A 56,478-nucleotide genomic window follows, 5' to 3' on the forward strand; every position below is an offset into this window, starting at 1 on the left:
GTCGCCGGCCAGGACCGAGGTCTGGATGCCGGCGACGCCCGAGGAGCCGGGACCGGCCCCGCCCTGGGCCAGGGCGGCGGCCTCGGTCGGAGTGAGGCGCAGCTCCGGGCTGGGGGCGGCGCCGGCGCCCGTCGCGGTCAGCAGGACCGCGACGAAGGCAAGCGCGAGGGTCTTCATGGGGGCCCTCACAGGGGCTTGTCCAGGAACGGCCGCACCAGGGCGATCGTGGCCTTGGGGTTCTCTTCCATGATCCAGTGGCCCGAGGCCGGCACCACGCCCTCGGTGACGTTGTCGGCGGCGGCGCGCATGACCGTGGCCATCATCGGACCGAACGACTTCTCGCCGCCCAGGGCCAGCACCGGCATGGTCAGCTTGCCGTACTGGGCGAGGAAGGCCTTGTTGTCGATGGCGTCCTGGTCGAAGGCGTGGAACTGCTCGAAGCCGGCGTGCATGGCGCCGGGCCGGGCGTAGAGCGCGGCGTAGTGGGCCCGGGCGTCCTCGGTGAAGTTGGCCGGATTGGCCGAGAACTCGTTCCAGAAGCGGTCCAGATAGATGCGCTCGCGACCGGCGACAAGGCGCTCCATGTCGGGGCCGCCGAACCGGAAGTGCCACAGTAGCGGGTTCTTCAGGACCTCTTCCCACGGACCGATACCCGGCACCGGGGCGTCGATCAGCACCAGGCGGGTGACGCGCTTCTGGTTCTGCACCGTGAGGGCGTAGGCGACCATGTTGCCGATGTCGTGGGCGACCACGTCGGTCTTGTCGATCTTCAGCGTGTCCATCACCCCGATCATGTCGGTGGCTTGCGTCTTCTTGTCGTAGCCGCCGGCCGGCTTGGTCGACAGGCCCATGCCGCGCAGGTCGGGGACCACCACGGTGTGGTCGCGCGCCAGGTCGGCCGCCATCGGCGCCCACATGTCGCCGGTCTCGCCGTAGCCGTGCAGCAGCAGGACGGCCGGCCCGTGGCCGCCGACCCGGACGTGGATCGTCGTGCCGTTGGTGGTGATCTCCTGGGTCTTGAACGACGCCGGGAAGGCGGGGAGTTCAGCGTGGGCGACATTCGCCAACGACAGCAACGCGACGACCCATAGCAACAGACGCTTCATGGCGAACCTCCTGATTTCGATACGCCTATCTGCGCCTTGCTCCGCCCAGGCGGATTGGACGATTCCGCCGGGACTCGGCGTTTTCCGTCGGGCCGCCTCGTCGTCGCCGGCCTGGCGACGACGACTTGGTTCGGACGCCCGACGCTCGGGCCGTCAGGCCAGGGCGCGCTTGTAGAGCGCCAGCAGGTTGGCCCACGCCTTCTCGGCGGCGGGTTCGTTGTAGACGGCGCTGCCCTTGACGGTCCAACCGTGGGCCGCGCCCTCGAAGACCTCGACCTGGGCCGGGCGCTTGGCCTCGGCGAAGGCGGCCTTCAGCTTGTCCTTCACGGTCGGGTCCTGCTTGTCGTCATTGTCGGCGACCTCGATCAGGTACTCGGCGTGGGTCTTGGGGATCAGCAGGTGCGGGCTGGTCGGCTGGTCGGTGAACAGGCCGCCGCCGTGGAAGGTGGCCACCGCGCCGATGCGGTTCGGGACCGCCCCGGCGGTGCGGAACGAGAGCGGGCCACCCATGCAGTAGCCCTGGACGCCGGCCTTCTTGGCCTTGTTGGTCTGGGGCTGGGCGTCGAGGAAGGCCAGATAAGCGACGGCGTCGCGGTCGGTGCCCTCGGGCGTCACGGTGGCCCGCAGCGGGGTCAGCTTGGCGCGGTCGTCGGGCTTGGAGAAGTCGAAGGTCCCGTCGATCACCGGCGCCTTCTTGGCCCGGTAGTAGAGGTTGGGCACCAGCACCACATAGCCGGCCGCGGCCAGCCGCTTGCCCATGTCGCGGAACGCCGGACGCAGGCTCAGCACGTCGGGCCAGATCAGCACCGCCGGCCATTTGCCCTTGCCCTCGGGATAGTAGAGGGCCGCGTCGGCCACGCCGTCGGGCGTCTTGATCTCGACGTCCTTCTCGACGACCGGGCTCTGCGCCCCGGCCGAGGTGGCGGCGACCCCGCCCAGGGCGGCGGCGGCCAGGCCGAAGGCGCGGCGCGACAGGCGGGGATCGTGGACCAGGCCGGGGTGGATATCGTCGTCACACATGCGAGCAGTCTCCGTCGGAGCGGGCGGGGATGGGGTGAACCCATTACCGCATGACCCAACACCAGAAATGTTTCAACGAGGAAACAACGTTCGACGAACCGGACCTGGCGCGCGACCGACGACCCAGCCGGCCGGCGGATCATCCGTGTTCGGCCAGGTCGAAGATGCGCGTCGCCGGCGTCCACTTCTCGCCCGGCGCCGCCCAGGGCAGGGTCTTCTGCAGGGCGCCCATCATCGCCTCCCAGGCCTGGACGTCCGGATCGGCGGCGTCCGCCGCGGCCTTGGCCTCCGGCGAGAAGTCCGGCCCGGTCTCCATGATCATGAACAGCCGCGGACCGGTCAGCCAGATCTGCATCTCCAGTATGCCCGCCGCCCGGATCGAGCGGATCACCGCCTCGGGCGGCCCGCCGGGCGCGTGCCAGCGCCGGTAGGCGGCGATCGTCTCAGGGTCGTCGTGCAGGTCCAGCGCCAGGCAGTGCCGCATCCGGTGTTCCTTCCCTCGTGCCGTTTTGTTTTCATATTTGACGCGACACATCACATGTGATGCTTTTCGTTCCAGACAAACGGGAGCGGGTCAACCGCCCCCAAGGGAGGAACCCGCCTTGGACAACAGTCCCCCGCAACGGACGGCGCTGGCGCCGTTGATCCTGATCGTCGCCCTGTTCTTCCTGTGGGGGGTGGCCAACAATCTCAACGACGTCCTGATCCCGCATCTGAAAAAGGCCTTCTTCCTCAATGACCTGCAGTCGGGCCTGGTGCAGATGGCCTTCTATCTGGGCTATTTCTTCCTGGCCCTGCCGGCCAGCGTGGTGATGCGCCGTTGGGGCTACAAGGCCGCGGTGATCGTCGGCCTGCTGCTGTTCGGCCTGGGCGCCCTGCTGTTCTACCCCGCCGCCGAGGTCCGGCAGTATTCGTGGTTCCTGGCCGCCCTGTTCGTCCTGGCCTCGGGCCTGGCCTTCCTGGAGACCTCGGCCAATCCGTTGATCACCGTGCTGGGCGACCCGGCCAAGGCCGAGCAGCGCCTGAACTTCGCCCAAGCCTTCAATCCGCTGGGCTCGATCACCGCCGTGGTCGTGGGCCGCCAGTTCATCCTGTCCGGCGTCGAGCCGACCAAGGCGGAGTTCGCGGCCATGACGCCGGCCCAGCTGGACGCCTTCCAGACGGCCGAGGCCCATTCGACCCAGGTTCCCTATCTGGTCATCGCCGGGGTGGTGCTGGCCTGGGCGCTGCTGGTGGCCCTGACCAAGTTCCCGCACCAGGCCGGACGTCCCGATCCCGGCGAGACCGATGCCGGCCTGCCGGCCGCCCAGGCCATCCCCGCCCTGCTGGCCCGGCCGCGCTTCCTGTTCGGGGTGGCGGCCCAGTTCTTCTATGTCGGCGCCCAGGTCGGGGTCTGGAGCTACATGATCCGCTACGCCCAGCACGAAGTCCCGGGCATGGGCGAGAAGACGGCGGCGGCCTATCTGTCGTGGTCGCTGGTCGGCTTCATGGCCGGACGCTTCCTCGGCACGGCCGCCATGAGCCGGGTGCGCCCCGCCCTGCTGATGGGCCTGTTCGCGGCGGTCAATGTCGGCCTGACCCTGACGGCCGCCCTGGTCGGCGGCAAGACCGGCCTCCTGGCCCTAGCGGCCACCAGCGTCTTCATGTCGATCATGTTCCCCACCATCTTCGCCGGTTCGCTGAAGGGGCTGGGCCCGCTGACCAAGACCGGCTCGTCGTTCCTGGTGATGAGCATCATCGGCGGGGCGGTGCTGACAGCGGCCATGGGCGCCCTGTCGGACGCCAGCGCCATCAACTTCGCCATCCTGGTGCCCTGCGCCTGCTTCGCCGTGGTCGGACTGTTCGGCTTCACGGCCGGCCGCGCCACGCGCGAGGACCTCCGGACGGCCCCGGTGGGAGCCCACTAGGCCATGATGGACGCCCTGGTCTGCGCCGCGCCCGGCGAACTGGTCCTGGAACGCCGCCCGATCCCCGATCGGGCGGCGGACGAGGTGCTGATCCGGGTGCGGCGCGTCGGGATCTGCGGCACCGACATGCACATCTTCCGGGGCGCCCAGCCGTTCCTGGCCTATCCCCGGGTCATGGGCCACGAGCTGTCCGGCGAGGTGGTCCAGGCGCCGGACGACAGCGGTCTGGCGCCGGGCGACCCGGTCTATGTCATGCCCTACATGTCGTGCGGGACCTGCGCCGCCTGCCGCAAGGCCAAGCCCAACTGCTGCATGAACATCCAGGTGCTGGGCGTCCATCGCGACGGCGGCATGGCGCAATACCTGGCCGTGCCCGCCGGCTTCGTCCGGAAGGCCGAGGGCGTGACCCTGGACGAGGCGGCGATGATCGAGTTCCTGGCCATCGGCGCCCACGCCGTGCGCCGGGCGGGGATCACGCCCGGCCAGTCGGTCCTGGTGGTCGGGACCGGCCCCATCGGCATCGCCGCGGCCCTGTTCGCCAAGCTGCAAGGCGGGGTCGTCACGGCGCTGGACGGCCGCCGCGACCGCCTGAAGTTTTGCCGGGATCATCTGGATACGGATCATATCGTCGACCTGGGCGCCGACACGCCAAAGGTGCTGGCCGAACTGACCGGCGGCGACTTCTTCGACGTGGTGTTCGACGCCACCGGCGCGCCCAAGGCCATGGAGGCCGGCTTCGCCTATGTCGCCCACGGCGGGACCTATGTGCTGATCTCGGTGGTCGGGGCCGACATCACCTTCTCCGACCCCGAGTTCCACAAGCGCGAGACCACCCTGCTGGGCAGCCGCAACGCCACGCCCGAGGATTTCGACGCCGTGGTCGCGGCCATGCGGGCGGGCCGGGTCCCGACCAAGGCGCTCAACACCCACGCCGCCGCCCTGGCCCAGCTGCCGCAGGTGCTGCCCGGCTGGATGGAGCCGTCGGCGGGCGTCATCAAGGCGATCGTCGCATGCTGATCGACGCCCACCAGCACTTCTGGCGCGTGGGTCGGAACGGCTTCTCCTGGCCGACGCCCGATCTCCTGGCCATCCACCGCGATTTCGGCCCGGCCGACCTGGCGGAGGTCGGCGCGCCCGTCGGCCTGACCGGGTCGGTGCTGGTGCAGTCCCAGGCCGACGACCGCGACACCGACTGGCTGCTGGACCTGGCCGCCGACGAACCGCTGGTGCTGGGCGTGGTGGGCTGGGCCGACCTGAAGGCGCCGGACGCCCCGGACCGCATCGCCGCCCTGGCCCGTCGCCCCAAGCTTCGCGGCCTGCGGCCGATGCTGCAGGACCTGGACGACGACGCCTGGATCGCGTCGCCGGACCTCGACCCCGCCCTGGACGCCATGGTCGCCCACGGTCTGTCGCTGGACGCCCTGGTCCTGACCCGCCACCTGCCGCACCTGCTGGACCTGGCCCGCCGCCGGCCCGACCTGGCGATCGTCGTCGACCACGGCGCCAAGCCGCCCATCGCGACCGGCGAAGACGCCGAGGCCTGGGAACGCGGGATCGACGCCCTGGCCGAGCTGCCGCAGGTGTTCTGCAAGCTGTCGGGCCTGCTGACCGAGGCCGGGCCGGCGCAGCCGACCGACGCCCTGGCGCCCTATGTCCGCCGGCTGGTCACGGCGTTCGGCCCCGAGCGCCTGATGTGGGGCAGCGACTGGCCGGTGCTGGACCTGGCCGGCGATTACGGCGGCTGGCTGGCCCTGGCGAAGGCGCTGAGCGGCCTGACCGATCCGGCCGATCTGGCGGCCCTGTTCGGCGGGACATGCCGCCGCTTCTATCGGATATAGGGCCATGGCCGAGTCCGAAGACACCCTCTCCAAATACCGCGCCCCCGCCCTGGAAAAGGGCCTGGACGTCCTCGAGCTGCTGGCGGCGCGGGGCGGGCCCCTGGGCATGGTCCAGATCGCCGCGGCGCTGAACCGCTCGGTCAGCGAGCTGTTCCGCATGGTCCAGGTGCTGCAGCACCGGGGCTACATCGCCGACACCCCGACCGGCGAAGGCCTGGTCCTGACCGACAAGCTGTTCTCGCTGGGCATGGCCCGGGCCCCGACCCGGACCGTGCTGGAGGCCGCCCTGCCGGTGATGCGGCGGCTGTCCGACGCCATCGGCCAGTCCTGCCACCTGGCGGTGGCCAGCGCCGACCAGATGGTGGTGGTGGCGCGGATCGAGGCCCCCGGCAACCAGGGCTTCTCGGTGCGGGTCGGCTACCACCGGGCCATCGTCGAGGCGACCTCGGGCCTGGTGCTCTACGCCTTCCAGCCCGAGCCCGTGCGGGCCGAGTGGCGCGCGCGGCTGGAGCCGACCGTCGCCCCGACCGCCTGGTCCGGTTTCGAGGCGCGGGCCAAGAAGGCCCGGGCCGACCGGCACGTCCTGGCGCCCAGCGACGTGACCCGGCTGGTGCTCGACCTGTCCGCGCCGATCTTCGGGCCCGACGGCGTCGCCGCGGCCCTGACCTCGCCCTATGTCGAGACGCCCACGTCCCTCTCGGTGCCCGACACCATCGCGGCCATCAAGGCGGCCGCCGACGAGATTTCCGTCGAGCTCGGAGGCCCGACCCCGTGAACCTGGCCGATCCCCTGCCTGTTTCCCGCGACCGCCCGGCCAACCGGCTGGGCCTGCCGCCGCTGGGCTTCGGGGCCGCTGGGATCGGCAACCTCTACGCCGCCGTGAGCGACGCGGCGGCGCGCGAGGCGGTCGAGGCCGCCCTAGCCGCGGGCCTGACCTATTTCGACACCGCCCCGCACTACGGCTTCGGCCTCAGCGAGACTCGCCTGGGCGCCATCCTGCCGCCGACGGCCAAGGTCTCGACGAAGGTCGGCCGGCTGCTGCGTCCCGCGCCCGAGGCCGACCCGGCGGCCGAGCGCCACGGCTTCGTCGCCGCCGCGCCGTTCGAGCCGGTGTTCGACTATTCCTACGACGGTGTCATGCGGTCGTTCGAGGCCAGCCTGAAACGCCTGAAGCGCGACCGCGTCGAGGTGCTGCTGGCCCACGACCTGGGCCCGGTCACCCACGGCGCCGACGACGCCATGCGGCGACGCCAGTTCTTCGAGGGCGGCTACAAGGCCATGCGGGCCTTGCGCGACGGTGGGGCGACGGACGCCATCGGCCTGGGCGTCAACGAGTGGGAGATCTGCGACGCGGCCCTGGACGAGGGCGATTTCGACGTCTTCCTGCTGGCCGGCCGCTACACCCTGCTGGAGCAGACGGCGCTGGACCGCTTCCTGCCGCGCTGCGCGGCCCGGAACGTGTCGATCATCGTCGGCGGCCCCTTCAATTCCGGCGTCCTGGTCGAGGGCGTCAAGGCGGGCGCCCACTACGACTACGGCCCGGCCTCGGCCCAGGTGCTGGATCGGGTCCGCCGGCTGGAGGCGGTCTGCCGGGCCCACGCCACGCCCCTGGCGGCGGCGGCCCTGCAATTCCCGTCGGCCCATTCCCAGGTGGTCAGCGTCATCCCGGGCCTCTCCAGCCCGGACCAGGTGCGCCAGGCCCTGGCTTGGGCCGGCCACGCCATTCCCGACGCCCTGTGGGACGATCTCCGCGGCGAGGGCCTGCTGCATCCCGACGCGCCGACGCCCCGCGCGGCGGGGAAGGCTTGAGAAGGTTTCGATGAGTCTGATCCTGCTGCATCCCGACGACAATGTGCTGGTGCTGAGCGCGCCGGTCCGCGCCGGCCAGGTCCTGACCATCGACGGCCAGGCGGTGACCGCCGGGACCGACGTCGGGGTCGGGCACAAGCTGGCCCGCCGTGCCCTGGCGGTCGGCGACAAGGTGCTGAAATACGGCGCGCCCATCGGCTCGATCACCGCCCCCGTGGCCGCCGGCGGCCACGTCCACCTGCACAACATGAAGAGCGACTACATCGCCAGCCACACCCGGCAGGCGACGGGTTCGGAAGGACATTGACCATGACCCAGACGCTGCAAGGCTATCTGCGGTCGGACGGCCGCAAGGGCATCCGCAACGTGGTGGCCGTGGCCTATCTGGTCGAATGCGCCCACCACGTGGCCCGCGCGATCGTCACCCGGAGCGACGACGCCGACGTCCACCTGATCGGCTTTCCCGGCTGCTATCCCAACGCCTATGCGCTGAAGGTCATGCAGGCGATCACCACCCATCCGAATGTCGGCGGGGTGCTGCTGATCTCGCTGGGCTGCGAGAGCTTCAACCGCGAGCAGCTGCGCGCGACCATCGAGGCCAGCGGCCGTCCGGTCGAGACCCTGGTGATCCAGGAGAGCGGCGGCACCGCGAGCACGATCGCCAAGGGCCTGGAGGCGGTGGCGCGCCTGCGGGCCATCGCCGCCGAGACGCCGACGGCGCCCATGGCGGTCTCGGAGCTGGTGATCGGCACGATCTGCGGCGGCTCGGACGGCACCAGCGGCATCACCGCCAACCCCGCCGTCGGCCGCGCCTTCGACCGCCTGGGGGCGGCGGGGGCGGCCTGCGTGTTCGAGGAGACCGGCGAGCTGGTCGGCTGCGAGCGGATCATGGCCGACCGGGCGATCACGCCGGAACTGGGCCTGGAGCTGGAGCGCAGCGTCCAGAAGGCCGAGGCCTACTACACCGTCATGGGTTACGGCAGCTTCGCGCCCGGCAACGCCGAGGGCGGGCTGACCACCCAGGAAGAAAAATCGATGGGGGCCTATTCCAAGTCCGGATCGGCGCCGATCGTCGGGATCCTCAAACCCGGCGACCTGCCGCCCAGCGGCGGGCTCTACCTGCTGGACGTGGTGCCCGACGGCGAGCCGCGCTTCGGCTTCCCCAACATCTCGGACAACGCCGAGATCGTCGAGCTGATCGCCTGCGGCGCCCACCTGACCCTGTTCACCACCGGCCGCGGATCGGTGGTCGGCTCGGCGATCTCGCCGGTGATCAAGGTCTGCGCCAATCCCGAGACCTACCGCAAGCTGGCCGGCGACATGGACGTCGACGCCGGGCGGATCATGGAGGGGCGCGGCACGCTGGACGAGGTCGGGACCGAGATCCACGACCTGGTGCTGGCCGTGGCCGGCGGCCGGCGCACCGTCTCCGAAGCGCTGGGCCACCAGGAATTCATCCTCACCTACAAGGCCTTCGACCCGATCGGTCCGGCCTGCCTGCCGCTGCGGCGGACCAGTTAGCGAGTAACGACGATGGGAAGACTTTCCGGCAAGACCGCCCTGGTCACGGCCGCCGCCCAGGGCATCGGCAAGGCCAGCGCCGAGCTGTTCGCCCGCGAAGGCGCGCGGGTGATCGCCACCGACGTCAACGAGGCCCTGCTGGGCGAGCTGCAAGGCTGCGAGACCCGCCGCCTGGACGTGCTGGACCCGCGGGCCATCCTCGACCTGGCCGCCGAGCTGGGCCCGATCGACGTGCTGTTCAACTGCGCCGGGGTTGTGCACAGCGGCACGATCCTGGACTGCGACGAGGCCGCCTGGGCGTTCTCCACCGACCTGAACGTCACCGCCCAGTACCGGATGATCCGCGCGTTCCTGCCGGCCATGCTGGCGGCCGGCGGCGGCTCGATCGTCAACATGTCGTCGGTGGCCAGCTCGATCAAGGGCGTGCCCAACCGCTTCGCCTACGGCGCCACCAAGGCCGCGGTGATCGGCCTGACAAAGGCCGTGGCGGCCGATTTCGTCGGCCAGGGCGTGCGCTGCAACGCCATCTGCCCGGGCACGGTCGAGACCCCGTCGCTGAACCAGCGCCTGGCCGACACCGGCGACTACGAGGCCGCCCGGGCGGCCTTCACCGCCCGCCAGCCGATGGGTCGCCTGGGCAAGCCCGAGGAACTGGCCCAGCTGGCGCTCTACCTGGCCAGCGACGAGTCGGCCTTCACCACCGGCCAGATCCACATCATCGACGGCGGCTGGATCAACTGATCCGACCCAGGGTCTTGTCGACCAGGCCGTCCAGGTCGCCGGCGTCGTCGCCGAACAGGGTCAGGTCGTCGGCGCTGGCCTGGGCGAACAGCGCCACGGCCTCGTCGGACGCGGCCAGCAGGGCGACGGCGGCCTGCGCCTCGTCGGGCGGCCAGCGCTCAAGATCGGCCCCCAGGCTGGCGAGGCTGGCTTTGAACCGGGCGATATCCATGGCTACAGATCTTCTTCTGTCTCTGGAGATTGGTCTTCAGCGCCGCACGCCCCCGTTTGAGGAGCGACCGCACCGCCTGTTCCGAGCAGTCCAGGACGTCGGCGATTCTACCAACGTCCAGCTCCTCGAAATAGAACATAGTCAGGGCCTGGTTCTGGGCGGCCGGCAGGCGTTCCAGGGCCAGGCGCAGGCCCTTGGCGCTTTCCATCCGTTCCAGACGGACATGAGCGTCTTCCGGGGCGTCCTCGGGCCGCGCCACGCGCTGGTCGGCGTCGGCCAGGCGGGCGATCACCTCCTGCGGCTCGGGCGAGGCCTGGGAGACGCCGCGTAGCGAACGACGCCGGTCGATGGCCTTGTTGACCGCCACCCGGTGCAGCCAGGTCGAGAACCGCGCCTCGGGCCGCCAGTCCAGCCGCGCCCGCCACACCGCCACGAACACCTCCTGGGCGACGTCCTCTGCCTCGTGCACGTCGCCCAGCACGTTCAGCGCCAGCCGCCGCACCAGCCGCATGTGGCGCTCGACCAGCAGGCGGAACGCGCCCGGCTCGTCGCCGGCGCAGGCCAGGAACAGATCCTCGTCCGAGCGATCGTCGGGAAGAATGTTGTTCGTCGAACCAGGCATTGTTTCGGTCCAATCCAGAGCTTGTCTGAAAATAGGACAGGCAAAACAGGGGCCACATTTCGAATAACTGCGTTAGTAAAATGGCCGGATATTTGGCGGCAATATTATTGCCTTACTATTGTTTCCCTCTGAGACATTTGCAAAACGGTTGAAGCAGGTCCAGCATTTTTTGATACAGAGGCGACATACTGCTTCGGCGAGAGGCCTCGGTGAGCGTTTCCAGCAAGGAACGGTAAAACCGGCGAAGCATCGCGCCGTCCTGTCCGGCGGCCGAAAAATCCAGGCTGGTCGACAGCACCATCAGGATCTGGGTCGCGCGGGCGGCGTGACGGCACATTTGATCCAGCGCCCCGGCCTCGTGGGCCGATTTTGCCGAGGCGATCGCGCGGTGCAGCTCCTCGTGCACGGCGGCGAGCACGTCGCGCGGGTTCTGGTTGAGATTGCGCGCGGCCGCGTAGGCCCCGAGGGCTCTTGCGTTAGTCGTCGTCATCGCTGGTGCTGGCTCCGAGAATGGCTTTGATCTGCTGTTGAAGAAGCTTGGCGGCCGAGAGCTCGCTCTCCATGGTCGCGTACCTGGCGACCAGCTTTGTCCGGTAGTCCTCGGCGTCGGTCCGGATGTCGTCGGCCTTGCTGGTCAGGTCGGTGTCGATGGTTTCCAGGCTGGCGATCTGGGTCTGGATCGTGCCGTTGGTCGTGTTGGCGTAGCCGCCGAGCAGGCTGGTGACCTGGTTGGCGAAGCCCTGCTGCACCTTGACGGCGATCGCGCCGCTCGTGGCCGGCGACAGGGCGAAGGATAGCCCCTCGTAGATCGTGCCCTTGGCGCCGGTGATCAGGCTGCCGACCACGGTGAACAGACCGCTCTTGCCGCCCACCGTCACGTCGGTGATGGCCCCGTCCACGGCGGTGACGTCCAGGCTGAAGTCGAACGACTGGGTCGTGGCGTTCTTCATCAGCTTCAGGCCCGCGTTGTCGGTCGAGAAGCTGGTCTCGAAGAAGCCGGCCACGCTGGAGAGGTCGGTCAGCAGCAGGTTGTCCAGGGTGGTCTCGCTGGACAGCTGCAGCTGGTTGTTGGAATCGAAGGTGAGCCCCAGGTCGGACAGGTCGGAGACGTCGTCGCCGGACGAGGCGGGCGAGCCCGACAGCACGGCCGAAAGCTGGCGGTTGACGTCACGCAGGATGCTGTCGGCGAACAGCACCGCATCCTCGGGCACCGTGCCGTCCGAGCCCACCGTCTGGTTGGTCGCCACGAAGGCGCGCAGGGCGTTGTAGGCGGTGATGAAGCCGGTGATCGCCGTCTTGATGTCGTCGTAGTTGGCCTCGACGTCGAGCGTGATGGTCTGGCCGGCCGTCGTGCCCTGCAGCAGCGAGATCGACAGGCCCGGGATCACGTCGGTCAGCTCGTTGCCGTCGCTGGTGATGGTCTGCTGGTCGACGGTGACGATCGAGGGCTGGGCGGCCTGGAGCTCCGAGGCGAAGGCGCCGGTGGAGTCGGTCAGGCCGATGCCCAGGGCCACGTCGTCACCCGACGTGGCGGCGACGGTGATGGCCTGGTTGGTGTCGCTGGTCGACAGCACCAGCCGCGCGCCGGTCCCGGTGCTGATCACCGTGGCGGTCACCCCGCTGGTCGCGGTCTGGGCGTTGATGGCGGTCGACAGGTCGTTCAGCGTCATGCCGCTGGTGACGGTGATGTCGACGGCGGTCCCGTTCGCCGCGCCGATCGACATGACGCCATCCAGCCCCAGGGCCGTCTTGGCCGAGGCCTGGGTGGCCGAAGCCACCTTCTGGGCCTTGGCCAGTTGGGTGACGGTGATCTCGTACGAGGCCGCGACCGCGTCGCTGTCGGCGCTGACCGCCAGGATGTCGGTGGCGTCCGCCCCGTCCGAGGCGGTCAGATAGGCCTGCTTCTCGTCGAAGGCGTTGGTGGTGGTCGAGATCGCGCTGTAGGTCGACGAGGCCAGGCTGGACATCGAGTCCGACACCGCCTGCAGCAGCGACTGCAGGGTCTGGTAGGACGAGATCTTGGTCTTGTTGGCGGTGACCTTGGCGTCGATCGTGTCGGCGCGGGCGGTCTTCTGGGCGACGGCCGCGTCGATGATGGCGTCGGTGTCCAGGCCCGACACCGTGCCGGTGACGTAGCTGGTCGAGCCCGAGGTCGAAACGCTGCTGGTCGTGGTCATGGTTGGCCTATTGGGGCGGGCCTGCTGGGAGGACGGGGAAAAGCGGCGGGAGGGTCAGGGAGGCCCTCCCGCCGAGGTCACGGACGCCGGCGGGGAGCCGACGGCGTCCGTCGATGGACCTACTGCAGCAACTTCAGCAGCGACTGGCTCATCTCGTTGGCCTTGCCGAGAGCGGCGATGGCGGCCGAGGTGAGGGTCGAGGCGTTGGTGTAGTTGGTCTGCTCCGAGGCGATATCGACGTCCGAGATCGCCGATTTCGCCGACTGCAGGTTCTCCAGCGAGGTGGAGATCACGTCGCCGCGGTAGTCGAAGCGCGACAGGGTGGCGCCGACATTGGCCCGGGCCTCGGAGACCTGGGTGATGGCGGTGTCGATCGCGTCCATCGCCGTGGCCGCCGAGGCGGCGCTGGTGATCGACGTCGCGTCGATGCCCAGGGACGCCGTGTCGGCGGCCTCGAGCTTGACGCTGATCGTGTCGCTGCTGCTGGTGCCGACCAGGAAGTCGACGCCCGTACCGTTGGTGTAGGCGCTGGTTCCCGTGCCGGCCGTGGCCGTCCAGGTGACCGTGTTGACGGAGTCCGCCAGCAGGTCGTCGGCGGTGGCCTTGGCCGTGCCGGCGGCGTTCAGCAGGAGCGCGCCGGTGTCGTCGACATAGTCGCCCACCTCGACGGTGGTCGCGGTGCCGTCGGCCAGATAGCTGACGGCGCCCAGGCTGGTGTTGCCCGTGGCCACCTTGAAGTAGTCGGTGTCCAGCGTGCCCGCGGAACCGGCGGTTCCCAGCGTGGTCGTCACCGAGGTCCCGCTGGAAGACAGCAGGGCCACCCCGTTGAAGTTGGTCGTCGACGCGATGTCGTCGATTTCGTCCTTCAGCTGGGTGTATTCGGCGTTGATGTAGCTGAGGTCGTCGGTGCTGGAGCTGCCCGACTGCGCCTGGGCCGTCAGCGACTTCATCCGTTGCAGGATGTCGGCGATGTTGGACAGGGCGCCGTCGGCCGTGTTGAGCACCGAAGTGCCGCTGGTGACGTTGGTGGCGGCTTGGTTCAGCACGGTGATGTCAGCGTTCATGGACGTCGCGATGGCGAGACCCGAGGCGTCGTCCTTGGCGCTCACGATCCGCGAGCCGCTCGACAGCTTGGCCAGGGATTCGCTCTGCGCGGCGCTGTTGGTGTTCAGGTAGCGCAGGGCGGTGTTGGCCGCTGTGTTGGTGGAGATGACAGGCATTTTCTAATCCGGCTCTCTAGCTAGAGGCCACGCCGGACGACCCGGCGCGGGAAGCCTCCCGCCGTTCTGCGCGGCCAGGCTTCACCGGGTTGAACGAGACCCCCTCGCCGGATGGGGCGGACTATTTTCGCCTGCGCCAGAAGGTGGGGACACACACTCACCCCGAAGCCTCCGCCAGGGTCGCTCAGGCCTTGCCGTGAGTGTGTGTCCCTCTCTTCGACCCGGCCTTTCGAGGCGATCAAAAAAACACCGCCCCATCCGGCGCCCCCGCTCCGTTGAACCCTGCGAACGACGCCGCCCGGCGTCATTGGAGGGTTCCCATGACCGCCATCGCCTCGACCACCAGCGCCGCGACCACGGCCGCCACCAGTTCGTCGTCCAGCACGACGGCCCTGGGCACCACCGACTTCCTGAAGCTGCTGATGACGCAGCTGACCAACCAGAACCCGCTCGATCCGCAAGACCCCACCGAGTTCACCAGCCAGTTGGCGACCTATTCGGGCCTCGAGCAGCAGATCAACATGAACACGACGCTGTCGACGATGTCCGACAACATGTCGTCGCTGCTGACCCAGGTTCAGCTGCTCGCTTCCGGCCAGAGCTAGGGGCGCGCGCGATGAGCCTTTCCTCCGCCCTCTCGACCGCGGTGTCGGGCCTGTCGGCCCAGAGCATGGCCCTGGCCGCCATCTCCGAGAACATCGCCAACTCGTCGACCACCGCCTACAAGACCAAGGAAGTCGACTTCCAGTCGCTGGTCACCGGCGCCATGGGCTCGGCCAAGTCGACCAGCTCGGTGGTCGCCAAGGCCAGCCAGGCCCTGAACGTCGGCGGGGTGATCTCCTCGACCGCCACCTCGACCAACGTCGCCATCGACGGCGCGGGCTTCTTCGTGGTCTCGGCCCATCCGGGCGACACCTCGTCGGACCTGGTCTACAGCCGCAACGGCAGCTTCTCGACCGACGCCGACGGCTATCTGGTCAACAGCGAGGGCTACTACCTCCAGGGCCTGCCCACCGACGCCGACGGCAACGTCCTGGCCAGCAACGCCAGCGACCTGTCCAGCCTGCAGGCGATCAACTTCAACTCGATCGGCGGCACGGCCAAGGCCACCGAGAACGTGACGATGTCGGCCAACCTGCCGGCCGACGCCACGACGGGCCAGTCCTTCACCACCAGCATGGAGGTGATCGACTCGCTCGGCGTCAGCCACACGGTCGGCCAGACCTGGACCAAGACCGCCGACAACACCTGGTCGCTGGCCCTGGCCAATCCGACCCTGACCTCGGACGGGACCACCACCTCGGGCGTGATCAGCCCGTCCACGGTGTCGGTGACCTTCAACACCGACGGCAGCCTGGCCTCGACCAACCCCTCGCCGGTGGCGATCAGCATCACCGGCTTTTCGACCGGGGCGGCGACCAGCGGCATCACCCTGAACCTGGGCACGTCCGGCGGCACCGACGGCCTGACCCAGTTCGCCTCGACCTCCTCGACCCTGTCGATCACCCCGACCATCGAGCAGGACGGCGCCAACTACGGCGAGCTGTCGGGCGTGACCATCGACGCCAACGGCCTGGTCACCGCCAATTTCGACAATGGGGTCAGCCTGGCGATCTACCAGATCCCGGTCGCCACCTTCAGCAATCCCAACGGCCTGACCCACGTCTCGGGCACGGTCTATGACGAGAACACCAACGCCGGCCAGGTGCACGTCAACCTGCCGGGCGACGGCAGCTCGGGCACGCTGGTGGCCAGCGCCCTGGAGGGCTCGACCACCGACATCGCCACCGAGTTCAACAAGATGATCATCGCCCAGCAGGCCTATTCGGCCGCCTCGCAGGTGATCACCACCACCAAGGGGATGTTCGACACCCTGATCCAGGCCGTGCGCTGATGGGGACGATCGAACGCCTGAGGCTGCGCGCCGAACGCTCCCGCCGGGTCGGCGGCGAGGCCCCGCTGGTCGCCACGGTCGAGGAGGCCCGGGCCCTGGCGCGCGGCGTGGCCGAGGGCCTGGCCGCCGCCCCCGAGGCCGACCACCTGCTGCTGCTGGCCAGCCTGCACGAGGTGCAGGCGGCGCTGGGCGCGCGGCTGGCGCGGCTGGACGCCGAGATGGGCGAGGGCCGCGAGCGGATCGGCGCGGTCAACCGCGGCCTGTCGGCCCACACCCGCTACTCCAGTCGTTTGTCGCCTCGCGGCGACGGGCCTCGCAAGGGCTGACCGCCATGTCGCTGTCCTCGATCATCGGCGCGGCGGGCTCGGCCCTGACGGCCTCGCAGTCCCGGATCGCGGTGGCCAACCTCAACGTCGCCAACGCCGACGACGCGACCTACACCCGCAAGACCGTCACCAGCGCGGTCAGCACCACGACCCAGACCCTGTCTGACGCCACGATCCTGCGGGTCGCCGACGCCTATCTGAGCAAGACGGTGCTGAAGACGGCCGCCGCCGCCGGGGGCGACGCGGTGACCGACAATTACCTGCAGTCCTACGACGCGGCCCTGGGCTCGACCGCCACCGGCGACGACGTCTCCAGCTTGGTCTCGGCCTTCCAGACCGCCCTGACGGCCCTGTCGTCCGGCGTCGACGCCACCAGCAAGGCCCAGCTGGTCTCCGACGCCTCCGACCTGACCCAGGGGATCAAGAGCCTGTCGGGCGAGGTCCAGGCCCTGCGCACCCAGGCCAACACCCAGATCGAGACCACGGTCGGCACGATCAACCAGACGCTCAAGAGCCTGGCCTCGCTGAACGACCAGATCGCCACCGTCACCGCCCAGGGCGGCGACACCACCAGCCTGGAGGACCAGCGCGACGCGGCCCTGACCACCCTGTCGGGCCTGATGGGCGTCAGCAGCTACGTCACGGCCGACAACCAGCTGCGGGTCTACACCACCGGCGGCGACGCCCTGCTGGGAACCACCGCCGCCACACTCAGCTACACCGCCTCCAGCCAGCTGGGCGCGGGCGCGACCTATCCCGGATCGATTTCCGGCATCCTGCTGAACGGCAAGGACATCACCGCCGGCCAGTCCACCGGCGCGCTGGGGGCCCTGGTCACCCTGCGCGACCAGACCCTGCCGGCCCAGCAGGACCAGCTGGACCAGCTGGCCGCGACCCTGATCACCCAGGTCAACGCCGTGACCAACGCCGGAACCTCGGTCCCCGCGCCCGCCAGCCTGACGAGCTCCGGGACGGTCTCGGCGTCCGACGCACTGTCGGCGACCGGGACCCTGCGGGTGGCCGTGACCGACTCCGCCGGCAAGGTGGTCTCGACCCAGGACCTGGACCTTTCCAGCTACGCCACCGTCGGCGACCTGGTGACCGCCCTGAACGGCGTCTCGGGCCTGACCGCCGCCATCGGCTCGGACGGCAAGCTGACCATCGCCACCACCGACAGCGCCAACGGCGTGGCCCTGGCCGACGACGGCGCCGCGATCTCGGCGAGGTTCGGCTTAAACGACCTCTTCACCGGCTCGACCGCATCAGACATCGGCGTGTCGACCAGGCTGGCCGGCGACGCCAGCGGCCTGCCGACGGCGGCCCTCTCCACCACCGCGACCCTGGCGACCGGCGACCTGGCCCTGGCCTCGGGCGACAGCACGGCGGCCGACGCGCTCTCCAGCCTGCTGACCACCGCCGTGTCGTTCGCCGCCACGGGAAGCCAGGGCGCCAAGACGGTGAGCCTGGCGTCCTACGCGTCGGGCTTCGTCTCCCAGGCCGCGGCCCTGATCTCGACCGCCTCCACCACCAGCGCCGCCTCAACCGCCGCCAACGACGCGGCCATCTCGCGGCTGCAGAACCTGACGGCGGTGAACGTCGATGAGGAGCTGGCCAACATCACCCAGTACCAGACCCAGTACGAAGCCAACGCCCAGCTGATCTCGATCGCCAAGGAGCTGTTCGAGACGCTGGTGAACATGGTGAGCTGAATGCTGAACCGCGTCGCCAGCTTCGCCCATACCAGCGCCATGACCGCGGCCAGCCTGAAGGTCCAGGCCAAGCTGGCCGACCAGCAGACCCAGACGGCCTCGGGCCTGAAGTCCCAGACCTATGGCGGGATCGCCCAGAGCACGGCCAGCATCCTGACCCTGGGCAACCAGAGCGCCCGCCTGACCGCCGACAACACCGCCGCGTCGTCCGCCGCCGCCTATGTCCAGGCGGCCTATTCGGCCGTGGGCGAGATCGCCGACCTCGCCACCACCATCAAGACCCAGCTGGCCTCGATGATGAGCAGCTCGACCCTGGACGCCGGCACGGCGGGCCAGTACGCGGCCGACTGGCTGACCGACCTGCAGGCCCTGCTCAACAGCCAGCAAGGCGGGACCTACCTGTTCTCGGGCCAGGCGACCGACGCCGCCCCGGTCGATTTCACCGCCGCCGGCTACGATCCGACGGCGGGGGCGGACACCACCTATTACGGCGGCTCGGCCACCGGGCGGACCTTCTCCGGCTCGGACGGCCAGACGGTGTCGCTGTCGGTCTCGGCCGGTTCGTCGGCCTTCGAGCAGCTGGCCCGGGCCATCGCCACGGTCGCCGCCGACCCGACGGACACCGACGCCATCGCCAGCGCCTACGCCCTGACGGGAACCGCCCTGACCGGCGTGGGCACGCTGCAGGAGACCATCGCCATCCAAGCCTCGTCCCTGCAGACGATCACCGACCGCAACACCGCCAAGATCGACGCCATCGACGCCCTGGTCACCGACCTGAAGGGCGCGGACCTGACGCAGGCGGCGGTGCTGACCACCCAGTACCAGACCCAGCTGGAGGCCCTCTACTCGATGATCAGCACGCTCTCGTCGCTGAGCCTGAGCAAGTACCTCTAGGGCGCCCGCACGCGTGCGCGAGCGGTCAGCCTGTCGATTTCATTGGGGAAATGGCGCACCCGACACGATTCGAACGTGTGACCTTTGCCTTCGGAGTGGATTCTGGAGCTTTTCGCCACCATCCTCCATGGCCGCCGAACGCCCTATATCACGTTGAATATACTCGACAAAATGCACATATAGGCCCACCATTTCCTCGCTATCACACGCCACGATTTCCGGAAGCATGCTGCCGCTGAGCTTCCGGATTTTCGAAGGCAAAGGTCAACGAGGAGAGTAGAGGTGAGGCTTTCCATCCGAACCGTCGAAGGCCTGGAGCCAGGCGACACCGACTACTTCGTCTGGGATGACGAGCTGCCGGGCTTTGGGGTTCGCGTTTACGCCTCGGGCCGCAAGACCTATCTCGTCCAGTACCGGTCGAGTCGGCGCACACGAAGGCTGACGCTCGGGATCCACGGCGCCCTTACGCCCGAGATGGCCAGGCGCGAGGCCAAGATTCATCTCGGCGACATCGCCAAGGGCGGTGACCCGGCCGAGGAGAAGAAGACCAACCGCAACGGCATGACCGTCCGCGAGCTTTGCGAGCGCTACATGGAGGATGCTGAGATCGGCCTCGTCCCCGGCAAGCGGCGGATGCCGAAGAAGGCGTCCACCCTCCAGGCTGACCGGAGCCGCATAAGCTCACACATCGCGCCGTTGCTCGGCACGCGGCTGGTCAAGGAGGTCACGCGCGCCGACATCCATCAGTTCATGCGCGACGTCGCTCTTGGAAAGGCGCGCCGCGATCGCAAGACCAAGCTGAGGGGGCGTTCGATCGTGCGCGGCGGTCTGGGCACAGCGGGGCGCACCTTGGGCCTACTCGGCGGCATCTTTACCTACGCTCAGCGGATCGGCGTGATTGAGAACAACCCTGTTCGGGGCATCCCCAAGCCGGCGGTGAACAATCGCTATCGGCGTCTCAGTGCCGCGGAGTACCGGACGCTAGGCGAAACGCTGCGCGAGGCCGAGGAAGAAGGGCACAACGAGATGGCCCTGACGATCATCAAGTTGCTGGCGCTGACAGGTTGCCGGCGCGGCGAGATCGAGAAGCTGCGTTGGGAGGAGATCGACGAGGCGGGCCGCTGTTTCCGGTTGGCGGACACCAAAGAAGGGCGTTCGATCCGCCCGATGGGCCCGGAGGTCTTTGCCTTGCTCAATCATCGGCGGCCTGCCGACGCCAGGGGTTACGTCTTTGAAGGCGACGTCGCCGGCAAGGCCTTCGACGGCGTGCCCAAGGTGTGGGGCAAGACGATCCGCAAGCAGCTGATGGATGTGACGCCACACGTTTTGCGGCACAGCTTCGCCAGCATGGCGAATGATCTCGGCTTTACCGAAGCGACGATCGCCGCGCTCCTTGGCCATGCCGCCGGCACCACGACCAGCCGCTACGTGCACAGCGTCGACACCGCCTTGATCTCGGCGGCGGAGAAGGTCTCAGGGCATATCGCCGGTCTGCTGCGCCATGCCGATGAGCAGCAAGGTCTCAAGTCGCTGTTTGAAAAGTTCGGTGAAGCGACAGCGGCGTGGGGCAAGGCCGTTTAGGTCTTTGACTGCCTGTTGACGCCCTGTGGACGGTATCGGGCTTTCAGGCGCAGGAATATCGGGACATCGGGCGCAGGCCGTATCGGGACATCAGGCGCGCAGATTGCACCTAAGCCATTCAGCTTGATGGGAAATTTCGACGCCTAACTTAAGAGTCTAACTGTCTAACTTGTTGGTGGAGGGCCAATGGCTTTCCATTCGACCGAGAAGCAATCGTCTTGAGCTTTTCCCGGTTGGTGAGCTTTGCGGAGCTAGCGCCCGATGACGGCGCTTGTGCGCAAGATTATTGCGCGCATTGGCATAAGATTGTGGGCGTGCTTCGCCGGGCATAGTTCCAGGCGGTTCACCTCTTGGCTCTGGCGGCGAGATGACCCCAGGGGCGCTGGCCGCTCAGGGCGATAAAGGCGACCGCAGAAAGTCCTAGTCGGCCTTTCGGCGGGGCGAGGTTTTGGCTTAGCAGCCGCCGGCGTCGCCTAAGCGGATTTTGCGGGCGGCCGCGGAGCCCGTTTTGCCTCCTAGGCGGCGTCCAGGTGGCTCTCGATGCGACTCAGAGTCTCGACCAGCACATCGCGATCTTGCGCCGATACGCCGGCGAAGAGTTGCTTCGCAATCGTCAGTCGATGCTGTTGACACCTACGCGCGGCTTCCTCTCCCTCGGCAGTGAGGATCAGGCGCTGACGGCGCGCGTCGGAGGGATCGGGAGACTGCCTCAGCAGACCGTAGCCGACCAGGGACCGGATCAGTTTGCCAATCTGAGCTTTGTCGCGCCGCGTTTCACGCACCACATCCAGCTGCGTGCAATTCTGCCGCGCCAGCACAATGCGCAGCACGTGCGCTTCCATAAGCAACAGCTTCTGCCCTTCGGCGCTTAGAGCGGCCGACATTCTGGCCTTCACCAGATCCATCACGCCGCCTAACAGGTCCAGCGCTTCGACCTCAGTGTCAGCCATCAGAACCCTCACAGTCGCAGAATTTCATCACCGGTACGGCTCCAACTGGTTGACAATGTCTACTTCTCGCAATTAGTAGAGTTTATCTACTAATTGCCTTACGGCAAGCGCTGGCACGCGAAAATCGAGAGCCCATCATGACCAAGTCCCGCGAGGCCGAGGAACACAAATGCGTACGTCCCCCTGAACAACACGTCGAAGACCTGCGCCTGAAATTGCTTCGAGCGCCCCCGGCGATGCTCATCGGCGGGCGGTGGCGACCAGCGTCTTCTCGCAGCGCATTCGAGGTGGAAGATCCTTCGACAGGCACGCTGGTCACGACAGCGGCGGCTGGCGGGCACGAAGACATCGAACTCGCGGTTCGCGCAGCACGCAGCGCCTTTCACAACGGTCCCTGGTCGCGCCTGTCGGGCGCCAGGCGGATGGGGCTCTTGATGGCTCTCGCCCAGGCGCTTGAAGAGGATGAGCTCGACCTTTCGTTTCTTGAGGCGATCGACACGGGGCACACGCTCTCGTCGATACGGAACGGCGACGTGCCCCTGGCGCTACGCGCTTTGAGAGACAACGCAGGGTGGGCGGCGAAGATATCCGGCGAGACCCCCATGCATCCGGCCGAGCAGGCCGCCTTCAGTTACTACATACGCGAACCGATCGGCGTGGTGGGCATCATCACCCCGTGGAATGCGCCGCTTTTGATGGTGCTGCAAAAGCTGAGCGCCGCCCTGGCGGCAGGCTGCACGGTCGTTATCAAGCCGTCCGAATTGGCGCCGCTGTCGGCGCTGCGGATCGGACAGGCGTGCGACAAGGTCGGCATTCCACCCGGCGTGGTGAACATCGTGACGGGCACGGGGGAGGAGGCTGGGCGTGCGCTGACCGAGCATCCTGACGTCAACCTGATCAGCTTCACCGGCTCGACGGTGGTGGGAAAGTCGATCATGGCCGCAGCCGCCAGCACCAACCTCAAACGCGTCGTGCTTGAACTGGGCGGTAAATCACCCGTCCTCGTTTTCGCTGACGCAGATCTCGACAAGGCGGCTCGGTCCATCGTCAGCGAGATCACCTTCAAAAGCGGCCAGTACTGCGCGGCAGGCTCCCGGGTTTTCGCCCAGGCCTCGATCCAGGACGCACTTCTGACTCGGATGCGCGCCATCATGGACGGTATGCGCATCGGGCCAGGAACGGACGCGAACACGGACATGGGGCCGATGATTTGCGCCAAGCAACGTCAGCGGGCCGCAGAGATCATCGGTCACAGCATCCAGGCCGGCGCGTGTGTTGTTCGAGGTGGCCACGCCCGCGTTGGCGGTGGATACTTCTTCGAGCCGACGATCCTGACGAACGCTTCGGCTCAGATGCGGGTCTCCCGAGAGGAAATCTTCGGCCCGGCTTTGGTCGTCACGCCCGTCCCTGACGAGGCGAGCCTCGACGAAGTCGCCGCCCTGGCCAATGACTCGATCTACGGCTTGTCAGCGAAAATCTGGACGCGCCAGATCAGGATCGCCCACGGGCTGATCCACCGTCTGGAAGCCGGTCAGGTCGTCGTCAACGGCGGTGGAGGCGAAGAGGTCCTTCCCTTCGGAGGCGTCAAGCAATCGGGTTACGGCCGGGAAAACGGCAGGAACGGCGTCGACGCCTACACCGAAATCAAGTCGATCCGGCTCGGATTCTGAAGGCGAGGCAATTCCCCAGGCGGCCCGGACGTGCGGGCCAATCGGCTTGCGGAAACCCCTTGTAACGGATGGGCTGGGCCGATTGTGGTCCTTTCAGCAGAGGCGTTGACCGGCCTCGTCCTCCACGCGGCGCATCAACGAATATTGCATCACCGTAGAACTGCTACGAGGTCCAGTAGCTTCTGCCGATGCCAGCGGCTATGTCTTTGAAGGCGATGTGGCGGGCAAGCAATTGACGGACGTGACGCTACAGACTCATGGGGCAATGCGGCATAGGCGCAGGATGCAATTGGCCCCTCGGTCCGGGATCGAGAGCGTTCCCGCCGCTAGAGTGGTGAGGATGACTGACGGCGCCGTTCGACGACGACCCCTTCACCCACGTTTGATCCGAAAATCTCGCGCCGTTTGGTCAAGCTGTCGCTCTCGAGAGTTAGTCTCGGGATTAGTGGGCGCGTCTCGAGCCTTGTATCGCCTCCTACGGGTTATCGGCGCCAGAGCGACACGCCCTCTTTCTGAAGGCAGCGCTGCACGGCGGGGCGCTGCTCGAGACGAAGCGAATGATCGGTCCAAGCTAAATAGTCCCGCCGCATGTCCAGGCCCATGCGGTTTCCCCATCTGTAAAAAACAAGGAGATATGGATCGACGATAGAATAGGACTCGCCAACGGCCCAGATCCGGTCTGTTAGGGCGCTCTCAATCCGGGCAAAATCCGCAGCCAAATGCTGGCGGCCCTTGAGGATAATAGGCTCGGCCGCAGTGCTATCGTCGCAGAAATAGTCTGGCCGCCAGATCATTCTGACCGACACCGCGTGTACATGACCAGATAGCCAGTTGAACCACTCGATCGAGCGAACGAGATTCTCGCCCGTCGTGTCTAGCAGGCCCGCGTCGGGCCGCGCTAAGCCGAGATGAACAAGGATGGCCGGCGCTTCGGTAATTACAAGATTTCCGATCATCAGGACGGGGACCCGCCCCTTGGGATTTAAGGTCCTGAACCAAGCCTCGTGCGTTTCAGGATGGCCCGGCGACATCAAGGCGATCGTGTAGGGCTCGCCAATTTCCTCCAGGATCACATGCGCGGCGAAGGAGCATGATCCAGGCGCGGCGTGAAGGGTATAGTGCGCCTTGGCTTGGTCCATTGGAACAGGATTCCTCTTCAATGCGGAGCAACGGTGAGCGCCTTGACGACCTGTTCTGTCGGGGGTGGGCTGCAGGCGTTCTGCTCCAGCGAAACAAGTCGCGGGATTCATAGCGGTCCAGTCAGGTGGCGTTGAGATCGAGGCACAACGCCCGCTCGTCCGGATACCATCCGACTTTATGATAGTGTATAACTTGGGTTGTATTTTCGATCTCCGGAGTCACCTCCTGCAGAGGAAGGTCGTGCCATCCCATCGCGATAAAGAGATCGCCGGTGTCCTTGCTGAACGTGAATAATCGCCTGACACCCGACAGCCGGGCGCGCGCGATAATCAATTCGACCAAGCGCCAAGACAGTTTGACGCCGCGCGCCGACGGATCGACCGCCAAGCTTCGCAACAGACCAGCATCGCCATCCGGTTCCAGGCCGCAGACGCCGACCACCGATAGGTCGCGGACCGCGACGATGTAGACACTGCCTGGCGAGAACAATCCGACTGTGGACAGCCCGCACGCCTCAATGAGGGCGCTGACACGTGCGAGATCAGATCGCCTGTGGGCGTCCCTGAAAGCAAACCTCACTGCGCCTCCATCGTCGGCCGTCCCTTCTGTGACAAGGTGGTCGGTTGCGCGCAGCCCCGCCTTACGATCGGGTCCAAAGTGCAAAGCTGTGCCTCAACAGAATGGCGCAAAGCCCGTCTCGCTGCTTTCAACCAGCGACTAGGATCCAGAATAGGCATGTCCCCGGATGCGCGCGTTGATCGAAGGGGCGCTTCGTCAAATTTTGGAACGACTGCATCCGTTCGAGCCCGTTGCCTCTGACCAATAGCGCCCGCAGGTGGTTGCGAGGCCGGACGTATTCCGCGCTCGTCGAACCCGCATGGTCCGGCGAAGAACTCTTTCGCAGAGGACGTCTAGGCCTTGCCGGGCCTAAGAAAGCCAAGGCTTTCGCCAGCCCTGGCTTCCCGGCGCCGGCGTGTCCGACTCCCTTCAAGTCGGATGTGAGGCTCGTCAGGGCAGGGGGGGAGGAGACCCTCGCTCCTTGCGGTACAGCCTATGATCTATCGCTTGATTCCTACTAACCATAGGAATATGGGTGGCGCATGGCGAAGAAGGGACTTAATAAGGCGGTAGTGGTCGATTGCGCCGCCCGACTGGCGGACGCAGAGGGTATTGTCGGACTGTCGATGGCGCGGCTGGCCAAGACGCTGGGGATCGCCTTGCCAAGCCTCTACGCCCACGTGCGCAGCCTCGAGAACCTGCGTCAGGAAATTTCCCTGGCGGTGAACGCCGAGCTCTCGCGCCTTATGGGTGAGGCGATCCAAGGCCGTTCCGGGCGCAATGCGATTTTTGCTCTGGCCCGAGCTTACCGCGCCTACGCTGTAACCCACCCCGGCCGCTATGCGGCGGCCACGTTGATTGCGCCGGACTTTTCAGATCCTCGCGCCGTTGAGGTCGCCAAAGCCTGCGCAAACGTCGTCTACGACGCACTTCGCGGCTACGGGCTAGAGGGCGACGACCTGACCCATGCGGCGCGTTTTTTCCGAGCCGGCCTGCACGGCTTCGTCAGTATCGAAGGCCAAGGGGGCTTCGGACTGGACCTCGGCGTTGACGCCTCCTTCGGGTCTTTTCTAGCCGCAGCCGATCGCGCCTTGAACAGTTGGGAGCTAGCCCGCCCGTGACCCAAAGCCTTATGTTTGAGGACGCCTTTGAAAGCACCGCCACCGCCTCAACCGTCGTCTATCGTGTCCTTTCGCCTGCCGCGCCCAACGCCGGCGAGCGCCTGCCGGTGATCCTGCACCTTCATGGGGCGATGTCGTCTTCGGCGTTCCTGGAGGTCGCCAAGCCGATCTACGATGCGGCCTGGTTGAACGGGACGTTGCCGCGCGCGATTGTCGCCTGCGCCTCGACGCCGACAATGGGCGGATTCTACATTGATCGTCCGGATGGCGCGGCATGGGAGCGGTTGGTGGCGACCGAACTGCCCGAGCGCTTGGCCGCGCGCTTTGCGCTCACCGAAGCCCGCGCCGCCATCGGCTTTTCGATGGGCGGTTACGGCGCCCTGAAGTTGGCCTTCCGCCAACCGGAGCGCTACCGCGCGGTCGCCGCCATGTGTCCCGCGATCTTCCCTGCGGAGACTTCGGTCGAGGTTCCGGAGAAAAACCGTGGCTCCGTTCTCGGGGAATTGAACCTCGCCATGGGCGAATCCTCGGACGACTATTCCAACAATTGCGTCCAGGCGCTTCTGCGCCGCAACCACGAAGACATTGCCGCCTCCGGCGTGCGGATTCTCCTGGAATGTGGCGAACGCGACGAACTCGGTCTCCACGATGGCGCGATGCATTTGCATCACCTTCTGATGGAGCTGCAAGTCGATCACCTGTGGCATTCCTTGCCGGGAATTGGGCATGCCGACGCCGGAACGACACGGCTGGAGAAAGCCTTGGCTTTCTTGGGTCGGGCCCTGGCCGAGACGGCCTCCACCGAAGAGTTCTTCGACGGACTATGCTGAGGTCTACAAGCGCGGAGCACATCTGGCCTCAAAACCATAAGGCCGCGCAACGCATACGCTCCCAACGTGTCGCATGGATCTAGAGTTGGCTTCGCCGACGAGGAGCCAACGTCGCTTTTCCAGAGGCGGACCAGCGGCAGCTCCTGGCGCGTAATCCTCGAAGCTTTCCAGGTTCTTCACGTCGTCGCTGCCACCTGTCGTGTGAGCTGCTCTGCGGAACGGTTGCGCATTCCCGCTCGGGTTACCGAACCTTAAGTATCGTGCCCAAGTCGCTCGTGCTTAGACAGATCGCATGATCACACGGCGCAATTTCTCCCTGGTGCTGTCCGGCGGCCTGGCAGCGCCCGCAATCCTGGCGGCGGCCCCGGTTCCTGCACTCCGCCGCGCGGAGGCTCGTCGATTGCAAAAGTACGCCGAGACGACCCACCCGCGCGGATGGGAAGCCGCTGCGGATCCGGCCTGGCGGTCGGGTTGGGACAGGCTCGCGGCCGACGCGGATGACCTGACGACGGAGGCCTGGGTGATGGGCCTCATGGCTCGGTTGGCTTGGTTCCGCGACGGACACACGACCATCTACACTTATATGGTCAAGCTCCCAGGCTTCGACCTTGACCTGCCGATCACAGCCAGCCCCTTCTTCGACGGCCTGTACGTCACCGCCGCCAAGGCGGAGGGCGCGGCGTTGCTGGGCGGCCGGATCGTGCGGGTCGACGGGGTCGCCGTCGAGCAGGTCCTGCGCGCCTTCGCAGCCGTATGGCCTGCCAACAACGCCGCCGGGGCCTATCACCACGCGGGCCTCGCCCTGAAGCCTGCGGTCCTGCGAGGGGCGCGACTGGCCGGGCCGGCAGCCGCGTCAGCGCCGGTCACACTCGAGGCGGAGGTCCAGGGGTCAGTCGTCAAGGTCGCGCTGACGCCGCGTCCGGATGGCGGCGATGCGCTGGTCGCACTTTCACGAAAGCTCTGGCCGGTCGAGACCTGGCGGCCGGGCGCCCAGGCCAACTTCGTCCGTGCAGACGGCAAGGTGCTGGTCATCGCCTTCGATCGCCTGAGCGACAAGCGCGACTCGATCTTGGCTTTCGTGCGCGACGCCTTCGCGGCGATGGAAACCCCTGAGATCGAACGTGTCGTGCTGGACCTGCGCCGCAACGACGGCGGCAGCAATCTCATGGGCGAGGGCCTGAGGAGGCGCCTTGAACGGTCCCGGTTCAATCGGCCCGGCGGCCTTTACGTGCTCACCAGCGGGAAGACCTTTTCCGCAGCCCAGAATCTGACCTCGCGGATTGAGCGGGAGACCTGGGCGGTATTCGTGGGCGAACCCAGCGGCGGCGCGCCTAACCACTACGGCGATGCCATGCCGTTCCAGGCCGACGGGTTCCCGGCGTATGTCTCGACCCTCCCCTGGTTCGACTCCGACCCCTTGGACAAGCGCATCTGGACCATGCCCGACGTCCTGGTCCCGCTGCGATTCGCGGACTGGGCGGCCGGCCGGGATGCGGCGATGGAGGCTGCATTCGCCCATGTCGACAACCGGACGCTTGATGACCTGAGCGAAGCGCGCACCATGTATTCCGACCGCCCCAGCCAGAAGACGGAGTGGAAGCCGTTCTGGATGTAACTTCGCACCGTCGGTGGCTTGGCCATGAGGAGGCCGCCTTCGGCGACGTACCAAAAGGCGCGTCCCTGGAGCCCTGCCAACGGCAGCGACTGGCGCGAGGTCGCCGCGGAAGCGGACGCTACGACCGACTGAGAAGGAGGGGGCGCTTGTTCTCGATGTCCGACAATGGCCGCAAGCAGGAAATAGCACCCGCTCTAGAAGCGGACTCTCAATGCGAGCAGTTAGACTGCGCGAACTGACCAGCCTACGTGGCGCTGGCCTATCATAGCGTCCGAACAGACCTGCCGAAGCCAAATAAACGTGTCCCGGGTGAGGTTCTGTAGATCTCGCCCGAGACAGTCCGCTTCAGGTTCTCCGCCGCCACTCAGGCCCTCGATTGATCATTCTTGCGCCGTAAGCTCAAGGTCTTCAAACCCTAGCCCTTGGTTGCGAGAGTCCGCAATCGGTCGGAGAGCCCGGATCGAGTAGCCACTTGAGCGTGCCGCTCTGATCTAGGCGCACCAGCGTAGCGCCCGGCCGAAGAAACGCCATCGCGGTGATGGCCAGATAAAAGGAGCGCCATCGGTCGGCTCTCATGTTGTTGTGGTCGTTGGGTTTTTTGCGACGTCGCTTTTCCCACCATGCCGTCGCTTTTCCGAAATGCCGAACTCTTTCAATGTCATTTCCGCCAGCGGCTAGCTGACAGCCGAACGACGATGGCTCGGCATATCGGCAATGACGACCTCCTGAGTTTCGGGCTCCCAAACATAGTAGATGCGAAGGCAGCGCTTCGGGTCTCGCGTTCCCGAGCTGTCCTTGATGTGCCAGTCAGCCGTCATACGGCGCCGTTGCCAGTCGAATTCAAACTCATCGTTCCCGCACCGTGAGTTCCTGACGCCGGCCTCGATCACGTAGTCGCGGAAATCGCCCGATGCCCCGTCAATTCGACCCTGCCGGTACTCGGTAGCGAGCCACAGAAGACAACGCGCCGCCAACCCGACATCCTCGAACTCGGGATCCCGAACACCCCTTCGCGCGGCGGACGCCAAGGCCACCCGCCCAGCTAGGGCAACGTCGCACCAGCCAGCGAAGTCCGCCCAACTGGCTGGCAGTTCGATCTGTTCGGCGGGCGCGCCGAGCGCGCTGATCTGTTGGAGCAACTGGTCAATTCGATAGGCAGAAGCTCGTAGCTGCGCTTCGGCGTTGGCAGCTCGCTCCTCTGCCTCCTGGGTGCTTTCGCTAAAGAAGTCGAGCATGGCTTGGGTGTCGGCGACTTCGCCCTCCAGCGCTTCAATGCGGGCTCCGGCAGCCGCGAGCTGTTCACTATCGCTGGCGCCCTCGTCGCTAAGATGTATCTGGCGGGCACGAAGGCTCGCGTTGCGAATTCCAGTGAAGGAGAGAACTCGATGGCCAAGCCGGCTGCGGAAAATGCTCTCCCGCGCAGCAAGAATTCGCATCCATCGGAGGCTGCGAGCTTGATCTTCTCGGGTGTAAAGCTCCTCCGGCCTGGCAAGGCGATGCTCGAACGGACGGGCGTTCTCATTGAAGCCGGGCAGATAAGCGCGAGCCGCGCCGTTGAATACCGCACGCGGTCTTTGAAACCGATCGCGGATGCGCCAGGTCAAAGCGTCTGGGACAATCGCCACGATTGCGATCCCGGCGGTCGCCCTCGCAAGCGCGGCGGCGTCCACGTTCGGGCCGGCCGCACCTTCCGCCACCGTGAGTACGAATACAGGCACGTCACGATCGGGCGAGGCCATGACATCTAGCAGGTGCGCCATCTCGCTATCTCGCTCGATCCGCCATGGCTCAACTTCCATGTCGAGCCCTCCGCGACTCAGCCCCAGTGACGAAATCAGCTGAAGAACGAAGCCCGGCGCGTGCGGCTCGATATTGAGATCCTGCTCATTTGTGCTGGCCAGCAAGCGCGTGCTGAAATGGGCGGCTCGGCCGTCTAACCCGACGACTACCTCAGTCGTCCAGACGCGGCCTGGGACAAATTTGTCTGGATCGTCCGCGCGGATTGCCCAGATATCCGAGCTTTCGTATTGGATGCGAATGCCGGCACTGTTCCGCCCGCCGGCTAGGTACTCGAAGCTTTGGAATTGCCATGCTTCCTCTGGCAGCTTTCCGCCTGACCGGTTTTGGGCCCACTTGAGCACCTCCCGTCGCGCAAGATCAGCTGACGCGGACGAATCCGATCCGCCCAGGGTGCCAACGACACGCATGATCTCGTGCTCGCGAACGACACCGAGCCTGCTTGGCCGTTGAACGAAGGTCTTTGCTGCTTCCATGGTTCGCCCCCTAGTGGGGACGTTACACAACTGTGACGCTTTAGGCAGGCGCAAAGCCTATCGACGCGTGTCGTGGAGGTGCCAGGCGGCCGTCAGCCCCTCAAGGGCGGCTACCGCCGTCGCCGGCGGCGATGGCCTAGCGGCCACCCTTGACCGCCCGCCGGTCGTCCGGCTTTGGCTCGGCATGCGGCTTAAGCCGCTTCAGGGAATGTCTTCCCTGGCTGTTCAGCCATGGCGCCAGAAATCCCGACTCCGCTTATGGCTGCTGACTCAGATGTGAATCGCGGCCTTGTGCTGTCGGCTTGCAACCTGCGCTCGAAAACGGAAACTGGCCTGGATGAAGCAGAGCCTCGACCATCTCCCCGCCGGCAAGCGCCGCGAACTGGAGTTCGTGGTCGACACCCTGCGCGCGGCGTTCGCCGGCGCCCTGTCGCACCGGACCATGCCGCGCTTTCGCAACGCCAAGCTACTCAAGATCATCCTGTTCGGAAGCTACGCCCGTGGCGACTGGGTCGAGGATCCGGTCGGCCGGTACTTCTCCGACTTCGACATCCTCGTCGTCGTCAATCATGAGGACCTCGCCGACGTCCCTGAGTTCTGGACCAAGGCCGAGGAGGCGCTGATTGACGCCCTAGCGTCGGGCCAACACCTGCGCACACCCGTCAGCGTGATCTACCATGCCCTCGACGACGTGAATGAGCAGCTGACGCTCGGGCGCTACTTCTTCACGGACATCGTCCGCGACGGCGTCGTGCTGTTTGAGGAGCCCGGCCATCCGCTGACGACGCCGGCGCCGCTGTCGGCCGCCCAGGCTCTGCAAGAGAGCCGGGACTACTACGAAGAATGGCTCCAGAGCGCCGACCAGTTTGTGCGGCAGTACCGCCACGCGGTCGACGATGGCGCGCCGAAGATCGCCGCGTTCGATCTGCACCAGGCCGCCGAGCGCTACTATCACACGCTGTTCCTAGTCCTAACGCTCTACAGTCCCAAGACCCACAGCCTGAACCAACTGCGCAAGCTGGCCGAAGGCCTGGACCCGGCCATGGCCCAGGTCTGGCCGGGGCAGAACAAGTTCGAGCGCCGCTGTTACGAACTGATCCGCGAGGCCTATGTGAAGGCCCGCTATTCGCGCCACTACCGCATCACCGCCGAGCAACTGGCGTGGCTGGAAGAGCGGATCGGCGTGCTACGGGAAATGGTCCGCGAGCGGTGCGAGAAGCGTCTGGCTGAGCTCCAGAGCGCCGCCTGAAATGAAGCCGCCGCCCGTGCCTAGGTCTGATCGCCGAGATTGCGACTGCACTAGGGTCTGGCGTCCAGATCCCCTGAAGCGGACCAAAGGCCCAACCTGACTCATAGGAGAACTTGGCTAGGGCCGCTGTGGTCAGCTAAATCTCGTCGTCGCCATGGGCGATGACGCGAGTAACTGGCAAGCCATCGACTAGGTTAGCATTCCGGGGAGCGCTTTCGCTCAGGGCGGCAAATGGGCCGACTCATTGATATGGGCTAGCGTTGCCACATGTTCGAAATCACCGGCGAGGATGTCGCCCGCCTTTCCGACGCTGACCTGCGGACTTTAGTCGCCCGCCTGTGTCTGGCTGAGCTGCGCGCGCAAGGTGCGCAACTTTCGGCGGTTACCGCTGGCGGGGCCCAAGACGCGCCGGACGGTGGCCTGGACGTTCGGGTCGAGCTGGCGGTCGGGCTTGCTCGCCATGATTTCGTTCCGCGAGCCAAGACCGGCTTCCAGGTCAAGCGACCGGACATGCCGCGCGGGAAAATCCTTGCCGAGATGCGGGCCGGCGATCATCTCAGACCCGTCATTTCCGACCTTGCTGCCTCCGATGGGGCCTACGTTATCGTCAGCGCCCAAGGCTCGGTCGCCGACGGTCCGCTGGCCGACCGGCGCCGCGCAATGCGCGACGCCATCGCGGACGATCCGAACCAGGCGAGGCTACACACCGACTTTTATGATCGGGAACGCGTGGCTACGTGGTGCAACGAGTACGTTGGCGCCGCCGCGTTCGTTAGGGCGCGGACGGGACACGAACTTGCCGGCTGGCGCTCTATTGGTCGCTGGTCCGACACCGGAGTCGCGGTCGATGGCGGCTATCTGGTCAGCGACTTTGCATGCCTCATCGACGAGCGGCAGGATCGCCGCGAGCGCCTGATGGTTCTGGACGGCATCGCGAGACTTCGATCAAGTCTCGGCCAACCAGGACATTGCGTGCGTCTCATCGGCCTTTCGGGCCTTGGCAAGACACGGCTCGCCGAGGCGTTGTTCGAAGACGGTGTGGGGGAAGCTCCGCTCGATCCCGCCCTGGCCGTCTATACGGACTATTCGTCCGAAACGACGCCTTCCGCTGTCGATATGGCGCTGCGGTTGGTCGCGGCGGACCGGCGCGCCATCCTGATCGTCGACAATTGTAACCCGGCCACGCACGCCCAAGTCGCCCGGATCTGCGGCGAGGATGGCAGTCAGGTCAGTCTGCTGACGATCGAATACGACGTCCGTGACGATGAGCCGGAGGACACCGATGTCTTTCGATTGGCGGCCGTGTCACCGGAGCTGGTGGAGACCTGGCTAGAACGAACGTTCCCGTCCATGCCTCAAGTCAACCGCTCGCGTATCGCCGAGTTCAGCAACGGCAATTTCCGGGTCGCCCGGGCGTTGGCTTCGACCCTGCGCGGCGGCGAGAGCCTGGGTCAGCTGCGGGACCAGGATCTCTTCGAGCGCATCTTTCAACAGCGTAACGTGGCCGATCGATCCCTGCTGCGCGACGCCGAGGCATTGTCGCTCGTCTACTCGTTCAATGGCGAAGACCTGGCCGACGGCGGAGAGCTGGCCGCGCTGGCGGGGTCGGCGGGCCGTTCGCTGAGGGACTTGCGCGAGAGCATGTCTGATCTGGTCGATCGGGGCCTGGTCCAGTCGCGCGGCCGATGGCGGGCGATGTTGCCCCAAGCCCTGGCAAATCCCCTGGCGAGTTCGGCCATTCGTCGAATGCTGCCGTCCGAGATTGAGACCTTCTTCGATACCGCACCCCCGCGGCTGCTACTGTCGTTCACACGTCGGCTCAGTTATCTCCACGACAGCGCCGACGCCCGCGCCTTGGTCGAACGCTGGCTCTCACCTGGCGGACGCTTCCATCGCCTACCGACAGACGATGATTTCGTCCTGGTGCAGAACTTGGCGCCAGTCGCGCCGGATCTGGTGCTAGCGCGCATGGCCGAGCATCTAGCCGGACCCGACGTGGGGGAAATCCTGCGGCCCAACAACATCCACCGTCGCCCATGGATCGATCTTCTCAAGTCGTTGGCGTTCGAGGTTGCCCATTTCGATCAGGCGGCCTGTTGCTTGGCGATGTTCGTCGCCGCCGAGGTTGAGCCGTCCCGCCACAGTTCAGCGAAAGATGCCTTCAGGGAGCTTTTCCAGCTCTATCTGTCGGGCACACGCGCCGAGCCGGCGCAGCGCCGGCGTCTGATCCGTGCGATGCTCGAGGATAGCGAGGCTCCCCTGGGTGTCGCGGGGCGTGAAGCTTTGTCAGCGCTTTTTGAGATCGGCCATTTCTCCGCCAGTTCGAGTTTCGATTTCGGGGCGCGGCCGCGCGACTTCGGCTGGACCCCTGCGAACAACGAAGAAATTCGAACCTGGTACAACGAGGCTATCGCCCTGGCGCTCGACCTGCTGCCCGTTCCACAGGCCAAGGACTTCTTGGAAGATAACCTGAGAGCGCTCTGGACCCAGGGCGCCAGTCACGACCTGCTGGAAAGCGTCTGCCAGCGTCTGGCCGCCGACGGTGGTTGGAATGGCGCATGGTTGGCCTTGAGATCCGCCCTCAAGTTCGACGGGGAAGGCATGCCTGCAGATGTTCGAGAACGGCTGGAGCGGCTAATCGCAGCCCTACAGCCTGTCGGCCTGCTACCACGGGCCCGCGCCATCGTCCTGATGATCGGCACCGGTAGATTTGACCTCGACGAGCAGGATTATGACGACGAGGGCGAGCTGATCGCCAGCACGCCGTCGGCCGCAGAACAGGCGCGGGCGATCGGTGCGGCCATGGCGACGGACGAGGCGGCCCTTGCGGCATTTCTGCCTGAGGTGATTGTCGCGCAAACGCCGCCGCGCGCCTTCGAGTTCGGTGAGGGTCTCGGCGGCGCGGTGTCCGATGTGCCCGGCGCCTGGGCTCGACTTGAGGCGGGCTATGGCGCTGTGGTCGCCGACTACAAGAACCCGACCGTCCTGGGCGGCTATCTCAACGCCGCCCTGGCTCGAGATCCAGGCTTCGTCACCGGTGTCCTCGACGGTGCGGCGACGTCGCAGCATCTGGCGCCGCATCTGGCCTACTTCCAAGGGGTGGTGGGCCTGGACGACGGGGCGTTTCGCCGGATGACGGCGGCGCTCAATTCGGGAATGGCCCAGCCCAATCACTACAGCCGGCTGTCGATCCGGCAACTGACGCCCGCCCGGGTCGGCGAACTTGCGACGTTCTTGGAAGCCCTCAACGCGTACGAAGATGGCGCGGTGGTCGGGGTCGAAATCCTGCATGGGTCGTTGCGGCGCAACCCGACCTTGTCCGAGCAGACCCTTGCGTCCCTTACAGAGGTCGGACGGGCCTTGCTGGCGCGTGTTGATTTTGCACCGCGCGGGGTGATGTTCGACCACGCCCTGGAGACTTTGCTGGTGCAATGCCTGCCGGGAGCGGCCCCGGACGTCGCTCTGGCGATCTGCGAGAGGGCGCGCGCGACCGTTGCGGAAAGTCGCGGCAGCGCATTTACGCCCCGGAAGCGCATCCTGGGCCGTATCTTCCAGGCGCAACCGGTCTTGGCTCTCAATCTATTCCTGCTGGAGCCGCCCTCGGGCCTGCGGATGCTCTTCGACTATGGGGTGCCGAATGGCTCGCCCGTCGCCACGCTGCCGGCAGGCGTCCTTTGTGATTGGGCGGACATTGATCCAGCCAATCGCTGGCCTCGACTGAGCAGGACCCTGCTGCTTTTCGAACCCCGGAACGTTGAGCGTCAGGTCAACCCGTCGCCCCTCTTCATGGCGGTTCTGCAAAGGGCACCCGACCCGGCGGCGTTCCTCGGGGCCTACCACAGCCGCCTTCAGCCAGGCAGTTGGGGCGGTTCGCTGGCGGAAATCCTAGAGGGGCGCCGGCGCGCCATTCTCAAGGCCGGCGATCCGGCGCTCACGGCATGGGCCAGAGCGGCCGAGGCCGAACATGTCGCCTGGGTGCAGGCAGAGCGCGATCGGGAGCATCGACGCGAAGAAAGTTTCGAATAGTCTCGCAGCCTTCGCTGGCGCTTCCCGGGTCGGCGAGCTGATCATTCAGAAGAATTGTGATGCGACGCCCTCGCTCGCTACTACCGATCAACTGCGCGGCTTTCTGCAGGGCTGGGGTCAGGCCGACCCTGCGCCCAGCGCCTCCGAGCCATCGGACTATCGACCCGTCTTCAGACACAGCGACGACCAAGTGGCCCTTGCCACTCTGAAGGGGCGGAGTCGAAATCCGGACTACTGAAGCTGCGCCTTTGATGGTCCTTCACTGTATCGTGCCGATGACACACACCGGCCGACAATACCAAAGCCGTGATCGCAAAAAGGGGCGTCACCCGCGAATCCGACTAGCCTAAAATCTCCAGCAGGATCGCCGTTTCCTTCTCGATGAGGACCGCGTTGGCTTCGGCGTAGAGGTCGACGTCGACGCCATCGGCGGCGATAGACAGGATCAGCGAATAACGACCCTTGTCGGCGTGGCGGCCCTTGCCCAGGTGGCTTTTCCACCATCCAGGCGCGGGGTGCACGGCGATGGCGTCGTGATTGGCCAGGTCCGAGGCCTTGCCACGCCAGAGGTCGCAATGCAGCGAGCCGGCCGACACCGCCTTGGGGCCGAGCAGCCAGTTCGAGCCGGCGCCGTCATTCTCCGCGCCGCCGTCCTCGCCCTCTAGGTCCCATTCGTCATCGTCGAGCTCGACTTCGGCGTCGGCCTGCATCTGGCTGAGGCGAGCGCGGAAGTCCGGCTCGCTTTCAGTGCGCTTCTTCAGCGCGAAGCGGAGGCCGAACGAACGATAGGTTTCCGGCCGAGTGGCGCCCTTGCCGGTAAGGTTGGGCTCGATGAAGTAGGAGAGGGTGATCTTGAGCGTCACGGCCTGGTCGCCCAGATCTGCCAAGGCCGTCTTCGGCCAGGGCAGGTCGTAGAAGTGGACCTCGTTATAGACGGCTGCGCCCGCGCCCATCGCGTAGGGTTGGATCTCGCCCTGGGCGATCATCGTGAAATCGTTCTTGGCCGAGGCTATGGCGGCATCCAGCTGCGGGACGCCGAACCCGACCTGGCGCAGGAGCTTGATCTTGTCGCCCTTCGAGCCGGTCTTCCACTTTTTGCCCCGGCCGATCAGCTTGCGTCGGATCGGTTCGGGCCAGCGCGCCGACTGCACGATGAGGGCGCGGTAGGTCTCGGGCCAGTAGCCGGGAAGGGCTGCTTCTAGTTGGCCTTGGAAGTGGCCGGCTACGCCGACGGCGGCGCTGGTCGCCCAGAAGGGCACGAGCGGCTCTGTCGTGACGTTGTTGCCGGCGCTGAGCAGCGAGAGCGCCGGATGCCGGTCGCAATAGCCCTCACCGTCGACAGACATGTTGCCAGCCTCGAACAGCACCTCGGGCTTGATGGGAAGCAGGTCGGTCGGCAGTTCATGCGAAGAGGTGCTGAAGGGGCTGACCTCATTGGCCCCGACAAAGGGAACGTGGTCGCCAGCGTCGTCACCGATCTCGATCTTAGTGGTGTAGCCACCGATGGTCAGAGCGTTCCAGCTTTGAGCTGGATCGTTGATCGGTCCGCCCTTGTCGACCTGATTGGCCGGGCCGCCGATGACGTTGCCGGCCGCCACGAGCATCAGGCGCTTGGGCGCGTCCTTGGCCGACCGGGCGCCCTCCAGCTCACCGCCGATGGTTCCGGCCGCGATCTGATCCAGCGCGCCGCTCCAGGAGGTCGGACGGCTGGCGTCGGCGTCGAGATAGCAACTGGCCAGGCAGAACGATCGAGCCGCGTTCGGGCGAGAAATCTCGACCAGGCCAACGGCCGCTTGGGTCACGACCCCGTAGCTTGGCGGCGGCGTGCGGGGTACGCCGCGCGGCGGCAGCAGCTTCACCGACTCCACCGAATGCGTGAGTTCGAGATACCGCGTGTCGTTCATGGGGTGTTCGAGATCCCCGTGAAGCGCCAAGCTCGCCACCGCCGTGCCATGGCCGCCGCGAGGATGGTGGTCATCCACGCCCCAGGTCTCGTCCACGGCCAGGGCAATCGCCAACCCATCGGCGAGCAGTGGGTGAGCGGCGGCGACGCCGGTGTCCAGAACACAAATGGTCGGCGCGTTGGACTTGGCCGGGATGATTCGTCCGGCCAGGTCCTCGACGAAGTCGTGCTGCGTCACCAGGCCATCACCGATCGTCAGGAACGGCTCGATCGTTCCCAGGCCCGGCCGGACCTCTTCGATCGCGCCCGGCGCGCGGATTGCGAATGCCAAGGCCTGCCGAGCGGTCGCGTGAATGAAAACGACGGTCGTGTCGGGGAACAGCAACTGTTGGGGATGGACGTCGAGGCCGAAGTTGCGCGCTGCGGCCGCCAGCGCCTTAGGTAGGGCGCCGATGTCACGCACCCAAAGCTCCCACCAGCGCTGGGCCGGGGCGTTAAAATCGGTGCCCGGGTCGAAGAGCTTGGCGGTGTCGGCCGTGGCAATACGCTCGACCTTCTCGAACTGCGCCACATAGGGGCGGTCGCGATTGCCGGGGTTCGTATAGTCTCGCAGCCGCCGGGTCAGGCTCTCGCGGGCGTCGTCCGGCACGAAGACGATCGACTCCTCGGCGCGGTCCTCGGTCCGCCGCGAGCTGAGGATCACAACGTCCTGGCCGGGTAGCTCGAACGACAGCGGGATCTTGCTGGGGCCCTTGCGGTCGGTGTCGGGGGCCAAGGTCTCCAGCGTCACCAGCACACCGGGCTTGAGGCCTTCGAGCTTCAGCCGTGCGTCGGTCTCGGGCGGCGGCAGATGCGGCAGTGCGGCCGCCAACTGTTCGAGCAAGGCCGCGCCGTGGGCGGCGTAGTCGTCGCGCAGCGGTTTGGCGTCCATCTTGCGCTTCGGGGCCGCATAGGTTCCCTCGCGCCGGACGTTATTCAGCGAGAGGTGGGGTTTGGGGCCGTCCTGGTCTTGCGCAGCCATTGAGCGTTCCGCACGATTCGGGAGAACCGATCATCGGCGGTTGTGAAGCTTGGCTCAAGACACGGTATGGAAGCGGTCTCGGAAGGCTTTGCGATCACGCAGCATGGCGGCCAGGTGATCGGCCGAAATCTCGGTGTGGCCGTCGAGGATGGCCTCGCGCACGGCCGAGTCGGCCGCGCGCACTATCTCGCCTTGGCTAAGGCCCCCCAGGTCCTCCCGCAGGCCCTTCAGGGCCTTGGCCGCTAGCTTGAACTTGCCCAGGCGGGTCTTGAGGATCGCTATGCCTTCGTCGGCGCTCGGCAGGCTGTACTCGATCACTTCGTCGAAGCGGCGGGCCAGGGCGTGGTCGAGGACCTCGACGTGGTTGGTGGCGGCCACGACGATGCTGTCGGTGCTGTTGGGCTCTTCCATGAAGGAGAGGACCGAATTGAGGATCCGGCGCATCTCGCCCACATCGTTCGGGTCGCCGCGGCGCGCGCCGACGGCGTCGAACTCGTCGAGCAGATAGACGCCGCGCACGCTGGCGACCTGGTCGAACACCAGCCGCAGCTTGCTGGCCGTCTCGCCCATATAGCGGCTGAACACGCTCTCCATCTTGACGGTGAATAGCGGCAGGCGCAGTTCCGCGGCCAGGGCCGCCGAGGTCATGGTCTTGCCGGTGCCGGGCGGGCCGATCAGCAGCAGATGACTGGCCGGGGTCTGGCCGTGCTCGCGCAGGGTGGCGCGGGCTTCCTGCTGGCGTACCACGCGCGACAGCTTGTCGGCCGTCGCCGGGGCCAGGACCATGCCGGACAGGCGCGTCTTGGGGTAGCTGCTCTCGACGATGGTCTGCAGCTCGCCGCGCGGGCGCGCCATCGGGATCGGCGCGGCCGCCATCGGGGCGGGGCGGCGAGCGTCGCGAAGGCGCTGCACGGCCTTCTTCAAGGCATTGGCGTCGTCGGCGTGGCCGGCGCGAGCCTCGGTGGCGGCGATCGACAGGGCGATCGACAGCAGGCGCTCTTCGTCGCCTTCGGCATGGGAGTCCAGGAGCGCAAGAATGTGCCGTATCGTCATCGGAGCGCTCCCTTTCTCTGATGCCCGCGCAAGGATAACGCGAGTCTTGGTTAATGGCGGGTATTCAGAATTCTGGCGCGTGCCTTTAGCCGAAAACGTGACCGTGGGCACAAACATAATTTGATCGTGCGTCAGAAACGGTCAGCAGCCCGGTTCGCTCCGGATATGGGAAATGATGGGCGCATCGTGCGCCTCGGCCTAGGCAGATCAATGTTCGCCTATTGAAATGGGGTCGGTCGCGTTCGGACGATGGGAGTCCGGTTTTCGGAGGCAAGCCAAGGTCAGCTCCTGGCGCGGATCAGCCTTTCGGGCGTGGTGAACTGCGCTTGCCGCGCTTGGATGAGGTTAACCATTTCGCGGTTCGGCGAGGTCTGGAAAAGGTCGGCCACGCAGCCTCTCTCGCGAAGGTCCTTAGCGAGCTGGGCAACGGTCACACCGCGGGCGGGTCCCCAGGTTCGCGCAGGCGAAATTAGAAGTGTCACGACGAGTTCGGCTTGCCAGGCCTGCGGCGCCGCCCTGAGTAACCATATCTGCGACGGCAGAACTCACCGAGCGGCCTCGGCTGCTCGGCGCAGCACGCGTACGTCTGGAGAAGAGCCAGAAAAGGCGAGGGCATCAGACCGAAGCCTGACGCCCTCTTTCGTTCCCTCGTCCAGTCTGCTGAAGCGCTCGGTCCGTAGAGCGAGGCTTAGCGTGCTAGTCACCCCGAGGGCGTGTGACCAACAACCGGACCTTCAGAATTACACGAGACAAGCTGGGTTGAAAAGCGGTCCAGGTCGGCCCTGCGCAGCTTGCCAACCGGATCGCTAGGCACTCGAGCCCCCAGATGACGATCGGCGCGGCCGCAACGGCCAAGCCGGCGCCTGGGGCGGCCATGCCCACCAGCACTGCCCCGACGACAACCGCGCCGGGCAACCACCAGATCATCCTACGCGCGGCCGCCGTGTACGCCTTGGCCAGCGGGCGCCCGGCGCTGTCGCCGGCCTTGGGGGGCTCGGTCCTGTTGTGAAATAGAGCTGCGGATACCGAACGCACGACGGAGGTGTTGGTCAGGTAGTTGATATGGCTCGTGTACAGATTCAGATTGGTCGTGTTCTCGACGGCGTGGTTTTCGATCGTGGCCGAAAGGACCCTTCCTCCATCGATCTGGTTTCCCAGCGGGCTAAAAAGCGGATCGCTGACGATGTCGACCGGATCCCAGATGTTGAGCCAGCGCAGGGTTTGGACCCCGTCCTTGAAGAAGGGCTCCTGGGACAGGTTTCCCAGCAAATCGTCGTTGAGACGCCCCTCGCGATAGGTGCCGCCTTCGCGGGTTTGGAAGAAGTAGAAGATCTTGTCGATCGGCGAGCCGAGCGTGAACAAATGGCTCACCTTGCTCAGGTCCACGGCTTCAGGGCTCCCGGCCCTGGCGACGTTCCTCTGCCCGATCAGCGATAGCGTCTCCAACGTGATCGCCGTGCCAAGGCTGTGGGCCACGATAACGATGCGTTCGCAGTGTTCATCCCGCGCGACATGTTCGAATAGCGCGCGGGTCTGGGCCAGGATCTGCCGCCGGCGCTGGAATTCCACATCCCGATCTTGGACGTTGTTCCAGATGAACACGTCGGCGAAGGTGTCCGATAGAAACCGGCTGCCAGCGAAAGCGCCCGCCGCCAGGACAAACATAAGAAACGACAGGCCCCCCACCGACGTCGCGTCGCGTCCGCCGGTCATGACGACCTGACCAATCAGTTGGGCCACCAGGTAGAGGGCGGCTGCAGTGATCAGGCCGATGTGCTTGGCCAGACCCGTCGCCAGAATCTCCACGGGAAGGCGTGCCTGGTCCCAGAGCGGGACGGTTGCGCGCACCAGCGGTCGCCGGGCGTCGTCGACCTTTTTGGAGGCAAACTCGCTGAACGCCTCCGCGCCCATGGGCTGGCGCGGCCTTTCGCGCTCGAACCTTGCGCCTTCCGCGCCGCGGAATCGATGGATCGCCGAAAGCAAACTGGCCTTCACATACTCACGATGTCCCACGGTGGCGCCGGCTTCCGTTGGCTTGGCGGCGAACAGCTTGTGAAGCCTGGCGATCCGAAGACGCTTGGATTCGCGCCACGATCGCTCGGCGATCTCCCTGGGCTTGCTCAGACGCGCTAAGGCCCAGCCCGCGACACGCCAGGCTTGAGCGCCGCGCGCGGTGACGGGCGACCAGTAGGCCTCATAGGCGCGGATAGGTTTTCCACGCCCCCAGGGCCTGGGCCTGGAAGAGCGGTTTGATCGGATTTTGAATTGATCGAAGGCGACGTAAGAAACGTCGTCCGGGTCGCCAACTCGAGATGGTTCGGTCCGGTTTTCGACGTTTCGCACCGCGCCGCCGCCTGTAACCGAATAGTGATCCTCGAACGCCTTGAGCAGGCGGCCGAGGTTCTCATTTCGCGCCTGAGGACCCATGCCATGGACGAAGATCACCGCCGTGTGCTTTTCGACAGGTGTGTTCGTCTGAGGCGTCTGCGCCATTCAAGGGGCCCTCCGGACCGGTTTCGACCTAAGGTACAGCTTGATAGCGGCGGGTTGCTCCCCTGGCGCGCGATTTTTCGCCGGCTGTACGGGGGCGGAGTCCTATCGGGCTCACGCTTCGCCAGGTCGTGATTCTAAGGGTCGATCTTGTTCGTTCACTGGCGCGCTAAATGTCCGGTTTCCGGAGGTGCGCTAACGGCAGCAACTGGCGCAAACCGGAACGACCAATCTCGCGCAGCACTTTAGCCTTCGCTTGCTTCCCGATTTAACAAGCCAGCCCGCAGCCGAGGCTATTCGGATATGTCAGCTTGCTTCCGGCCTGCTTCCGGGAACTCGCTTCGCAGCCGGCGCAAGAGTGTGCCATGGCTAATATATTGATTTTACTGGAGAAAATGGCGCACCCGACACGATTCGAACGTGTGACCTTTGCCTTCGGAGGGCAACGCTCTATCCAGCTGAGCTACGGGTGCTTCCGCCTTGCGGAAGCGCGGTCTTAGCCGAAAGGCCGCGCCTGCGCAAACGGGTCTTTGCTAGCCTTTGGCGAGATAGACGAAGCGGACCACGAACAGCGCCGCCAGGATCAGCAGCAGCCAGTCGCCCTTGCCGATCTTGCCGGTCAGCAGGCGCAGCGCCGCGTAGCTGGTGATGCCGAAGGCCAGGCCGTTGGCGATCGAGAAGGTCAGCGGGATGGTGATCAGGGTCAGGAAGGCGGGGATGGCCACGGTCGGGTCGGCCCAGTCGACGTCGACCAGCGACCCCACCATCAGGGCGCCCACCAGGATCAGGGCCGGGGCGGTGGCGGCGGCCGGGATGGCCTGGACCAGGGGCGCGAAGAACAGGGTCAGCAGGAACAGCACGCCCACCACCACCGCCGTCAGGCCGGTGCGGCCGCCGGCGGTCACGCCCGAGGCGCTCTCGATGTAGCTGACCACGGTGGAGGTGCCGGCGGCCGCCCCGACCATGGTCGCCGCCGAGTCGGCCAGCAGGATGCGGTTCAGGCGCGGGATCGAGCCGTCGGGGGCCTGGAGGCCCGCCTTCTTGGTCACGGCCACCAGGGTGCCGACATTGTCGAACAGGTCGACGAACAGGAAGACGAAGACGATCTCCAGCATGGCCAGGGCCATGCCGCCCTGCAGGTGGAAGGCGCCGCCGATGTCCATCTTGAAGGCCGTGGCGGTCAGATCGGCCAGGCTGGACGCGCCCGGCGCGATCTTGGCCAGACCCAAGGCCCAGCCGGCGGCGGAGGCCAGCAGGATGCCGATCAGGATCGCGCCCTTGACCCGCCAGGCCTGCAACACCGCGATCAAGACGAGCCCCAGGATCGCCACGGCGGCGGTCGGGGTGGTCAGGTCGCCCAGGGCCACGGTGGTGGCCGGGTGGGGGACGATGATCCCCGCCTCCTTCAGGCCGATGAAGGCGATGAACAGGCCCACCCCGGCGGCGACGGCCGAGAACAGGGGCTTGGGGATGGCGGCCACGATCATCTGGCGCACGCCCACCAGGGTCAGGACCAGGAAGGCCACGCCCGACAGGAAGACGCAGCCCAGGGCCGTCTCCCACGGCACGCCCATGCCCTTGACCACGGTGTAGGTGAAATAGGCGTTCAGCCCCATGCCCGGCGCCAGGGCCAGGGGATAGTTGGCGACCAGACCCATCAGGATCGAGCCGAAGCCGGCGGCCAGGCAGGTGGCGGCGGCCACGGCGGCCACCGGCATGCCGGCCTCGCCCAGGATCGCCGGATTGACCACCACGATATAGGCCATGGTCATGAAGGTGGTGACGCCGGCCAGCACCTCGGTGCGGACGTTGGTTCCCTGGGCCTTGAGGCCGAAGAGGCGTTCGAGCATGGCTTAGCGGCTCCCGGCCGTGGGGATTTCGGACGCGTAGCGGTCCCAATGGGCGGTCAGCTCGCGGACCACCGGCCCGCCGACCGCGAAGGTCGCCAGGAACGAGGCCTTCAGGCTCTCCTCGTGGAACACGTGCGGCAAGCTGGTCTGGCCCAGCGGGGCCCGCGAATAGTTGCTGCCGGTGCGCAGCACCAGGACGCGCCGGCGGTCGATCTTTCCGGACGCGGCGTGGGCGTCGAGCACGTCGAGGATCCCCTGGTCTTCGCAGTCGGTCATGGTGAAGGTTCCGGCCCCGTCGGTCCAGAGCTTGACCCAGTCCTGCGCCCACTGGGTGCGGCGATGGCCGTGCCAGAAGCGCACCGTGCCCAGGGCGTCGCCCTGCAGCACGAACGGCGGCCGCTGGCCCTGGGGCGCGTCCTTGTACGGCGCGCGCACGGCCTGCAGGGCGGCGTTGTCGGGCAGCTTGACGTCCTTGGTCAGGGCGTAGGCCCAGTCGACCAGGCCCCGGTCCAGGGTCCAGACCATGGCGCTGGAGCCCTCGGCCTTGCCCTTCACGTTCGGCTTCTCGGCGTCGTTGGAATAGAGGCCGTAGGGCCAGCCGGCGGGGATGTCGCGGTCGTCCACCTCGTAGATCGGGTCGGCGTCGACCACGTAGCGGGCCCAGGCGGCGCTGCCGACCGAGGCGGCCTGGGGGTCGACCCCGGCGATGCCGGCGACGATCCAGTAGGCTTTGGAAAGGTCGAACTGGTCCGACAGGATCAGGGCCGCCACGCTGTCGCGCGCCCGGCCGCGCATGTCGCTGACGATGGCCAGCACCCCGTCGTCGGAATAGCGGGCCACGTGGCGCACGCCCGGGATGGCGATCTCGTGCTTCAGCGGCCAGCCCTCGACCCAGGGCTGGAACTCGCCCGCGAAGTCGCCGGTGTCGGCCCCGATCTCGAAGGTGGTGACGACCACGACCTTGACCGGGATGCGGTCAGCGGCCTGGGCCTGGGCCTGAGCCAGGCCGAAAGCGAAGACGACGCTCAGCGCCAGGACGATCCGAAACCACAAACCACGCATGAAAGGCCCCGCCAGAAATCCGCGGGCAACCTCCACCGATGCGGCCGGGGATGCAATCGGGGATCGACGGGAGAGGACGGGATGGGCCTGTCGGCGCCCAGGCGGCGAACACTTGCCCCCACCTGACCGCTTCGCGGTCTGTCCGCCCCCCATGGGGGGCGGAGCCTTCGCGCCGGAGCGCTCTTCCCCCTCCGGGGGAAGACGACCGCGAAGCGGTCCGTAGGGGGCAAGGGGGTAAGCTGCTACGTGCTCAGCGGATCCTTGGCGTTCGGATCGCCATAGGTCAGCGACACGAACACGTCCTCCAGGTCGGGGTCTTCCGTCGCGATGTCCTTGATCTTCAGGCCCTCGGCGCGGACGGCGGCCAGCACCTGCTCCACGCTGGACTGGCCGGTGCGGTACGAGACGCTGAACGCCCCGGCCCCGCGCAGCTTGGTCTCGAAGCCCGGCAGCAGCGGGGCGGCGGACACCGGCTCCTCCGGGGTGACCACCACGTTGCGGATGTCCATGCGGCCCAGCAGCTTCGGCGTCGGCTCGCAGACCACCACCTCGCCGCGGTTGACGATGGCGATCTGGTCGCACAGCTCCTGGGCCTCTTCCAGGTAGTGGGTGGTGAGCACGATGGTCACGCCCAGCTCGTTCAGGCCCGTCACGTACTGCCACAGCTGGCGGCGCAGCTCGACGTCGACCCCGGCGGTGGGCTCGTCCAGGATCAGCACCGGCGGCTGGTGGACCATGGCCTTGGCCACCATCAGGCGGCGCTTCATGCCGCCCGAAAGCTGACGGACATAGGCGTTGGCCTTGTCGCCCAGGCCCAGGGCGTTCAGCAGCTCGTCGGTGCGGCGCTCGTTCTTGGGCACGCCGTAGAAGCCGGCCTGGACCTCCAGCGACTCGCGCGGGGTGAAGAAGACGTCGGCGGCCAGTTCCTGCGGCACCACCCCGATGGCGGCGCGGGCGTCGCGCGGGCGCTCGTCGATGTCGCGGCCCCAGATCCGCACCGTGCCGCTGGTCTTGCGGGTCAGGCCGGCCAGGATGTTGATGAAGGTCGACTTGCCCGCGCCGTTCGGCCCCAGCAGGCCGAAGATCGAGCCCCGGGGCACCTTCAGGTCGATGCCGTTGAGGGCGCGCTTCTCCGGAGCGGTCTTGCTGGCGGGATAGGTCTTGAACAGGCCTTCGGCTTCGATCGCGTACGCGGGCAGGTCCATGGAACGTCCAGATGCGGCCCGCCGAACCAAGAAGGCGGACGATAGGGAAGGGAACGGGCCCCGTACGAATTGACGGCGGCGCGACAGGTCGCATAGGTATGCCTCCATCGCCGCCACGCCAAGGCCGCGTCTGGATTTCAAGGGTTTTCGAAACATGGCGCGCAAGGCCAAGTCCACCGCTCCCACCGCCATGGAGCCGACGATCGTCGATGTCGGCGCCGGTCCCGCGCCGGAAACCATCATCGTCCGCTCGCATCGCATTGCCTGCGACGGCGTCGGCGGAGCCTTGGGCCACCCGCGCGTCTGGCTCGAGATGGGCGCGGCCGGGTTCGTCGACTGCTCCTATTGCGACCGCCGCTTCGTGGCCTCGACCGCCGCCGGCCACGACGAGGACGAGCAGCTGGCCCCCGGCGTCTACGAAGGTTCGGGCGGCCACTAGTGACCGAACCCGTTTCGCCGGCCCAGCGCGCCGAATCCCTGGCCAAGGCCTGGGAGGCCGCCGAGTGGCCGCACGAGGCCCCCGTGCTGCGGGCCATCGCCATGCCGTCCGACACCAACCCCGAAGGCGACATCTTCGGCGGCTGGCTGCTGTCGCAGATGGACCTGGCGGCGGCCTCGGTCGCCTTCCACCGCGCGGCCGGCCGTTGCGCCACCATCGCCATCGACGGCATGACCTTCATCAGCCCGGTGTTCGTCGGCGACGAGGTCAGCCTGTTCGCCAGGCTCGTTCATGTCGGCCGCACTTCGATCAAGGTGCAGGTCGAGGCCTGGCGCCGCCGCCGCGACGGCGAGCAGGCCCACAAGGTGACCGAGGGCGTCTTCACCTTCGTGGCCATCGACGAGAACCGGAAGCCGCGGCCCCTGCCTTAGGGCGACGAAGTCTTTCACCCACTGCTTTTCAGCCGTCATTCCGGGCCTTGTGCCCGGAACCCCTTTGTCCGCCGCAGGTGCGGGAGGGGCGGACCGCTGGCGGTCCGCTTGCGCTTCACTTGCGAGCTGTACGAGGGGTTCCGGGCACAAGGCCCGGAATGACGGCCGTTGATATGGAAACGTGATGGACGAATAGAGGGATGGCCCATGTCATCTGGATCAATCGTCTAGACACCGCCTCCCCCCGCGCGCCATATCCGCCCATGCGCGACCACGACGCCGACGTCATCATCGCCGGAGCCGGCATGGCCGGAACCACCCTGGCGCTCGCCCTGGCCTCGGCGGGGGTGAAACCCCTGCTGGTCGATCCCCAGCCGTTCGACGACCAGCTGGCGCCGACCTTCGACGGCCGCTCGTCGGCCATCGCCTATTCCTCGTTCCGCCAGTGGCGGGCGATCGGGGCCGGCGAGGCCCTGGCGCCGCACGCCCAGCGGATCGAGCAGATCCTGGTCACCGACGGCAAGGCCCCGGGCCCGGCCACGGGCGGACCATCGCCGTTCTTCCTGCGCTTCGATTCCAGCGAGATCGCCGACCGCTCCGAGGGCGAGCCCCTGGGCTATCTGATCGAGAACCGCCAGATCCGCGCCGCCCTGTCCAGGACGGTGGTCGACAAGAAGATCACGGTGCTGGCCCCGGCCGCCGCCAGGGGGCTGGAGGTCACGCCGGCCGGCGCGACCGTGACCCTGACCGACGGCCGCACCCTGTCCGCGCCGCTGGTGGTCAGCGCCGAGGGCCGCAACAGCATATTACGTAAGGCCGCGGGCGTCGGCGACATCGGCTGGAGCTACGGCCAGAGCGGGGTGGTGGCCACCGTCCGCATGCAGCATCCGCACCAGGGCGTGGCCCACGAATACTTCCTGCCCAGCGGTCCGTTCGCCATCCTTCCGCTCACGGACAATCGCGCCAGCCTGGTCTGGACCGAGAGCACCGACCGGGCCGAGGCCCTGCGCAACGCCTCGCCCGAGGCGTTCCACGCCCACCTGATGCGGCGGTTCGGCGAGTTCCTCGGCGCGGTCGAGATGGCCGGCCCGACCTTCGTCTATCCGCTGTCGCTGTCGCTGGCCGAGCGGCTGGTCGCCCCGCGCCTGGCGCTGATCGGCGACGCCGCCCACGGCGTGCACCCGATCGCCGGCCAGGGGCTGAACCTGGGCCTGAAGGACGCCGCGGCCCTGGCCGAGGTGGTGGCCGAGGCCCTGCGCAACGGCGAGGACATCGGGGCCGAGGCGACGCTCGAGCGCTACGCCCGCTGGCGGCGGTTCGACAATGTCAGCAACGCCCTGGCCTTCGACGGCTTCGTTCGCCTGTTCTCGAACGACAACCCGCTGCTGCGCCTGGCGCGCGGCGTGGGCATGGCGGCGGTCAACCGCATCGCCCCGGCCCGGCGCTTCTTCATGCACGAGGCCGGCGGCGGGGTGGGCGATCTGCCCAAGCTCTTGCGGGGCGTGGCGCTGTAAAAAGAGAGACCTTCCCTCCCCCTTGTGGGGAGGGTGGCCCTGGCAGCGCCAGGGTCGGGTGGGGCCTGCTGAGCCAACCACCCTGCACCGATCCCCACCCGTCGGCTTCGCCGCCACCCTCCCCACAAGGGGGAGGGAAAGACGACGCGCTAGACCTTCACGATCCAGCCCCTGCGCCGCATGTAGGCCAGCACCATCCAGATCAGGCCGACGAAGATCGCCACCGGGATCAGGGCCGCCGTCCGGTCGCCGACGACCGGCGTCGCCCAGCGGTACGGGATCTTCAGCATGTGGGCGGTCAGCATGATCGAGGCCAGCATGTGCAGGCTGTAGGCGAAGACGGCGTTGATCCCGAAGTCGGTCAGGAAGGTCGTCCCCGGCGGCCGCAGGGCCTTCACGTCGACGACCTGATGCAGGCCGGCCAGCAGGACCAGGGCGATCCCCGTCGACAGCAGCACGAAGCTAGAGGTCCACAGCTCCTTGGAGATCGGGAACACCACGCCCCAGACGAGGCCGGCGGCGATCGCGGCGACGCCCGCGACCAGCAGGCCCGACGACCCACGCTCCTTGCTCGATTTGGGCGCCAGCAGCCACTCCCCGGCCGCGACGCCGAACAGGGCCTGGGCGATGGCCGGCAGGGTCGAGAGCAGCCCCTCGGGGTCGTAGCCTAGCGGGCCGGGCACGTAGACGTGGGCGCCCAGCACCAGCCGGTCGAACCAGCCGACGAAGTTGGCGCCGGGCTTGAGCAGGTCGGTCGCGCCGTCCGGGAACGGCGCCAGGGTCAGGGGCCAGTAGAGCAGCAGGATCGCGGCGGCCAAGGCCAGCCGGGCGCGCGGCCCCACGGTCTTGTAGAGGACGCCGGCGGCCAGGAAGGCCAGGGCCAGGCGCTGCAGCACGCCCATCGGCCGGAACAGCACGCTCTCGGGCGTGGCCATCCAGTAGAGGTTGGACAGGATCAGGCCCAGCAGGAACAGCCGTCCGGAGCGGACCAGCAGACGGCGCAAAGTGGCGCCGTCCAGGCCGTTTCCTCGGCCGGCCAGGGCCAGGGGGATAGACACCCCGGTCATGAACACGAAGGCCGGGAACACCGCGTCGGCGACGGTGAAGCCGCGCCAGGCGGCGTGCTCCAGGGCGGCGAACTGGGCGTAGCCGCTGACATAGTGCAGGTAGGACGCCGAATTGACGACGATCATGCCCACGATCGTCAGCCCACGGAGCACATCCAGGGAAGCCAGACGAGGCGGACGCCCTTCCACCGGCTAGTCGTCCAGGCTGCGGGCTTCCTCGGGCAGCATGATCGGCACGCCGTCGCGGATCGGATAGGCCAGCTTGGCGGCGTTGCTGATCAGCTCGCCCCGGGCGCGGTCGTAGAACAGCGGCGCGCGGGTGACAGGACAGACCAGCACCTCCAGCAGGCGCGGGTCGAGATCGGCGGGCGGCGGAGGCGGTTGGGCGGTCATGGGGGGAGTTCTAAGCGGTTTCGAGGCGGTTGAGAACCTTCACCGACCCTATCAACCGTCATCCTCGGACTTGTTCCGAGGACCCCTGTTTCAGCCGAGAAGAACGAGGATCCGTAAGCGGTGAGGCAGCGACTTTTGCTCGGACCGACAGCGCGGCGGCGCGAGGGGTCCTCGGAACAAGTCCGAGGATGACGGCTGTGAAGCTACTGGATCATCGTCGGGTCTTCGTCGTCGCCCGCGGCGTCGATCTCCAGCAGGGCCACCAGGGTCTCGCGGCGCTCGGCCAGGGTCGGGGCCTCCAGCAGGGCCTGCTTCTCGACCGGCTCGAACGGTAGGGCCATGGCCAGGCTGTTGATCAGGGCGTCCGACGGGGCGGCCTCGGCGCTGGACCAGTCGATGGCCAGGCCGCGATGGTCCAGATAGCGGCGCAGGGCCTCCAGCAGGGGCGAGGGGTCGCCGGCGCTCGCCGCCTGGGGCGAGCCTTCGCGCAGGTCGGCCTCGAAGGCCGCGAAGTCGGCGCGCACCTGGCGATAGGGCGAGCGGGCCGGCAGCTCGTCGCCCACCCGGAACCGGCAGACGCCCGTCAGGGTGACCAGATAGCGGCCGTCGCTGGTCTCGGCGAAGCTGGTCACCCGCCCCGCGCAGCCCACCGGGGCCAGGTTGGGCCGCTCGACGTCGCCGCCAGGACGGGTCTGGACCATGCCGATGATCCGCTCGCCCGACATGGCGTCGTCGAACATGTTGAGGTAGCGCGGCTCGAAGATGTTCAGCGGCAGCTGGCCGCCGGGCAACAGCAGGGCGCCGTCCAGCGGGAACACCGGGATCACCAGCGGCAGGTCGTCCGCCCTTCGATAGGATCCCGGCATGGTACGCTCCCTAACTGAAGAGGATGGAGGAGAGGCGCTTGCGGCCGGCCTTGGCCACCTCGGACGCGTAGCCGGCGGCCTCGAACACGGTCAGCAGCTGCTTGCGGGCCGCCTCGTCGTTCCAGGCACGGTCGCGTTCGATGATGGTCAGAAGATGGTCCGAAGCGGCCTGAAGATGGCCGGCGCCGGCCAGGGCCTTGGCCAGCTCGAAGCGGGCCTCGTGGTCGTCGGCGTCGGCGGCCAGGCGCTTTTCGAACGGCGCGGTCTCGGACGGGGCGTCTTCCGCCAGCGCCAGGGCGGCGCGGACGCTTTCCAGGTCCGGGTCCTTGGCGCCGGCCGGGGCGGTGGCCGCGACTTCCGCCGCGCCTTCCAGGTCGCCGCCGGTCAGGTAGCATTTGGCCAGGCCGCCGATGGCCTTGACGTTGGCCGGGCCCATCTGCAGCACCTGGGCGAAGGCCTGGGCCGCGCCGCCGACGTCGCCCAGCTCGACCGACTCCTTGGCCATGGCCAGCAGGGCGTCGACGTCGCTCTCGGCGGGCGGGCCGGCCAGGCGGTCGACGAACGACTTGACCTGGCTCTCGGGCAGGGCGCCCTGGAAGCCGTCCACCGGCTGACCGTTGACGAAGGCGTAGACGGTCGGGATCGACTGCACGCGCAGCTGGCCCGAATAGCCGGGGTTCTTGTCGACGTCGATCTTGACCAGCTTGACCGCCCCGCCGGCGGCGTTGACCGCCTTTTCCAGGGCCGGGGTCAGCTGGCGGCACGGGCCGCACCACGTGGCCCAGAAGTCGACGATCACCGGCTGGGTCTTCGACGCCTCGATCACGTCCGCCATGAAGCTGGCGTCCGTGCCGTCCTTGATGTGCGCGCTCTTTGGCGCGCCGCCGGCCTGGATGGGAGGAGGGGTGTCGCCGATCAAGGCCATAGGTCTCTCGTAACTTGGGTAGGGGAACGCTCGAGCCGCCAAGATGGTCCTTCGCATGGCGCGGTGCAATCGGCGCCACGTGAAACGGCCTTGAGCGCCGCAAGCTTAAGTGGTGAGGTCCCACCGAACCTCGCGGGGCTGAGATGAAACGACGGGCGGCGATCTTGGGAATGGGACTCACCCTGGCCGCCGGAGCGGCGTTCGCCCAGGAGACGACCCCATCGCCGCTGAACCGCCCGAACTTCTGCAAGGCGCTGAATAGGTTCGCCTCGGCGTCGCCTCATGATCGTTCGGCGCTGTTCTTTTGGCCGCTCCCGAGCGACGACACGATCGTCATGCGCGCGGCGATGGGGGCCAAGCCCATGGATGCGGCCGCGCACGGGCTCTACGCCGCCTACAGCCAGGAGACCCACTACATCCCCCTGGCCGAGCTCAAGACCCGCCTGGACCAGTGCTCGAGCGTCAAACTCGGCCGGGTGCGCCTCGAGGTGTCGGAGGCGGCCTGCGACGGCTACGGGTCGGACCAGCCTTGCCTGAGCATCCGCAGGGCCGCGCCGCGCTGAATCCTAGGCGACCACCGCCATCGCCGCGAAATCGACGATCATCGGCTCGATCCCCAAGGCCGCCAGGAACCGGCGGAAGCCGTCCTGCGAAACGGCCGTTGTGGCGTCGTTGGCCATCGGATGGAAGTTGACCGGATCGGCCCGGGCCAAGGCGGCGTCCAGCACGAAGCGCACGCGATGCCCGGTATCGTTGATCAGGCCGAAGGCGGTGACCGAGCCGGGCGTCACGCCCAGGGTCTCGACCATCAGTTCCGGGCTGCCGAACGACAGCCGGGCCGAGCCGATCACCGTGTGCAGGCGCTTGAGGTCGATCGCCGTCTCGCCCAGGGCCGAGATCAGCCACAGCTGGCCCTTGGCGTCCTTGAGGAACAGGTTCTTGGTGTGGCCGCCGGGCAGGGCCGCCTTGATCTCCAACCCCTCCTCGACGCGGAACACCGGCGGGTGGTCGAGCGTGGAATGGGCGACGCCGTGGGCGTCCAGGAAGGCGAACAGGTCTGCGCGGGTCTTCATACGGGACTTCCTAGCCGAGCCCGAGCCCGCTAGACCAGACTCAAGCTAGGCCCAGGAAGAAGAGACCGGCATGGAACTGGAGTGCTACCCCACCGAGGCCCGTCCGCCCGAGATCGTGCCGGGACGGCCCCAGCGGGCCTGGATGGACCATTTCGCCGACCGCCATCCCTATCGCTGCCTGCCCCTGACCATGGCCAACACCACAGGCTGGGAGATCCTGTGCCCGGTCGGCTTCACGGCCACCTGGGACGGCGGGGCGCACCAGAACTGCATCACCTTCCGCGCCGATCACCCGCATCCGGGCTTCGACGACTTCGTGAAGTCGCACTTCTCGCGCGGGACCATCACCTTCCACACCGGCTACCTGTTCCGCACGCCGCCGGGCTGGTCGATCTGGACCATGGGCCCGCCCAACCACGTCAAGGACGGCGTCCAGCCGCTGGCGGGGCTGGTCGAGACCGACTGGCTGCCCTTCCCCTTCACGATGAACTGGATCTTCACCCGCCCGGGCACGATCCGCTTCGAGAAGGGCGAGCCGTTCTGCTTCTTCATGATGATCCAGGACAAGCCGCTGGAGCAGGTGCAGCCGGTGATCCGGTCGATGAACTCCAACCCCGACCTGCGCGGCCAGTACGACGCCTGGGCCGCCAAGCGCGGCGAGTTCAACGCCCGCATCTTCAAGCGCGAGCCCGAGGCGATGAAGGAGGCGTGGCAGCGCTTCTACTTCAAGGGCGAGTTCCCCGAGGAGATCGAGGCCCCGGCCCCGCAGACCCACGTCAACAAGCGCCGGCTGAAGCCGCCGAAGGTCGGGTGATGAAGACGCGCGAGCACCGCACGCCGCTGTCGATCTGGATCATCGTCGCGATCTGGTCGCTCATCGGGCTGGCGCCGATCGCGCGCCTTGTCAGCAGCGGAGCCGTAGCCGTCGTGAGCTTCACCGTGCTCATGCCGGTCGTCTGGCTGGCGTATCACGCCCTGGCCTTGACCCGGTTGAGCCGATGGCCCGTCGTGCTGGTCGCCGGCATGGCCGGGACGTCGATCCTGGGACGGTACCTGACGCACTACGATTGGCGCGCCCATTATCCGATGCTGGGCGTCTTCATCATCCTGATCCCCTCGGCCCTCTACCTGAGCTGCACCCTGCCCCATTGGTGCAAGATGAACTGGTCGATCTTCGGTCGGCCGTATCGGCCGGCCGCCGAGATCGAGGAAGTCTTCGCCTAGGTCGACCGCCGTTCCCGGACCTCGCGGAGCGGCCGGCCGGCCGGAACCTCCCCGCCCCGCACCTTGGCCACGCCCAGCCGCTGGGCCAGGTAGATGCCTGAATGGCCGCTGCACAGGTAGGCGGTGAAGCAGGCCACGGCGAGATAGGCGGTCTGGCCGCCGCCGAACAGCTCCACCCCCATGATCGTGCAGGCCAGGGGCGTGTTGGCCGCGCCGGCGAACACCGCCACGAAGCCCAGGGCGGCGAACAGGTCGGTCGGCGCGCCCAGCGCCCACGACAGCGCGTTGCCCAGGGCCGCGCCGATGAAGAACAGCGGCGTCACCTCCCCGCCCTTGAAACCCGAGCTCAAGGTCACGACCGTGAAGACGATCTTCAGCAGCCAGCTCCAGTGGTCGATCCGACCCGCCTCGAAGAAGCCGGCGATGGTCGGGTCGGCCGGGTTGTTGGAGAAGACGCCCAGGCCCAGATAGGCGCGCGTGCCCAGGGCGTAGACCAGGGCGATGACCATCAGGCCCCCGACCACCGGCCGCAGCGGGGCATACGGGATCAGGCGCTTGAACAGCGCGCCCAGCCGGTGCTGGGCCTCGGCGAACAGCAGACCCGTCAGGCCGAAGGCGACGCCGGCCGCCGCGACCTTGGCCAGCAGCAGCGGGTCCAGCTCGGCGACGACCGTGCGGACGGCGTAGGGCGCGTGATGGACGCCCCAGGCCCGGCAGGCCCAGTCGCCGACCAGGGCGGCGAACAGGCAGGGGATCAGCGCCTCGTAGCGGACCTGGCCCAGGGTCAGGACTTCCAGCGCGAAGACCGCTCCCGCCACCGGCGTGCCGAACACCGCGCCGAAGCCGGCCGCGATCCCGGCCATCAGCAGGACGCGGACGCCCGCCGCATCGAGCCGGAACAGCCGCCCGAAGGCGCCGGCCAGGCTTCCGCCGATCTGGACCGCCGTGCCCTCGCGTCCCGCCGAACCGCCGAACAGGTGGGTGACCACGGTGGCGACCAGGACGAACGGCGCCATGCGCAACGGCACGCCGCCGCCGGGCTGGTGGATCTGCTCGACGATCAGGTTGTTGCCGCCCTCGGCCGCCCCGCCCTTCCAGCGATAGGCCAGGCCCACCAAAAGCCCCGCCAGCGGCAGGCCGAACAGTAGACAGGGGTGGACCAGGCGCGTCCGGGTCGCCAGGTCCAGGCTCCACAGGAACAGGGCGCACAGCGAACCGACCGCCGCCGCCATCGGCGCGAGGATCGCGGCCCAGGCCAGCACGGCCTTGAGATGACGCCAGCGCAGGCCGGCGAAGGCCTTCAGGGCGGCGCGGTCGAAACGGGGAGAAGCAGGCAGTTCAGACACGATTCCTCTTTCTCGCGGCGTACCGCGGTCGGGTAGGAATCATCGGCTCCTTCCTGAGGAGCGGTTCGGCATGACGCCCGGCGGAAATCCATCACCGTGGCCGGCTTCTAGGCGACCACGGTGAGGCCTGTCAAATCCGCTATTTCAGCGCATAGGCGATGACCTGGTCGCCGATCGGGGTCTCCATGAAGTGGTGGCCGCCGGTCATGATGACCACGTACTGCTTGCCGCCGACGTCGTAGGTCATGGGCGTGGCCTGGCCGCCGGCCGGCAGCTTGTCCTGCCAGACGGTCTTGCCGGTCTTCAGGTCGATGGCGCGGATCAGGTTGTCGGTGGCGGCGGCCACGAACACCAGCCCGCCGGCCGTGACCACCGCCCCGCCGTTGTTGGGCGTGCCGATGTCCAGCGGCAGGTGCGAGGGGACGCCGAACGGACCGTTGGTGCGCGCCGAGCCGAACGGGCGGTCCCACAGGGTCTTGCCGGTGCGCAGGTCGATGGCGCGGATGCCGCCGTATGGGGGCTCCTTGCACAGCAGGCCGGTCAGGGGCAGGCGCCAGCCGGCGTTGACGTCGATGGCATAGGGCGTGCCCACCTGCGGATCGCCC

Annotated in this window: 52 protein-coding genes, 1 tRNA gene and 1 riboswitch (2 of these 54 cut by a window edge); of the genes, 26 read left to right on the forward strand and 27 right to left on the reverse strand. The window is 67.2% G+C overall.

What is annotated here, in order from left to right; genetic code table 11:
* The 4 genes from BR39_RS0107135 to BR39_RS0107150 all read right to left on the reverse strand — a co-directional run.
* Positions 1 to 177 carry the beginning of a cupin domain-containing protein gene (locus BR39_RS0107135; protein WP_029909157.1) on the reverse strand. Its footprint begins 306 nt before the window's first position, so only the first 177 of its 483 coding nucleotides appear in the window; its start codon is at positions 175 to 177; its stop codon lies beyond the left edge, outside the window.
* 8 nt (positions 178 to 185) lie between these two features.
* Entirely contained in the window at positions 186 to 1,106 is a 921-nt protein-coding gene (locus BR39_RS0107140) for an alpha/beta fold hydrolase (RefSeq protein WP_029909159.1), read from the reverse strand.
* 153 nt (positions 1,107 to 1,259) lie between these two features.
* Positions 1,260 to 2,126, reverse strand: a complete 867-nt coding sequence (locus BR39_RS0107145) for a dienelactone hydrolase family protein (RefSeq protein ID WP_029909161.1) — start codon at positions 2,124 to 2,126, stop codon at positions 1,260 to 1,262.
* A gap of 139 nt (positions 2,127 to 2,265) precedes the next feature.
* Positions 2,266 to 2,610, reverse strand: a complete 345-nt coding sequence (locus BR39_RS0107150) for an L-rhamnose mutarotase (RefSeq protein WP_029909163.1) — start codon at positions 2,608 to 2,610, stop codon at positions 2,266 to 2,268.
* A gap of 118 nt (positions 2,611 to 2,728) precedes the next feature.
* Here BR39_RS0107150 and fucP point away from each other — a divergent pair, with 118 nt between their 5' ends.
* Genes fucP through BR39_RS0107190 form a run of 8 tightly spaced genes read left to right on the forward strand, consistent with a single transcriptional unit; the run spans position 2,729 to position 9,942 of the window.
* Entirely contained in the window at positions 2,729 to 4,033 is a 1,305-nt protein-coding gene (fucP, locus tag BR39_RS0107155) for an L-fucose:H+ symporter permease (RefSeq protein WP_029909164.1), read from the forward strand.
* Positions 4,034 to 4,036: 3 nt separating this feature from the next.
* Entirely contained in the window at positions 4,037 to 5,050 is a 1,014-nt protein-coding gene (locus BR39_RS0107160; protein ID WP_197026652.1) for a zinc-binding alcohol dehydrogenase family protein, read from the forward strand.
* On the forward strand, positions 5,044 to 5,871 hold the full coding sequence (locus BR39_RS0107165; RefSeq protein WP_029909168.1) for an amidohydrolase: 828 nt from the start codon (positions 5,044 to 5,046) through the stop codon (positions 5,869 to 5,871). The genes BR39_RS0107160 and BR39_RS0107165 overlap by 7 nt, the downstream gene beginning before the upstream one ends.
* A 4-nt stretch (positions 5,872 to 5,875) precedes the next feature.
* Positions 5,876 to 6,646, forward strand: a complete 771-nt coding sequence (locus BR39_RS0107170) for an IclR family transcriptional regulator (RefSeq protein ID WP_029909170.1) — start codon at positions 5,876 to 5,878, stop codon at positions 6,644 to 6,646.
* A complete protein-coding gene (locus tag BR39_RS0107175) occupies positions 6,643 to 7,680 on the forward strand; it encodes an aldo/keto reductase (protein ID WP_029909172.1) in 1,038 nt (345 codons plus the stop codon). Before BR39_RS0107170 ends, BR39_RS0107175 begins: the two co-directional genes overlap by 4 nt.
* A 10-nt stretch (positions 7,681 to 7,690) precedes the next feature.
* Positions 7,691 to 7,987, forward strand: coding sequence for a UxaA family hydrolase (locus BR39_RS0107180; RefSeq protein WP_029909174.1), 297 nt, complete (start codon positions 7,691 to 7,693; stop codon positions 7,985 to 7,987).
* A gap of 2 nt (positions 7,988 to 7,989) precedes the next feature.
* Positions 7,990 to 9,201, forward strand: coding sequence for a UxaA family hydrolase (locus BR39_RS0107185; protein WP_029909176.1), 1,212 nt, complete (start codon positions 7,990 to 7,992; stop codon positions 9,199 to 9,201).
* Positions 9,202 to 9,213: 12 nt separating this feature from the next.
* Positions 9,214 to 9,942 (forward strand): SDR family oxidoreductase, encoded by a 729-nt coding sequence (locus BR39_RS0107190; protein WP_029909177.1) that lies wholly within the window; start codon positions 9,214 to 9,216, stop codon positions 9,940 to 9,942.
* Here the strand turns inward: BR39_RS0107190 and BR39_RS0107195 are convergent.
* The 5 genes from BR39_RS0107195 to BR39_RS0107215 all read right to left on the reverse strand — a co-directional run bounded on the left by BR39_RS0107195 (position 9,935) and on the right by BR39_RS0107215 (position 14,172).
* Positions 9,935 to 10,153, reverse strand: coding sequence for a hypothetical protein (locus tag BR39_RS0107195; RefSeq protein ID WP_029909179.1), 219 nt, complete (start codon positions 10,151 to 10,153; stop codon positions 9,935 to 9,937). The genes BR39_RS0107190 and BR39_RS0107195 overlap by 8 nt on opposite strands.
* On the reverse strand, positions 10,101 to 10,775 hold the full coding sequence (locus tag BR39_RS0107200) for an RNA polymerase sigma factor (protein WP_029909181.1): 675 nt from the start codon (positions 10,773 to 10,775) through the stop codon (positions 10,101 to 10,103). Before BR39_RS0107200 ends, BR39_RS0107195 begins: the two co-directional genes overlap by 53 nt.
* Positions 10,776 to 10,890: 115 nt before the next feature.
* Positions 10,891 to 11,265, reverse strand: a complete 375-nt coding sequence (locus tag BR39_RS0107205) for a flagellar protein FliS (protein ID WP_029909183.1) — start codon at positions 11,263 to 11,265, stop codon at positions 10,891 to 10,893.
* Positions 11,252 to 12,952: a flagellar filament capping protein FliD gene (gene fliD, locus BR39_RS0107210; protein WP_029909185.1), complete on the reverse strand. Its 1,701-nt coding sequence runs from the start codon at positions 12,950 to 12,952 to the stop codon at positions 11,252 to 11,254. Before fliD ends, BR39_RS0107205 begins: the two co-directional genes overlap by 14 nt.
* 119 nt (positions 12,953 to 13,071) lie before the next feature.
* A complete protein-coding gene (locus BR39_RS0107215; RefSeq protein ID WP_029909187.1) occupies positions 13,072 to 14,172 on the reverse strand; it encodes a flagellin in 1,101 nt (366 codons plus the stop codon).
* A gap of 320 nt (positions 14,173 to 14,492) precedes the next feature.
* On the opposite strand from BR39_RS0107215, the gene BR39_RS0107220 reads away from it, so the two are divergent.
* The 6 genes from BR39_RS0107220 to BR39_RS0107245 all read left to right on the forward strand — a co-directional run bounded on the left by BR39_RS0107220 (position 14,493) and on the right by BR39_RS0107245 (position 20,579).
* Positions 14,493 to 14,777, forward strand: a complete 285-nt coding sequence (locus tag BR39_RS0107220; protein WP_029909189.1) for a flagellar hook capping FlgD N-terminal domain-containing protein — start codon at positions 14,493 to 14,495, stop codon at positions 14,775 to 14,777.
* 11 nt (positions 14,778 to 14,788) lie between these two features.
* A complete protein-coding gene (gene flgE, locus BR39_RS0107225; protein ID WP_029909191.1) occupies positions 14,789 to 16,066 on the forward strand; it encodes a flagellar hook protein FlgE in 1,278 nt (425 codons plus the stop codon).
* Positions 16,066 to 16,392, forward strand: a complete 327-nt coding sequence (locus tag BR39_RS0107230) for a hypothetical protein (RefSeq protein ID WP_029909193.1) — start codon at positions 16,066 to 16,068, stop codon at positions 16,390 to 16,392. Before flgE ends, BR39_RS0107230 begins: the two co-directional genes overlap by 1 nt.
* Positions 16,393 to 16,397: 5 nt before the next feature.
* Positions 16,398 to 18,101, forward strand: coding sequence for a flagellar hook-associated protein FlgK (gene flgK / locus BR39_RS0107235; RefSeq protein WP_029909195.1), 1,704 nt, complete (start codon positions 16,398 to 16,400; stop codon positions 18,099 to 18,101).
* Entirely contained in the window at positions 18,102 to 18,998 is an 897-nt protein-coding gene (locus BR39_RS0107240; RefSeq protein ID WP_029909197.1) for a flagellin, read from the forward strand. It abuts the gene before it with no gap.
* 282 nt (positions 18,999 to 19,280) lie between these two features.
* Complete coding sequence (locus BR39_RS0107245) at positions 19,281 to 20,579, forward strand: site-specific integrase (RefSeq protein WP_029909200.1); 1,299 nt, start codon at positions 19,281 to 19,283, stop codon at positions 20,577 to 20,579.
* 515 nt (positions 20,580 to 21,094) lie between these two features.
* Here the strand turns inward: BR39_RS0107245 and BR39_RS25695 are convergent.
* Positions 21,095 to 21,529: a MarR family winged helix-turn-helix transcriptional regulator gene (locus BR39_RS25695; RefSeq protein WP_051695242.1), complete on the reverse strand. Its 435-nt coding sequence runs from the start codon at positions 21,527 to 21,529 to the stop codon at positions 21,095 to 21,097.
* A gap of 137 nt (positions 21,530 to 21,666) precedes the next feature.
* Between BR39_RS25695 and BR39_RS0107255 the strand changes: the two genes are divergently transcribed.
* Positions 21,667 to 23,199: an aldehyde dehydrogenase gene (locus tag BR39_RS0107255; RefSeq protein WP_081916573.1), complete on the forward strand. Its 1,533-nt coding sequence runs from the start codon at positions 21,667 to 21,669 to the stop codon at positions 23,197 to 23,199.
* A 482-nt stretch (positions 23,200 to 23,681) separates the two neighbouring features.
* On the opposite strand, the gene BR39_RS0107260 is transcribed toward BR39_RS0107255, so the two are convergent.
* Both BR39_RS0107260 and BR39_RS25700 read right to left on the reverse strand, forming a co-directional pair.
* The gene (locus BR39_RS0107260) at positions 23,682 to 24,338 is read right to left on the reverse strand and encodes a glutathione S-transferase family protein (protein ID WP_029909206.1); all 657 of its coding nucleotides are present in this window, start codon (positions 24,336 to 24,338) and stop codon (positions 23,682 to 23,684) included.
* A gap of 121 nt (positions 24,339 to 24,459) precedes the next feature.
* Complete coding sequence (locus BR39_RS25700; protein ID WP_051695246.1) at positions 24,460 to 24,918, reverse strand: GNAT family N-acetyltransferase; 459 nt, start codon at positions 24,916 to 24,918, stop codon at positions 24,460 to 24,462.
* Positions 24,919 to 25,439: 521 nt separating this feature from the next.
* Here BR39_RS25700 and BR39_RS0107270 point away from each other — a divergent pair.
* From BR39_RS0107270 to BR39_RS0107280, 3 genes are all read left to right on the forward strand, one after another.
* Entirely contained in the window at positions 25,440 to 26,018 is a 579-nt protein-coding gene (locus tag BR39_RS0107270; RefSeq protein WP_029909218.1) for a TetR/AcrR family transcriptional regulator, read from the forward strand.
* Complete coding sequence (locus BR39_RS0107275; protein WP_051695251.1) at positions 26,015 to 26,848, forward strand: alpha/beta hydrolase family protein; 834 nt, start codon at positions 26,015 to 26,017, stop codon at positions 26,846 to 26,848. The genes BR39_RS0107270 and BR39_RS0107275 overlap by 4 nt, the downstream gene beginning before the upstream one ends.
* 292 nt (positions 26,849 to 27,140) lie before the next feature.
* Positions 27,141 to 28,463, forward strand: a complete 1,323-nt coding sequence (locus tag BR39_RS0107280) for a hypothetical protein (protein ID WP_156035606.1) — start codon at positions 27,141 to 27,143, stop codon at positions 28,461 to 28,463.
* 674 nt (positions 28,464 to 29,137) lie between these two features.
* Here BR39_RS0107280 and BR39_RS0107285 read toward each other — a convergent pair.
* Positions 29,138 to 30,736 (reverse strand): hypothetical protein, encoded by a 1,599-nt coding sequence (locus BR39_RS0107285; protein WP_156035608.1) that lies wholly within the window; start codon positions 30,734 to 30,736, stop codon positions 29,138 to 29,140.
* A gap of 337 nt (positions 30,737 to 31,073) precedes the next feature.
* Here BR39_RS0107285 and BR39_RS0107290 point away from each other — a divergent pair, with 337 nt between their 5' ends.
* Together BR39_RS0107290 and BR39_RS0107295 are read left to right on the forward strand one after the other, a co-directional pair.
* Positions 31,074 to 31,985, forward strand: a complete 912-nt coding sequence (locus tag BR39_RS0107290) for a HEPN domain-containing protein (protein WP_029909226.1) — start codon at positions 31,074 to 31,076, stop codon at positions 31,983 to 31,985.
* A gap of 267 nt (positions 31,986 to 32,252) precedes the next feature.
* A complete protein-coding gene (locus BR39_RS0107295) occupies positions 32,253 to 36,011 on the forward strand; it encodes a hypothetical protein (RefSeq protein ID WP_029909229.1) in 3,759 nt (1,252 codons plus the stop codon).
* Positions 36,012 to 36,352: 341 nt separating this feature from the next.
* Here the strand turns inward: BR39_RS0107295 and BR39_RS0107300 are convergent, their stop codons facing one another.
* The 7 genes from BR39_RS0107300 to BR39_RS0107335 all read right to left on the reverse strand — a co-directional run bounded on the left by BR39_RS0107300 (position 36,353) and on the right by BR39_RS0107335 (position 46,595).
* Entirely contained in the window at positions 36,353 to 38,935 is a 2,583-nt protein-coding gene (locus BR39_RS0107300; RefSeq protein WP_029909231.1) for a S8 family peptidase, read from the reverse strand.
* Positions 38,936 to 38,989: 54 nt separating this feature from the next.
* Entirely contained in the window at positions 38,990 to 39,988 is a 999-nt protein-coding gene (locus BR39_RS0107305; RefSeq protein WP_029909234.1) for an ATP-binding protein, read from the reverse strand.
* Between the two features lie 696 nt (positions 39,989 to 40,684).
* Positions 40,685 to 42,481: a hypothetical protein gene (locus BR39_RS0107315; protein WP_156035610.1), complete on the reverse strand. Its 1,797-nt coding sequence runs from the start codon at positions 42,479 to 42,481 to the stop codon at positions 40,685 to 40,687.
* Between the two features lie 393 nt (positions 42,482 to 42,874).
* Positions 42,875 to 42,951 (reverse strand) — tRNA-Arg (locus BR39_RS0107320).
* A gap of 60 nt (positions 42,952 to 43,011) precedes the next feature.
* The gene (locus tag BR39_RS0107325; protein WP_029909238.1) at positions 43,012 to 44,328 is read right to left on the reverse strand and encodes an NCS2 family permease; all 1,317 of its coding nucleotides are present in this window, start codon (positions 44,326 to 44,328) and stop codon (positions 43,012 to 43,014) included.
* Positions 44,329 to 44,331: 3 nt separating this feature from the next.
* On the reverse strand, positions 44,332 to 45,390 hold the full coding sequence (locus BR39_RS0107330) for a purine nucleoside permease (protein WP_029909241.1): 1,059 nt from the start codon (positions 45,388 to 45,390) through the stop codon (positions 44,332 to 44,334).
* 242 nt (positions 45,391 to 45,632) lie between these two features.
* The gene (locus BR39_RS0107335; RefSeq protein ID WP_029909243.1) at positions 45,633 to 46,595 is read right to left on the reverse strand and encodes an ABC transporter ATP-binding protein; all 963 of its coding nucleotides are present in this window, start codon (positions 46,593 to 46,595) and stop codon (positions 45,633 to 45,635) included.
* 154 nt (positions 46,596 to 46,749) lie between these two features.
* On the opposite strand from BR39_RS0107335, the gene BR39_RS0107340 reads away from it, so the two are divergent.
* The 3 genes from BR39_RS0107340 (at position 46,750) to BR39_RS0107350 (ending at position 48,979) form a co-directional block, all read left to right on the forward strand.
* On the forward strand, positions 46,750 to 47,034 hold the full coding sequence (locus BR39_RS0107340; protein ID WP_029909245.1) for a zinc-finger domain-containing protein: 285 nt from the start codon (positions 46,750 to 46,752) through the stop codon (positions 47,032 to 47,034).
* The gene (locus BR39_RS0107345) at positions 47,034 to 47,465 is read left to right on the forward strand and encodes an acyl-CoA thioesterase (protein WP_029909247.1); all 432 of its coding nucleotides are present in this window, start codon (positions 47,034 to 47,036) and stop codon (positions 47,463 to 47,465) included. The genes BR39_RS0107340 and BR39_RS0107345 overlap by 1 nt, the downstream gene beginning before the upstream one ends.
* A 200-nt stretch (positions 47,466 to 47,665) precedes the next feature.
* Entirely contained in the window at positions 47,666 to 48,979 is a 1,314-nt protein-coding gene (locus tag BR39_RS0107350; protein ID WP_369795625.1) for a UbiH/UbiF/VisC/COQ6 family ubiquinone biosynthesis hydroxylase, read from the forward strand.
* A gap of 149 nt (positions 48,980 to 49,128) precedes the next feature.
* Here BR39_RS0107350 and BR39_RS0107355 read toward each other — a convergent pair whose 3' ends face one another.
* The 4 genes from BR39_RS0107355 to BR39_RS0107370 form a co-directional block, all read right to left on the reverse strand.
* The gene (locus BR39_RS0107355) at positions 49,129 to 50,235 is read right to left on the reverse strand and encodes an acyltransferase family protein (RefSeq protein WP_029909251.1); all 1,107 of its coding nucleotides are present in this window, start codon (positions 50,233 to 50,235) and stop codon (positions 49,129 to 49,131) included.
* Positions 50,236 to 50,238: 3 nt separating this feature from the next.
* Entirely contained in the window at positions 50,239 to 50,439 is a 201-nt protein-coding gene (locus BR39_RS0107360) for a Trm112 family protein (protein ID WP_029909253.1), read from the reverse strand.
* 203 nt (positions 50,440 to 50,642) lie between these two features.
* The gene (locus BR39_RS0107365; RefSeq protein WP_029909255.1) at positions 50,643 to 51,305 is read right to left on the reverse strand and encodes an LON peptidase substrate-binding domain-containing protein; all 663 of its coding nucleotides are present in this window, start codon (positions 51,303 to 51,305) and stop codon (positions 50,643 to 50,645) included.
* Positions 51,306 to 51,315: 10 nt separating this feature from the next.
* Positions 51,316 to 52,230, reverse strand: coding sequence for a co-chaperone YbbN (locus BR39_RS0107370; protein WP_029909257.1), 915 nt, complete (start codon positions 52,228 to 52,230; stop codon positions 51,316 to 51,318).
* A gap of 170 nt (positions 52,231 to 52,400) precedes the next feature.
* Here BR39_RS0107370 and BR39_RS0107375 point away from each other — a divergent pair, with 170 nt between their 5' ends.
* Positions 52,401 to 52,793, forward strand: coding sequence for a hypothetical protein (locus tag BR39_RS0107375; RefSeq protein WP_029909258.1), 393 nt, complete (start codon positions 52,401 to 52,403; stop codon positions 52,791 to 52,793).
* Between the two features lie 3 nt (positions 52,794 to 52,796).
* On the opposite strand, the gene BR39_RS0107380 is transcribed toward BR39_RS0107375, so the two are convergent.
* Positions 52,797 to 53,303, reverse strand: coding sequence for a prolyl-tRNA synthetase associated domain-containing protein (locus BR39_RS0107380; RefSeq protein WP_029909260.1), 507 nt, complete (start codon positions 53,301 to 53,303; stop codon positions 52,797 to 52,799).
* A gap of 70 nt (positions 53,304 to 53,373) precedes the next feature.
* On the opposite strand from BR39_RS0107380, the gene BR39_RS0107385 reads away from it, so the two are divergent.
* Entirely contained in the window at positions 53,374 to 54,117 is a 744-nt protein-coding gene (locus BR39_RS0107385; protein ID WP_029909262.1) for a DUF6065 family protein, read from the forward strand.
* Positions 54,117 to 54,527, forward strand: a complete 411-nt coding sequence (locus BR39_RS0107390; protein ID WP_029909264.1) for a hypothetical protein — start codon at positions 54,117 to 54,119, stop codon at positions 54,525 to 54,527. The genes BR39_RS0107385 and BR39_RS0107390 overlap by 1 nt, the downstream gene beginning before the upstream one ends.
* Here the strand turns inward: BR39_RS0107390 and BR39_RS0107395 are convergent.
* On the reverse strand, positions 54,524 to 55,873 hold the full coding sequence (locus BR39_RS0107395; protein ID WP_197026653.1) for a voltage-gated chloride channel family protein: 1,350 nt from the start codon (positions 55,871 to 55,873) through the stop codon (positions 54,524 to 54,526). The two genes, BR39_RS0107390 and BR39_RS0107395, sit on opposite strands and share 4 nt — an antisense overlap.
* 26 nt (positions 55,874 to 55,899) lie before the next feature.
* A riboswitch (Fluoride riboswitch) is annotated at positions 55,900 to 55,978 on the reverse strand.
* A 34-nt stretch (positions 55,979 to 56,012) separates the two neighbouring features.
* A protein-coding gene (locus BR39_RS0107400; RefSeq protein ID WP_051695255.1) for a membrane-bound PQQ-dependent dehydrogenase, glucose/quinate/shikimate family crosses the window boundary here: on the reverse strand, positions 56,013 to 56,478 show its 3' end. The gene runs 1,946 nt beyond the window's last position; 466 of the gene's 2,412 nt are visible here — the last part of the coding sequence; its start codon lies off the right edge, out of view — the gene reads right to left on this strand; its stop codon occupies positions 56,013 to 56,015.

It is taken from the genome of Caulobacter sp. UNC358MFTsu5.1 (assembly GCF_000712075.1).
In the GTDB taxonomy this organism is placed as follows: Bacteria; Pseudomonadota; Alphaproteobacteria; order Caulobacterales; family Caulobacteraceae; genus Caulobacter.

Bases quoted from the DNA above. Each gene is read 5' to 3' on its own strand.
- BR39_RS0107140 (WP_029909159.1), bottom strand. From the start codon at position 1,106: ATGAAGCGTCTGTTGCTATGGGTCGTCGCGTTGCTGTCGTTGGCGAAT.
- BR39_RS0107145 (WP_029909161.1), bottom strand. From the start codon at position 2,126: ATGTGTGACGACGATATCCACCCCGGCCTGGTCCACGATCCCCGCCTG.
- BR39_RS0107150 (WP_029909163.1), bottom strand. From the start codon at position 2,610: ATGCGGCACTGCCTGGCGCTGGACCTGCACGACGACCCTGAGACGATC.
- BR39_RS0107160 (WP_197026652.1), top strand. From the start codon at position 4,037: ATGATGGACGCCCTGGTCTGCGCCGCGCCCGGCGAACTGGTCCTGGAA.
- BR39_RS0107165 (WP_029909168.1), top strand. From the start codon at position 5,044: ATGCTGATCGACGCCCACCAGCACTTCTGGCGCGTGGGTCGGAACGGC.
- BR39_RS0107170 (WP_029909170.1), top strand. From the start codon at position 5,876: ATGGCCGAGTCCGAAGACACCCTCTCCAAATACCGCGCCCCCGCCCTG.
- BR39_RS0107180 (WP_029909174.1), top strand. From the start codon at position 7,691: ATGAGTCTGATCCTGCTGCATCCCGACGACAATGTGCTGGTGCTGAGC.
- BR39_RS0107185 (WP_029909176.1), top strand. From the start codon at position 7,990: ATGACCCAGACGCTGCAAGGCTATCTGCGGTCGGACGGCCGCAAGGGC.
- BR39_RS0107190 (WP_029909177.1), top strand. From the start codon at position 9,214: ATGGGAAGACTTTCCGGCAAGACCGCCCTGGTCACGGCCGCCGCCCAG.
- BR39_RS0107195 (WP_029909179.1), bottom strand. From the start codon at position 10,153: ATGGATATCGCCCGGTTCAAAGCCAGCCTCGCCAGCCTGGGGGCCGAT.
- BR39_RS0107200 (WP_029909181.1), bottom strand. From the start codon at position 10,775: ATGCCTGGTTCGACGAACAACATTCTTCCCGACGATCGCTCGGACGAG.
- BR39_RS0107205 (WP_029909183.1), bottom strand. From the start codon at position 11,265: ATGACGACGACTAACGCAAGAGCCCTCGGGGCCTACGCGGCCGCGCGC.
- fliD (WP_029909185.1), bottom strand. From the start codon at position 12,952: ATGACCACGACCAGCAGCGTTTCGACCTCGGGCTCGACCAGCTACGTC.
- BR39_RS0107215 (WP_029909187.1), bottom strand. From the start codon at position 14,172: ATGCCTGTCATCTCCACCAACACAGCGGCCAACACCGCCCTGCGCTAC.
- BR39_RS0107220 (WP_029909189.1), top strand. From the start codon at position 14,493: ATGACCGCCATCGCCTCGACCACCAGCGCCGCGACCACGGCCGCCACC.
- flgE (WP_029909191.1), top strand. From the start codon at position 14,789: ATGAGCCTTTCCTCCGCCCTCTCGACCGCGGTGTCGGGCCTGTCGGCC.
- BR39_RS0107230 (WP_029909193.1), top strand. From the start codon at position 16,066: ATGGGGACGATCGAACGCCTGAGGCTGCGCGCCGAACGCTCCCGCCGG.
- flgK (WP_029909195.1), top strand. From the start codon at position 16,398: ATGTCGCTGTCCTCGATCATCGGCGCGGCGGGCTCGGCCCTGACGGCC.
- BR39_RS0107240 (WP_029909197.1), top strand. From the start codon at position 18,102: ATGCTGAACCGCGTCGCCAGCTTCGCCCATACCAGCGCCATGACCGCG.
- BR39_RS25695 (WP_051695242.1), bottom strand. From the start codon at position 21,529: ATGGCTGACACTGAGGTCGAAGCGCTGGACCTGTTAGGCGGCGTGATG.
- BR39_RS0107255 (WP_081916573.1), top strand. From the start codon at position 21,667: ATGACCAAGTCCCGCGAGGCCGAGGAACACAAATGCGTACGTCCCCCT.
- BR39_RS0107260 (WP_029909206.1), bottom strand. From the start codon at position 24,338: ATGGACCAAGCCAAGGCGCACTATACCCTTCACGCCGCGCCTGGATCA.
- BR39_RS0107270 (WP_029909218.1), top strand. From the start codon at position 25,440: ATGGCGAAGAAGGGACTTAATAAGGCGGTAGTGGTCGATTGCGCCGCC.
- BR39_RS0107280 (WP_156035606.1), top strand. From the start codon at position 27,141: ATGATCACACGGCGCAATTTCTCCCTGGTGCTGTCCGGCGGCCTGGCA.
- BR39_RS0107285 (WP_156035608.1), bottom strand. From the start codon at position 30,736: ATGGAAGCAGCAAAGACCTTCGTTCAACGGCCAAGCAGGCTCGGTGTC.
- BR39_RS0107290 (WP_029909226.1), top strand. From the start codon at position 31,074: ATGAAGCAGAGCCTCGACCATCTCCCCGCCGGCAAGCGCCGCGAACTG.
- BR39_RS0107295 (WP_029909229.1), top strand. From the start codon at position 32,253: ATGTTCGAAATCACCGGCGAGGATGTCGCCCGCCTTTCCGACGCTGAC.
- BR39_RS0107300 (WP_029909231.1), bottom strand. From the start codon at position 38,935: ATGGCTGCGCAAGACCAGGACGGCCCCAAACCCCACCTCTCGCTGAAT.
- BR39_RS0107305 (WP_029909234.1), bottom strand. From the start codon at position 39,988: ATGACGATACGGCACATTCTTGCGCTCCTGGACTCCCATGCCGAAGGC.
- BR39_RS0107315 (WP_156035610.1), bottom strand. From the start codon at position 42,481: ATGGCGCAGACGCCTCAGACGAACACACCTGTCGAAAAGCACACGGCG.
- BR39_RS0107325 (WP_029909238.1), bottom strand. From the start codon at position 44,328: ATGCTCGAACGCCTCTTCGGCCTCAAGGCCCAGGGAACCAACGTCCGC.
- BR39_RS0107330 (WP_029909241.1), bottom strand. From the start codon at position 45,390: ATGCGTGGTTTGTGGTTTCGGATCGTCCTGGCGCTGAGCGTCGTCTTC.
- BR39_RS0107335 (WP_029909243.1), bottom strand. From the start codon at position 46,595: ATGGACCTGCCCGCGTACGCGATCGAAGCCGAAGGCCTGTTCAAGACC.
- BR39_RS0107340 (WP_029909245.1), top strand. From the start codon at position 46,750: ATGGCGCGCAAGGCCAAGTCCACCGCTCCCACCGCCATGGAGCCGACG.
- BR39_RS0107350 (WP_369795625.1), top strand. From the start codon at position 47,666: ATGGCCCATGTCATCTGGATCAATCGTCTAGACACCGCCTCCCCCCGC.
- BR39_RS0107360 (WP_029909253.1), bottom strand. From the start codon at position 50,439: ATGACCGCCCAACCGCCTCCGCCGCCCGCCGATCTCGACCCGCGCCTG.
- BR39_RS0107365 (WP_029909255.1), bottom strand. From the start codon at position 51,305: ATGCCGGGATCCTATCGAAGGGCGGACGACCTGCCGCTGGTGATCCCG.
- BR39_RS0107370 (WP_029909257.1), bottom strand. From the start codon at position 52,230: ATGGCCTTGATCGGCGACACCCCTCCTCCCATCCAGGCCGGCGGCGCG.
- BR39_RS0107375 (WP_029909258.1), top strand. From the start codon at position 52,401: ATGGGACTCACCCTGGCCGCCGGAGCGGCGTTCGCCCAGGAGACGACC.
- BR39_RS0107380 (WP_029909260.1), bottom strand. From the start codon at position 53,303: ATGAAGACCCGCGCAGACCTGTTCGCCTTCCTGGACGCCCACGGCGTC.
- BR39_RS0107385 (WP_029909262.1), top strand. From the start codon at position 53,374: ATGGAACTGGAGTGCTACCCCACCGAGGCCCGTCCGCCCGAGATCGTG.
- BR39_RS0107390 (WP_029909264.1), top strand. From the start codon at position 54,117: ATGAAGACGCGCGAGCACCGCACGCCGCTGTCGATCTGGATCATCGTC.